This window comes from Curtobacterium sp. MCLR17_036, from assembly GCF_003234445.2.
GTDB lineage: Bacteria > Actinomycetota > Actinomycetes > Actinomycetales > Microbacteriaceae > Curtobacterium.
Genome location: NZ_CP126269.1, coordinates 3238114 through 3295784, shown reverse-complemented (window position 1 = coordinate 3295784; position 57671 = coordinate 3238114). Strand labels below are relative to the sequence as shown.

At 72.2% G+C, this 57671-nt stretch carries 50 protein-coding genes (1 of these 50 running past the window's edge); 25 read left to right on the top strand and 25 right to left on the bottom strand.

Translation table 11 applies throughout. The annotated features are described in order from the left end of the window. The 5 genes in view from DEI99_RS15480 to guaA are tightly spaced (at most 10 nt apart) and all read left to right on the top strand, a layout consistent with a single transcriptional unit that may run on beyond the window. A protein-coding gene (locus DEI99_RS15480; protein WP_071260110.1) for a cation:proton antiporter regulatory subunit crosses the window boundary here: on the top strand, positions 1-460 show its 3' portion. Its footprint begins 71 nt before the window's first position; 460 of the gene's 531 nt are visible here — the last part of the coding sequence; its start codon lies beyond the left edge, outside the window; its stop codon occupies positions 458-460. 3 nt (positions 461-463) lie between these two features. Further along, entirely contained in the window at positions 464-1930 is a 1467-nt protein-coding gene (locus tag DEI99_RS15475; protein WP_111040987.1) for a cation:proton antiporter, read from the top strand. 5 nt (positions 1931-1935) lie between these two features. Next, positions 1936-2712: an SURF1 family cytochrome oxidase biogenesis protein gene (locus tag DEI99_RS15470; RefSeq protein ID WP_111040986.1), complete on the top strand. Its 777-nt coding sequence runs from the start codon at positions 1936-1938 to the stop codon at positions 2710-2712. Between the two features lie 10 nt (positions 2713-2722). Next, complete coding sequence (locus DEI99_RS15465) at positions 2723-3169, top strand: DUF3817 domain-containing protein (RefSeq protein WP_111040985.1); 447 nt, start codon at positions 2723-2725, stop codon at positions 3167-3169. Further along, on the top strand, positions 3166-4746 hold the full coding sequence (gene guaA / locus DEI99_RS15460) for a glutamine-hydrolyzing GMP synthase (RefSeq protein WP_111040984.1): 1581 nt from the start codon (positions 3166-3168) through the stop codon (positions 4744-4746). The genes DEI99_RS15465 and guaA overlap by 4 nt, the downstream gene beginning before the upstream one ends. Before the next feature lie 266 nt (positions 4747-5012). Here the strand turns inward: guaA and DEI99_RS15455 are convergent, their stop codons facing one another. Together DEI99_RS15455 and DEI99_RS15450 are read right to left on the bottom strand one after the other, a co-directional pair. After that, complete coding sequence (locus tag DEI99_RS15455) at positions 5013-5873, bottom strand: Bax inhibitor-1/YccA family protein (protein ID WP_111040983.1); 861 nt, start codon at positions 5871-5873, stop codon at positions 5013-5015. Positions 5874-5909: 36 nt separating this feature from the next. Beyond that, the gene (locus tag DEI99_RS15450; protein ID WP_111040982.1) at positions 5910-6887 is read right to left on the bottom strand and encodes a DUF817 domain-containing protein; all 978 of its coding nucleotides are present in this window, start codon (positions 6885-6887) and stop codon (positions 5910-5912) included. A gap of 107 nt (positions 6888-6994) precedes the next feature. Here DEI99_RS15450 and DEI99_RS15445 point away from each other — a divergent pair, with 107 nt between their 5' ends. The 5 genes from DEI99_RS15445 to DEI99_RS15425 all read left to right on the top strand — a co-directional run bounded on the left by DEI99_RS15445 (position 6995) and on the right by DEI99_RS15425 (position 15878). Beyond that, positions 6995-8005 carry a glycerophosphodiester phosphodiesterase family protein gene (locus DEI99_RS15445; RefSeq protein WP_111040981.1) on the top strand — a complete coding sequence of 337 codons (1011 nt, stop codon included), beginning with the start codon at positions 6995-6997 and terminating at the stop codon, positions 8003-8005. Positions 8006-8017: 12 nt separating this feature from the next. Beyond that, entirely contained in the window at positions 8018-10459 is a 2442-nt protein-coding gene (locus DEI99_RS15440) for an ATP-dependent helicase (RefSeq protein ID WP_111040980.1), read from the top strand. Positions 10460-10618: 159 nt separating this feature from the next. Next, positions 10619-12040 carry a pyridoxal phosphate-dependent decarboxylase family protein gene (locus tag DEI99_RS15435; RefSeq protein ID WP_111040979.1) on the top strand — a complete coding sequence of 474 codons (1422 nt, stop codon included), beginning with the start codon at positions 10619-10621 and terminating at the stop codon, positions 12038-12040. Beyond that, positions 12037-13446 carry a lysine N(6)-hydroxylase/L-ornithine N(5)-oxygenase family protein gene (locus DEI99_RS15430; protein ID WP_111040978.1) on the top strand — a complete coding sequence of 470 codons (1410 nt, stop codon included), beginning with the start codon at positions 12037-12039 and terminating at the stop codon, positions 13444-13446. The genes DEI99_RS15435 and DEI99_RS15430 overlap by 4 nt, the downstream gene beginning before the upstream one ends. Beyond that, the gene (locus DEI99_RS15425) at positions 13443-15878 is read left to right on the top strand and encodes a GNAT family N-acetyltransferase (RefSeq protein ID WP_258369250.1); all 2436 of its coding nucleotides are present in this window, start codon (positions 13443-13445) and stop codon (positions 15876-15878) included. Before DEI99_RS15430 ends, DEI99_RS15425 begins: the two co-directional genes overlap by 4 nt. A 223-nt stretch (positions 15879-16101) precedes the next feature. Here the strand turns inward: DEI99_RS15425 and DEI99_RS15420 are convergent, their stop codons facing one another. The 11 genes from DEI99_RS15420 to DEI99_RS15370 form a co-directional block, all read right to left on the bottom strand. Next, positions 16102-16737, bottom strand: a complete 636-nt coding sequence (locus tag DEI99_RS15420) for a pyridoxine/pyridoxamine 5'-phosphate oxidase (protein WP_071297472.1) — start codon at positions 16735-16737, stop codon at positions 16102-16104. An 18-nt stretch (positions 16738-16755) separates the two neighbouring features. Next, positions 16756-17406: an NUDIX hydrolase gene (locus DEI99_RS15415; RefSeq protein WP_111040977.1), complete on the bottom strand. Its 651-nt coding sequence runs from the start codon at positions 17404-17406 to the stop codon at positions 16756-16758. Further along, entirely contained in the window at positions 17403-18962 is a 1560-nt protein-coding gene (locus DEI99_RS15410) for a nicotinate phosphoribosyltransferase (protein WP_111040976.1), read from the bottom strand. The genes DEI99_RS15415 and DEI99_RS15410 overlap by 4 nt, the downstream gene beginning before the upstream one ends. Further along, positions 18959-19798: a phosphoribosyltransferase family protein gene (locus DEI99_RS15405; RefSeq protein ID WP_111040975.1), complete on the bottom strand. Its 840-nt coding sequence runs from the start codon at positions 19796-19798 to the stop codon at positions 18959-18961. Before DEI99_RS15405 ends, DEI99_RS15410 begins: the two co-directional genes overlap by 4 nt. A gap of 24 nt (positions 19799-19822) precedes the next feature. After that, positions 19823-20908 carry a hypothetical protein gene (locus tag DEI99_RS15400; protein WP_111040974.1) on the bottom strand — a complete coding sequence of 362 codons (1086 nt, stop codon included), beginning with the start codon at positions 20906-20908 and terminating at the stop codon, positions 19823-19825. Continuing rightward, the gene (locus DEI99_RS15395) at positions 20905-21471 is read right to left on the bottom strand and encodes a hypothetical protein (RefSeq protein WP_146247062.1); all 567 of its coding nucleotides are present in this window, start codon (positions 21469-21471) and stop codon (positions 20905-20907) included. The genes DEI99_RS15400 and DEI99_RS15395 overlap by 4 nt, the downstream gene beginning before the upstream one ends. A 44-nt stretch (positions 21472-21515) precedes the next feature. Beyond that, positions 21516-22349: a hypothetical protein gene (locus DEI99_RS15390; protein ID WP_181434360.1), complete on the bottom strand. Its 834-nt coding sequence runs from the start codon at positions 22347-22349 to the stop codon at positions 21516-21518. Beyond that, on the bottom strand, positions 22340-22915 hold the full coding sequence (locus DEI99_RS15385; RefSeq protein WP_284180885.1) for a hypothetical protein: 576 nt from the start codon (positions 22913-22915) through the stop codon (positions 22340-22342). The genes DEI99_RS15390 and DEI99_RS15385 overlap by 10 nt, the downstream gene beginning before the upstream one ends. Before the next feature lie 29 nt (positions 22916-22944). Next, positions 22945-24783, bottom strand: coding sequence for a WXG100 family type VII secretion target (locus tag DEI99_RS15380; RefSeq protein WP_111040970.1), 1839 nt, complete (start codon positions 24781-24783; stop codon positions 22945-22947). Positions 24784-24785: 2 nt separating this feature from the next. Then, positions 24786-25115, bottom strand: a complete 330-nt coding sequence (locus DEI99_RS15375) for a type VII secretion target (RefSeq protein WP_111040969.1) — start codon at positions 25113-25115, stop codon at positions 24786-24788. 113 nt (positions 25116-25228) lie between these two features. After that, the gene (locus DEI99_RS15370; RefSeq protein WP_071253951.1) at positions 25229-25525 is read right to left on the bottom strand and encodes a WXG100 family type VII secretion target; all 297 of its coding nucleotides are present in this window, start codon (positions 25523-25525) and stop codon (positions 25229-25231) included. Positions 25526-25634: 109 nt separating this feature from the next. Between DEI99_RS15370 and DEI99_RS15365 the strand changes: the two genes are divergently transcribed. After that, positions 25635-30050, top strand: coding sequence for an FtsK/SpoIIIE domain-containing protein (locus tag DEI99_RS15365; protein ID WP_111040968.1), 4416 nt, complete (start codon positions 25635-25637; stop codon positions 30048-30050). Here DEI99_RS15365 and DEI99_RS15360 read toward each other — a convergent pair. The 8 genes from DEI99_RS15360 to DEI99_RS15325 all read right to left on the bottom strand — a co-directional run bounded on the left by DEI99_RS15360 (position 30047) and on the right by DEI99_RS15325 (position 35806). Continuing rightward, a complete protein-coding gene (locus DEI99_RS15360; RefSeq protein WP_111040967.1) occupies positions 30047-30592 on the bottom strand; it encodes an RNA 2'-phosphotransferase in 546 nt (181 codons plus the stop codon). The genes DEI99_RS15365 and DEI99_RS15360 overlap by 4 nt on opposite strands. After that, entirely contained in the window at positions 30589-31032 is a 444-nt protein-coding gene (locus tag DEI99_RS15355; RefSeq protein WP_111040966.1) for a hypothetical protein, read from the bottom strand. Before DEI99_RS15355 ends, DEI99_RS15360 begins: the two co-directional genes overlap by 4 nt. A 188-nt stretch (positions 31033-31220) precedes the next feature. Continuing rightward, positions 31221-31823: an FHA domain-containing protein gene (locus DEI99_RS15350; RefSeq protein ID WP_071253959.1), complete on the bottom strand. Its 603-nt coding sequence runs from the start codon at positions 31821-31823 to the stop codon at positions 31221-31223. After that, a complete protein-coding gene (locus tag DEI99_RS15345) occupies positions 31823-32431 on the bottom strand; it encodes a hypothetical protein (protein ID WP_111040965.1) in 609 nt (202 codons plus the stop codon). Before DEI99_RS15345 ends, DEI99_RS15350 begins: the two co-directional genes overlap by 1 nt. Before the next feature lie 5 nt (positions 32432-32436). Continuing rightward, the gene (locus DEI99_RS15340) at positions 32437-33276 is read right to left on the bottom strand and encodes an oxygenase MpaB family protein (RefSeq protein ID WP_181434359.1); all 840 of its coding nucleotides are present in this window, start codon (positions 33274-33276) and stop codon (positions 32437-32439) included. Further along, positions 33273-33638, bottom strand: a complete 366-nt coding sequence (locus DEI99_RS15335; protein WP_181434358.1) for a hypothetical protein — start codon at positions 33636-33638, stop codon at positions 33273-33275. Before DEI99_RS15335 ends, DEI99_RS15340 begins: the two co-directional genes overlap by 4 nt. A gap of 38 nt (positions 33639-33676) precedes the next feature. After that, the gene (locus DEI99_RS15330; protein WP_071253965.1) at positions 33677-33970 is read right to left on the bottom strand and encodes a hypothetical protein; all 294 of its coding nucleotides are present in this window, start codon (positions 33968-33970) and stop codon (positions 33677-33679) included. Between the two features lie 204 nt (positions 33971-34174). After that, the gene (locus DEI99_RS15325; RefSeq protein ID WP_111040963.1) at positions 34175-35806 is read right to left on the bottom strand and encodes a RecQ family ATP-dependent DNA helicase; all 1632 of its coding nucleotides are present in this window, start codon (positions 35804-35806) and stop codon (positions 34175-34177) included. Positions 35807-36051: 245 nt separating this feature from the next. On the opposite strand from DEI99_RS15325, the gene sucC reads away from it, so the two are divergent. The 3 genes from sucC (at position 36052) to DEI99_RS15310 (ending at position 40186) form a co-directional block, all read left to right on the top strand. Then, a complete protein-coding gene (sucC, locus tag DEI99_RS15320) occupies positions 36052-37221 on the top strand; it encodes an ADP-forming succinate--CoA ligase subunit beta (protein WP_111040962.1) in 1170 nt (389 codons plus the stop codon). Between the two features lie 11 nt (positions 37222-37232). Beyond that, the gene (sucD, locus tag DEI99_RS15315) at positions 37233-38120 is read left to right on the top strand and encodes a succinate--CoA ligase subunit alpha (RefSeq protein WP_111040961.1); all 888 of its coding nucleotides are present in this window, start codon (positions 37233-37235) and stop codon (positions 38118-38120) included. Positions 38121-38215: 95 nt separating this feature from the next. Continuing rightward, the gene (locus tag DEI99_RS15310; RefSeq protein ID WP_181434357.1) at positions 38216-40186 is read left to right on the top strand and encodes a cell division protein PerM; all 1971 of its coding nucleotides are present in this window, start codon (positions 38216-38218) and stop codon (positions 40184-40186) included. On the opposite strand, the gene DEI99_RS15305 is transcribed toward DEI99_RS15310, so the two are convergent. Next, positions 40183-40386 (bottom strand): hypothetical protein, encoded by a 204-nt coding sequence (locus tag DEI99_RS15305; RefSeq protein WP_111040960.1) that lies wholly within the window; start codon positions 40384-40386, stop codon positions 40183-40185. The genes DEI99_RS15310 and DEI99_RS15305 overlap by 4 nt on opposite strands. A gap of 102 nt (positions 40387-40488) precedes the next feature. Between DEI99_RS15305 and purN the strand changes: the two genes are divergently transcribed. The 6 genes from purN to DEI99_RS15275 all read left to right on the top strand — a co-directional run bounded on the left by purN (position 40489) and on the right by DEI99_RS15275 (position 48369). Continuing rightward, complete coding sequence (gene purN, locus DEI99_RS15300; protein ID WP_071253981.1) at positions 40489-41082, top strand: phosphoribosylglycinamide formyltransferase; 594 nt, start codon at positions 40489-40491, stop codon at positions 41080-41082. After that, positions 41079-42713, top strand: coding sequence for a bifunctional phosphoribosylaminoimidazolecarboxamide formyltransferase/IMP cyclohydrolase (purH, locus tag DEI99_RS15295; RefSeq protein ID WP_111040959.1), 1635 nt, complete (start codon positions 41079-41081; stop codon positions 42711-42713). Before purN ends, purH begins: the two co-directional genes overlap by 4 nt. Positions 42714-43287: 574 nt before the next feature. After that, the gene (locus DEI99_RS15290; RefSeq protein WP_111040958.1) at positions 43288-45111 is read left to right on the top strand and encodes an ABC transporter ATP-binding protein; all 1824 of its coding nucleotides are present in this window, start codon (positions 43288-43290) and stop codon (positions 45109-45111) included. Further along, entirely contained in the window at positions 45108-47030 is a 1923-nt protein-coding gene (locus DEI99_RS15285) for an ABC transporter ATP-binding protein (protein ID WP_258369248.1), read from the top strand. Before DEI99_RS15290 ends, DEI99_RS15285 begins: the two co-directional genes overlap by 4 nt. 117 nt (positions 47031-47147) lie before the next feature. Continuing rightward, positions 47148-47588: a DUF805 domain-containing protein gene (locus DEI99_RS15280; RefSeq protein ID WP_111040957.1), complete on the top strand. Its 441-nt coding sequence runs from the start codon at positions 47148-47150 to the stop codon at positions 47586-47588. Between the two features lie 31 nt (positions 47589-47619). Further along, positions 47620-48369 (top strand): TerD family protein, encoded by a 750-nt coding sequence (locus DEI99_RS15275; RefSeq protein ID WP_146247061.1) that lies wholly within the window; start codon positions 47620-47622, stop codon positions 48367-48369. 21 nt (positions 48370-48390) lie between these two features. Here DEI99_RS15275 and DEI99_RS15270 read toward each other — a convergent pair whose 3' ends face one another. Beyond that, the gene (locus tag DEI99_RS15270) at positions 48391-48732 is read right to left on the bottom strand and encodes an MGMT family protein (RefSeq protein WP_071253991.1); all 342 of its coding nucleotides are present in this window, start codon (positions 48730-48732) and stop codon (positions 48391-48393) included. Beyond that, positions 48732-49187 carry a GNAT family N-acetyltransferase gene (locus DEI99_RS15265; RefSeq protein WP_071253993.1) on the bottom strand — a complete coding sequence of 152 codons (456 nt, stop codon included), beginning with the start codon at positions 49185-49187 and terminating at the stop codon, positions 48732-48734. Before DEI99_RS15265 ends, DEI99_RS15270 begins: the two co-directional genes overlap by 1 nt. Positions 49188-49274: 87 nt before the next feature. Here DEI99_RS15265 and DEI99_RS15260 point away from each other — a divergent pair, with 87 nt between their 5' ends. From DEI99_RS15260 to DEI99_RS15250, 3 genes are all read left to right on the top strand, one after another. Continuing rightward, positions 49275-50537, top strand: coding sequence for an ROK family transcriptional regulator (locus tag DEI99_RS15260; protein ID WP_111040955.1), 1263 nt, complete (start codon positions 49275-49277; stop codon positions 50535-50537). Between the two features lie 67 nt (positions 50538-50604). Beyond that, complete coding sequence (locus DEI99_RS15255) at positions 50605-51693, top strand: hypothetical protein (RefSeq protein WP_111040954.1); 1089 nt, start codon at positions 50605-50607, stop codon at positions 51691-51693. 143 nt (positions 51694-51836) lie between these two features. Beyond that, on the top strand, positions 51837-54380 hold the full coding sequence (locus tag DEI99_RS15250; RefSeq protein WP_181434356.1) for a lamin tail domain-containing protein: 2544 nt from the start codon (positions 51837-51839) through the stop codon (positions 54378-54380). Positions 54381-54548: 168 nt separating this feature from the next. Here the strand turns inward: DEI99_RS15250 and DEI99_RS15245 are convergent, their stop codons facing one another. Further along, a complete protein-coding gene (locus DEI99_RS15245) occupies positions 54549-55055 on the bottom strand; it encodes a hypothetical protein (RefSeq protein WP_111040953.1) in 507 nt (168 codons plus the stop codon). A 123-nt stretch (positions 55056-55178) separates the two neighbouring features. Between DEI99_RS15245 and DEI99_RS15240 the strand changes: the two genes are divergently transcribed. Both DEI99_RS15240 and DEI99_RS15235 read left to right on the top strand, forming a co-directional pair. Continuing rightward, entirely contained in the window at positions 55179-56021 is an 843-nt protein-coding gene (locus DEI99_RS15240; protein ID WP_111040952.1) for a PhzF family phenazine biosynthesis protein, read from the top strand. A gap of 214 nt (positions 56022-56235) precedes the next feature. Then, on the top strand, positions 56236-57594 hold the full coding sequence (locus DEI99_RS15235; RefSeq protein WP_111040951.1) for an extracellular solute-binding protein: 1359 nt from the start codon (positions 56236-56238) through the stop codon (positions 57592-57594). Positions 57595-57671: the final 77 nt, after the last annotated feature.

Genomic DNA, 57671 nt, shown 5'->3' with positions numbered 1-57671 from the left:
CAAGTGCGGTGTCATCACGCACCGGTCGGGGCACTCCGACCTCATCTCGTTCGCCGACGTCTCCGACGGCGCCGACAAGTCCGAGAAGGTCTCGCTGCGCCTCAGCGAGGACGAGGCGCACACCCTCGCCGAACTCCTCGGCGGCACCCGGATCACCGAGGGCCTCGACAAGCTCGACGAGATCCCCGGCCTGTCGATCGACTGGTTCTCGGTCGACTACGACGACGCCATCGCGGGCAAGCCCCTCGGCGACCTGCACGACTCCGGCTTCATCGGCCTGACCGTCGTCGCCGTCGTGCGCGGCGACAGCGCGAACCCCGCCCCCTCGCCCGACTTCGTCGTGTTCCCCGGCGACACCATCGTGGTGGCCGGGTCCCCGGAGAAGGTCGCGAAGGCGTTCTCCTTCTACCGCAGCGGAGAGCTTGCGGCCGCCTCGGCCGAGGCCCCGCGGAAGAGCTAGCGCATGCACCTGGGTGGTGAGCTGCTCACCATCGGTGTGCTCTTCGTCATCGCCTACGTCCTGGGGCGGCTCGGCAAGACCATCGGGCTGCCGGCGATCCCGGTCTACATGGTGGTGGGACTCATCGCGAGCCCGCACACCCCGTGGATCGGGCTGAACGTCGAGTCCCACACCATCGAGCTCATCGCGACATTCGGGCTCATCCTGCTGCTGTTCAACCTCGGGTTGGAGTTCGACCAAGAGGAGTTCTACGGCAACGCCGGCAAGCTCCTGGTGTCCGGTGGCACGTACGTCGCCATCAACATGGGCGTCGGGTTCGCCTTCGGGTTCTCGCTCGGCTGGGGCACCCGCGAAGCCCTGATCATCGCGGGCATGACCGCGACGTCGTCGAGCGCGATCGTGACGAAGCTCCTCATCGAGCTGCGACGCCTGGCGAACGACGAGACCCCGATGATCCTCGGCGTCACGGTCATCGAGGACGTCTTCATCGCCATCTACCTGGCGATCGTCTCCGTCGTGCTGTCCGGCGACACGAACGCCTGGGCCGTGGTCGGCAAGCTCGCGCTCGCGTTCGGGTTCCTCATCGTGATGTTCACGCTCGCGCGCTTCGCGGGCAAGTGGGTCTCGAAGATCTTCGCGACGCGCGACGACGAGCTGTTCACGGTCCTGTTCTTCGGGCTCGCCGTGATGTTCGGCGGCATCGGCGACCTGCTCGGCGTGACCGACGCCATCGGCGCCTTCGTCATCGGCCTGCTCTGCGGTGCCACCCGGTACCGCGACCGCATCGAGCAGCTCGCCCTGCCGATGCGCGACGTGTTCGCCGCGTTCTTCTTCGTGAACTTCGGCCTCGGCCTCGACCTGTCGACCTTCGGCGAGGTGCTCTGGCCGGTCCTCGGCGCCATCGGGATGACGGTCGTCCTGAACGCCGTCGCCGGCCAGCTGGTCGCGCGGATGAACGGCTTCGACGTGCAGCAGGGCATCAACACCGCGGTCATCCTGGTGAACCGCGGCGAGTTCGCGCTCATCCTCGCGACGCTGTCGGCGGCCGCCGGACTCGAGTCCCGGATCACCGCGTTCGCCGGCCTCTACGTCCTCGTCATGGCGATCCTCGGGCCGCTGCTCGCGGTGAACTCGGACCGGATCGGCCGGCTCGTCGTGCGACCGGCGCGCGTCGCGCGGCTCCGTACAAGGCTGCGCGACCGCCTCGGCCGCCGCACGAGCCCCGCGCTCGACGACGCCGTCGACGCCGCAGCGGTCGCCGGGGTCGCCGACCAGGACGCCGCCGCGGCCGCCCGCCGGGCCGAACGCGACCGCCAGTTCGCCGAGGAGTTCGCCCTCGTGGAGGCCGCTGGCAGGGACGAGCGCGAGAATGAGACGCCCGATGCGACGTCCGACCCCGTGACGTCGCCGGTCGAGATCCCCGCCGAGCGCCCCGAACGCCCGGTCCGCCAGCGCGATCCGGAGTACTGATACAGATGTGGGCCGTTGCCCGACGACCGAAGTGGATCGCGCTGCTGCTGCTGGCGCTCGTGCTGGCGGCGGTCTTCGCCGGACTCGGCAAGTGGCAGCTCGAACGGAGCATCGCCAACGGCAAGCCCCTGCCGGCGACCACCGAGACGCGCAAGACCCTCGACGCCGTCACCACCCCGGAGAAGCCGGTCAGCGAGACCCTCGCCGGGCAGAAGGTGACGGTCTCCGGCACGTTCGTCGCCGGGGACACGACCGTCCTGACGGGCCGCACCGGGGGTGGGACGTACCAGACCGTCGGACACCTGGTGGACTCGGACGGTGGGGCGAGCCTCCCGGTCGTCATCGGGTGGTCCGACCGACGGGCGGACGCCGTCGCCGGCGGTGACCGTCTGGCGGACGGGCAGACGCTGACGATCCAGGGCCGGTACTACCCGGCCGAGTCGCCCGACCAGGACACCTACAAGCGCGCCGAGTACTCGGCGGTCGCCCCGGCACGGTTCGTGAACACCTGGCAGGCCTTCGACGACCGGATGTACCTCGGGTACGTCGTCGCCGACGGCGCGACCGCGCAGGCCGCCGACCTCGGCACCATCGCGGACCGCGCCCCGTCGCGCGAGGTCCAGTTCGACTGGCTCAACCTGTTCTACGCGATCGAGTGGGTGGTCTTCGCCGGCTTCGCGGTGTTCCTCTGGTACCGGTTCGTGAAGGACGCGTGGGAGCGCGAGCAGGAGGACGAGCGCGACGAGGCCCTGGCCGCCGAAGCCGCCGCGCTCCGACGGTAGGATCGACGACATGGCACTGACCGTCCGGACCCGCGACGTCCCGAAGATCCCGGGTGCGGTGAAGTGGTACCGCGTCTCCGCCTACATCACCGGTGTGCTGCTCCTGGCCCTCGTGATCGAGGTCGTCATCAAGTACACGCCGCTGCAGCTCGAGATGCAGCTCGGCAAGGGGCCGTTCTTCGTGCCCAACGGCACCGCCGGCGAAGCACCCGGCACGTTCAACCTGTCGATCGCGATCCTCATCGCGCACGGCTGGCTGTACGTCCTCTACCTCTTCACCGACTTCCGTCTGTGGAGCATCATGCGCTGGAGGCCGTCGCGCTTCCTGCTCATCGCCCTCGGGGGCATCATCCCGTTCATGTCCTTCGTGGTCGAACACCGCATGCAGCAGAAGGCCATGGACACCTACCACGACCTGATCGCTGCCCAGCAGCGTGAGAAGGAGGCCGCTCGGTGAGCGAGACCGAACAGCGTCCCGTCCTCGTCGTCGACTTCGGGGCCCAGTACGCGCAGCTCATCGCGCGTCGGGTCCGTGAAGCGAACGTCTACAGCGAGATCGTCCCGCACTCGATGACCGCGGAGGAGATCCGCGCGAAGGACCCGGCGGCCATCGTGCTGTCCGGTGGCCCGTCGTCCGTGTACGAGGACGGCGCCCCGTCCCTCGACGGCGAGATCCTCGAGCTCGGCGTCCCCGTGCTCGGCATCTGCTACGGCTTCCAGGCGATGGCGACCGCCCTCGGCGGCGAGGTCGCGAACACCGGCCTGCGCGAGTACGGCGCCACCGACGTCGACGTCACCGGCACGGACAGCGTCCTGCTCGGCGACCAGCCGGCGTCGCAGGTCACCTGGATGTCGCACGGCGACTCCGTGGCCAAGGCGCCGGAGGGCTTCGAGGTCCTGGCGTCGAGCGCCTCGACGCCCGTCGCGGCCTTCGCGTCCGACGAGCGCAAGCTCTACGGCGTGCAGTGGCACCCCGAGGTGAAGCACTCCGCGCACGGCCAGGCCGTCCTCGAGAACTTCCTGCACCGTGCCGCCGGGCTGCCCGGCGACTGGAACTCGAGCAACGTCATCGAGGAGCAGGTCGCGCGCATCCGCGAGCAGGTCGGTTCCGCACGGGTGATCGCCGGGCTCTCCGGCGGTGTCGACTCCGCCGTCGCCGCGGCCCTGGTGCACAAGGCCGTCGGTGACCAGTTGACCTGCGTCTTCGTCGACCACGGGCTCCTCCGCGCCGACGAGCGCAAGCAGGTGGAGGAGGACTACGTCGCCTCCACCGGTGTCCGGCTCGTCACAGTGGACGCCGAGGAGCAGTTCCTCGACGCCCTCGCCGGCGTGAGCGACCCGGAGCAGAAGCGCAAGATCATCGGGCGTGAGTTCATCCGCACCTTCGAGGGTGCCGCCGAGGCGCTCGTGCTCGAGGCGAAGGCCTCGGACACCGACGCCGAGGTCAAGTTCCTCGTGCAGGGCACGCTCTACCCCGACGTCGTCGAGTCCGGCGGCGGAGCGGGCACCGCGAACATCAAGTCGCACCACAACGTGGGCGGCCTGCCCGAGGACATGACGTTCGAGCTCGTCGAGCCGCTGCGCACCCTGTTCAAGGACGAGGTCCGTGCCGTCGGCCGCGAGCTCGGCCTGCCCGAGGTCATCGTCGGCCGTCAGCCGTTCCCCGGCCCGGGCCTCGGCATCCGCATCGTCGGCGAGGTCACGAAGGACCGCCTCGAACTGCTCCGCGCGGCCGACAAGATCGCCCGCGAGGAACTCACCGCGGCCGGCCTCGACGAGGAGATCTGGCAGTGCCCGGTCGTGCTGCTCGCCGACGTCCGATCCGTGGGCGTGCAGGGCGACGGCCGGACCTACGGGCACCCGATCGTGCTCCGTCCGGTCTCGTCCGAGGACGCCATGACCGCCGACTGGACGCGTCTGCCGTACGACACCCTGGCGAAGATCTCGAACCGGATCACGAACGAGGTCCCCGACGTCAACCGCGTCGTGCTCGACGTCACGTCGAAGCCGCCGGGGACGATCGAGTGGGAGTAGTCCTCCCCTGACCGTCCGGAGGCCCGGCACGCCCTGCGTGCCGGGCCTCCGTGCGTCCGGGGTCCGGCCGGCCGGCGGGCGCCGGGCGGGCGCCGAGGTCGCACGAACTGCCGCCTGCCGGGTCGTCGAGCGGCGGTTCGTGCGACCTCGACGACGCACGTGCGGCACGTCGCGCGACCTCGGCGGCCCCCCGACCTCGGCCGACCCCACGGGAACGACGGAGGGCCCCGGCGTGTGCCGGGGCCCTCCGTGTGGTGCGGGGTGGATCAGTTGCGCGAGCTGCTCGCCACGATCGCGAGGATGCGCAGGATCTCGAGGTACAGCCAGACGAGCGTCACGATGAGGCCGAACGCCGCCGTCCAGGCGTAGACGCGCGGCGCGCCGCGCTCGACGCCGGTCTTGATCTGGTCGAAGTCGAGGATGAGCGAGTACGCCGCCATGACGACGACGAAGATGCCGATGAGCACACCGAGGGGGATGCCGAACAGGGTCACGCCGAGCAGGCCGAACGCGCTCTGCGTCACACCGGTGATCATCAGGACGACGTTGACCAGCGAGAACGCCATGTAGCCGACGATCGCGATGAGGAAGAAGCGCGTGGCCTTCGGCGTCGCGCGGACCTTGCCGGATCGGAACAGCAGCAGCGTCACGAAGAACACACCGAGCGTGCCGAACACGGCCTGCGGCACGATGCCGTCGAACGCGGTGTCGTAGTACCCGGAGATCCCGCCGACGAACAGCCCCTCGAAGAACGCGTACGCCAGGACGAGGCCCGCCGACGGCTTCTTCTTGAAGGTGTTGACGAGCGCGAGCACGAAGCCCACGATCGCGCCGACGATCCACACCGCGGGCGGCAGGTTCCAGCCGGCGACCGCACCGACGATGAGCACGCCGAAGGCGAGCAGCGTCTTGACGATGGTGTCCTCGTACGACATGCGGTCCGTGTCGACCGTGGAGGCCGCCGGGCGGTCGTACATGTACTGCAGCTGGTCGGGGGTCATCCCGCCCTTCGCCTGCTGCGGGGTCTGTCCCCAGCCGGCCTGCTGCTGACCGGCCGCGCCGCCCCAGGCGTTGCGTCCCTGGTCGTTGAAGGCGGGGGACTGGTCGAAACCGGGCTTGAAGGCCATGGTGTCCTCTTCCTTGGAGATTCGAGTCCTCTCAGCCTAAGTGCGCTCGACCGCGGAAGGCTGAGGATTCGCGGCGAGCGGACGCGGGCCGGTGAGGCCCTGACGCGAGCAGCCTATGGGGATGCGCTGCACGCGTGCCGCGAACTGCTCGGGAGTCCGCTGCGGGGTGGAGTCAGCGGGGTGGAGCCAGGTGACGAGGGCGATCGAGATCGTCATGAGCAGGAACCACGCGACGATCTTCGTCGGCGCCACGGGCTGCCATGCCGCCGCCTGCGCCGGGTAGGTCCAGGCGCCTGCCCAGGTCGCGACGTCCTCGGCGGCCCAGACGAACAGGGCGACGAGACCCATCGCCAGGAGCACGGGCATCCGCAGCGTCGCCCGGTGCACCCGCACGTGCATGGTCGTGCGGGCGAAGAGCAGCAGCACGAGCACGAGCAGGACGTACCGGGCGTCGGCCACGAAGTGGTGGCCGAAGAAGTTCAGGTAGACGGCCCCCGCGACGACCGCGAGCGCCCACTGCCGGGGGTACCGGTCGAAGCGCAGGTCGAACAGGCGGTGCACGCGCACCAGGTACGACCCGACCGCGCCGTACATGAAGCCGGAGAACAGCGGTACCCCGGCGACGACGAGCAGGCCGCCGGAGCCGTACGACCACGACCCCATGTGGGTCTTGAAGACCTCCATGACGGTGCCGACGACGTGGAAGAGCAGCACCACGCGGAGCTCCCGCACGGTCTCGAGCCCGAACACGAGCATGCCGACCTGCAGCAGCACGGCGGCGACGGTCAGCACGTCGTTCCGCACCGCCGCCGGCACGGTGAGGTGCACGACGGCCATCGTCGCGAGCAGGAGGGCACCGAAGGTGCACGCCCAGGCCTGCTTCGCGCCGAACACCAGGAACTCGGTGACGAACCGGCGGGCGGGTCGGCGCGGCTGGTGCCCGGCGTCGAGCAGGCGGCGGGCGGCGCGGTCGATCCGTGCCTCGACGGCGGTGGACAGCGATCGGACGGTCATGCGGCGATGCTCGGTCGGCGGGCTGGGAACGGCGGCCCCCGGCGGCTCGCGTGTGTCCCGTGACCCACGCCGTCCCCACGGTCACCCGCGGCCAGTAGGGTCGCGCCATGACCCTCGTCATCGCCCACCGCGGCGCGTCCGGCTACCGCCCCGAGCACTCGCGGAGCGCCTACGAGCTCGCGATCGAGCTCGGCGCCGACGCGATCGAGCCGGACCTCGTGCCGACGAAGGACGGCGTGCTCGTGCTCCGCCACGAGAACGAGGTGTCCGGCACCACCGACGTCGCCGACCGCCCGGAGTTCCGGCACCTGCGCACGACGAAGACGGTCGACGGGCAGACGCTGACGGGCTGGTTCACCGAGGACTTCACGTGGGCGGAGCTGCAGACGCTCCGCACCCGGGAGCGCCTGCCCGCGCTGCGGCCCGGGTCGGCCGAGCACGACGGCGAGGAACCGGTCCTGCGCCTCGAGGACCTGCTCGCGATCCTCGACGCCGCGCCCCGTCCCGTCGGCCTCGTCGCCGAGGTCAAGCACGCGGCCTTCTTCGACCGCGCGGGCTTCCCGATGGGCGAGCTCGTCGACCGCGCGCTCGGCGACGCCGGGTGGCGCCGCGACGAGCGGCTCACGGTCGAGAGCTTCGAGAAGGGCGTGCTCCGCGACCTGCGCGAGCGGCGCACGGGCGGTCGGCTGGTGTACCTGCAGGAGGCCCGTGGCAGCGCCCCCGACGAGGTCGCGTCCCACGGGTCGCTGGCTCCCACCTACGCCGCGGAGCGTTCCGAGGACGCGCTCGCGTCCTCCGCGACGGAGTTCCACGGCATCAGCGTCGACCTCGGCACGCTCATGGCCGGGGTGGACAGCGTCGCGCTCGAGGACCCGACGCCGGTGCGGAGCGCGATCGTCGACCGCGCCCACGCCGCCGGGCTCGCGGTCTACACGTGGACCCTCCGACCGGAGAACCGGTTCCTGCCGGGTCCGCTGCGTCGGGGCGGCGAGGTCGCGGCCTTCGGTGACTGGGAGCGCTGGTACACCTCGGTGGTCCGGACCGGGGTCGACGGTGTCTTCGCCGACCACACCGACCTGGCCGTCCTGGCACGGTCTGCTGTCGGGGGTCGCGCCTAGACTGTCCCGGACATGACGATCGTGCTCGACCCCTTCGAATCGACGCCCGAGCCGGGCGCCGGTGCCCGTGCGTACGAGGACCCGTTCACCGCGGGTCTGAACCCCCAGCAGAAGGAAGCCGTCGAGTACCGCGGCGAGTCCCTGCTGATCGTGGCCGGAGCCGGTTCCGGCAAGACGAGCGTGCTCACGCGGCGCATCGCGCTGCTGCTCGCCAACCGCGAGGCCTGGCCGTCGCAGATCCTGGCGATCACGTTCACGAACAAGGCCGCCGCCGAGATGCGCGAGCGCGTCCGTGCGCTGGTCGGCGGCGAGGCCGAGGGGATGTGGATCTCGACGTTCCACTCGGCCTGCGTGCGGATCCTCCGCCGCGAGGCCGAGCGCTTCGGGTTCCCGCAGTCGTTCACGATCTACGACTCCGCCGACTCGCGGGCCCTGCTCAAGCGGATCATCAAGGAGCTCGAGGCCGACTCGCTCGGGCTGACCGTCGGCGCCGCGGCGTCGAAGATCTCGAAGCTCAAGAACGAGCTGCAGGACATCGACACGTACGCGCGCAACATCAACGCGAACGACCCGCAAGAGGTCATGTTCACCGAGGTGTTCCGGCGCTACACGAACGAGCTCCGTCGGGCGAACGCGTTCGACTTCGACGACCTCATCGGCCAGACGGTGTTCCTGTTCCGCGCCTTCCCGGACGTCGCCGCCCTGTACCAGCGCCGCTTCCGGTTCATCCTGGTCGACGAGTACCAGGACACGAACCACGCGCAGTACGCCCTGATCCGCGAACTCACGCGGCCGGTGCCGGTCGAGCAGGTCGACAAGCTCGAGGACGCCGGCCAGCACGTCGCCCGCATGCGCGAGACCGACGGCTCGATCGCCCCCGCCTCCTTGACGGTGGTCGGCGACTCGGACCAGTCGATCTACGCGTTCCGTGGGGCCGACATCCGGAACATCGTCGAGTTCGAGCGGGACTTCCCGAACTCGAAGACGATCCTGCTCGAGCAGAACTACCGCTCGACGCAGAACATCCTCGACGCCGCGAACGCCGTCATCGCGAACAACTTCGACCGGCAGGCGAAGAGCCTGTTCACCGACGTCGGCGCGGGCGAGAAGATCGTCGGCTTCACCGGGTACACCGGGCACGACGAGGCCCAGTTCGTCGCCGACGAGATCCAGCGCCTGCGCGAGGACGGCATGGACTACCGCGACATGGCGGTGTTCTACCGGACGAACTCGCAGACCCGTGCGCTCGAGGAGATCTTCATCCGTGCGGCGATCCCGTACCGGGTGCTCGGCGGCACGAAGTTCTACGAGCGCGCCGAGATCAAGGACGCCATGGCGTACCTGATCACGGTCGCGAACCCCGCCGACCCGATGGCGTTGCGGCGCATCCTCAACGTGCCGAAGCGGGGCATCGGTGCCGTCACCGAGACGACCCTGCAGCGCTACGCCGACGAGCACGAGACGACGATGCGCGACGCGCTGCGGCACGCCGGCGAACTCGGCTTCGGCCCGAAGGTGCGGAACGCCATCACGGAGTTCGCGGGGCTGCTCGACACCGTCTCCGAGAAGGCGCCGACGCAGCCGGTCGTCGACACGCTGACGCAGCTCCTCGACGGCTCCGGCCTGCTCGAGAACCTGCGGAAGTCGCCCGACGCGCAGGACGCCGCCCGCGCCGACAACATCGACGAACTCGTCGCCGTCACGCGCGAGTTCCAGAAGAACAACCCCGAGGGCACCCTCTCCGACTTCCTGACCGAGGTCTCGCTCGTCGCCGCGGCGGACGAGCTCGACGACTCGTCGGGGACGGTCTCGCTGATGACCCTGCACACGGCGAAGGGCCTGGAGTACGACGCGGTGTTCCTGACCGGTGTCGAGGAAGACCTGCTGCCGCACCGGATGTCCGCCGCCGAGCCGGGCGGCCCGTCCGAGGAACGCCGGCTGTTCTACGTCGGGATCACGCGCGCGAAGAAGGTCCTGTTCCTGTCCCTCGCGATGACCCGCGCGCAGTTCGGCGACGTCAACGTGGCCATGCCGTCGCGCTTCCTGCAGGAGATCCCCGAGGGGCTCATCGAGTGGAAGCAGTCGCCGGGCATGGCGAACAGCCGTGGCGGCACGCAGCCCCGGGCGCTGAACGCCAAGCGTGACGGCGGCTCGGGCGGCGGCGGTGGTGGCTACCGCGGCGGTGGCGGTTGGGGCGGCGGCTCGTACGACCGTGCCGCCGCGGCGTCGAAGACCCGTCCGAAGACCGAGTGGGCGAACCGGGTCTCCGGTCAGGTCCGGGACAACGGCGACATGGAGTTGGCAGCCGGTGACCGCATCTCGCACGTCGACTTCGGCGAGGGGACCGTCTCGGCGGTGACCGGCCAGGGCGCCAAGCGGATCGCCGAGATCGCCTTCGATTCCGCCGGCCGCAAGAAGCTGCTCATCAAGATCGCTCCGATCGAGAAGCTCTAGCCCGAGGTCGCCGACGGACGACTGAACGTCCGTTCACCCGCTGCTCGCCCGTCGGGGCGCCTTCGTCGCGCCCGGACGGCAGTGCGGCACGCCCGAGACCTGGGAGTCCACCCCTGTTCGGGTGGCAGCGGAGTAGCGGTGAGGTTAGCCTTACCTAACGTGACACCCATCGAACTGCTGACCTCCGCCACCGCCGAGCGGTACCGCTCCAGCGTCACGTCGACGGTCGACCGCCTGGCCGACCGCTTCGCCGCCGCTGACCGCCCGACGACCGACACCGCTCCGCAGGTCCTCCGGGCCCGGGTGCAGGCGGTCGACCTCGACGCCGAACCCCTCGGGACGGACCGCGCGCTCGCCGAACTCGACGACCTGTTCGTCCGCGAAGCGGTCTGGTTCCACGACCCGGCGTACCTCGCGCACCTGAACTGCCCGGTGGCGCTGCCCGCGGTCGCTGCCGAGGCCGTGCTCGCCGCCGTGAACCCCTCGGTCGACACCTGGGACCAGTCCCGGATCGGCACCGAGATCGAGCGGCACGTCGTCGCCTGGCTCGCCGGTCGGATCGGGTTCGCCGCGGGTGACGGCATCTTCACCTCGGGCGGCTCGCAGTCGAACCTGCAGGCCCTGCTGCTGGCACGAGAGGCCCTCGGGGCCAGCGGCACCGTGTTCACCACGGCGGAGACCCACTTCAGCATCGCGAAGTCCGCGCGGCTGCTCGGGCTCGAGGCCGTCGTCGCGGTCGCCACCGACGACGCCGGCCGGATGGTGCCCGCCGCCCTCGCCGAGGCGATCGCCGCCGCCCGCTCGGCCGGGCAGACGCCGATGGCCGTCGTCGCCACCGCCGGCACCACCGACCGCGGGGTGATCGACCCGGTCGAGCCGATCGCCGACGTGTGCGATCTCGAGGGCGTCTGGCTCCACGTCGACGCCGCGTACGGCTGCGGGCTGCTCGTGTCCCCGACCCGTCGACACCTGCTCGCGGGCATCGAGCGGGCGCGGAGCGTGACGACCGACCTGCACAAGTCGTTCTTCCAGCCGGTGTCCTCGAGCGCCCTGCTCGTGCAGCACCCGGAGGACCTGCGCCGCACCGCCTGGTACGCCGACTACCTCAACCCCGAGGACGCCGCCGAGCCGAACCAGGTCGACAAGTCGCTGCAGACCACCCGCCGGTTCGACGCCCTGAAGCTCTGGGCCACCCTGCGTGCGTCCGGGGCCGACGCCATCGGAGCGGCGTTCGACGCCGTCATCGACCTCGCCGCGGACACCCACCGGATCGTCGAGGAGCACCCCGACCTGGTGCTCGTCGCGCCGACGCAGCTCAGCACGGTCCTGTTCCGCTGGCAGCCCGCCGGGGTCACCGACGACCAGGCCGACGCGCTCGTCGCCCCGATCCGCGCGGCCCTGCTCGCCGAGGGCCGGGTGCTCATCGCGAAGACGGTCATCGACGGCCGCCCGTGCAACAAGCTCACCCTGCTCAACCCCGAGACGACCCCGGCGCAGATGCGCGCCGCGCTCGACCACGTCGCCGCGACGGCAGCACGCGTCCGCGCGACCACCACCGCCCCGGAAGGAGCAACGCGATGACCGCCGCTGACGACCGCCGGGCCGCCGACCGCCCCGTGCACGACGTCGTCGGCATCGGGATCGGGCCGTTCAACCTCGGTCTCGCCTGCCTGACCGACCCGTTGGACGACCTCGACGCGGTGTTCCTCGACGCCGCCGACGGCTTCGCCTGGCACCACGGCATGATGCTCGACGACGCCACGATCCAGGTGCCGTTCCTGGCCGACCTGGTGACGATGGCCGACCCGACCTCGCCGTTCTCGTTCCTCGCCTGGCTCAAGGAGACCGGGCGCCTGTACCCGTTCTACATCCGCGAGGACTTCCACCCCCTGCGCAGCGAGTACGACGCCTACTGCCGCTGGGCCGCCGACCGGCTCGACACCCTGCGGTGGGGCCGCCGGGTGACCGCCGTCGAGCACGACCCCGTCACCGACACGTTCACGGTGCACGCCGAGACCGACCAGGGCGCCGAGACGTACCGCGCACGGCACGTCGTCGTGGGCATCGGCACCGAGCCGTCCGTCCCCGCCCCCTTGCGCGGCATCGACGGCCCGGCGATCCACTCGGCCGACTTCCTGCCGAACCGCGACGCGCTCCGCGGTGCCGGCTCGATCGCGGTGATCGGCAGTGGGCAGTCCGCCGCCGAGGTCTACCGCGACCTGCTCGAGGACATCCGGCAGGACGGCTACCGCCTCGACTGGCTCACGCGCTCGCCCCGGTTCTTCCCGATGGAGGACACCAAGCTCACCCTCGAGATGACGAGCCCGGAGTACACGGACCACTTCCACGGGCTGCCCGAAGGCGTCCGCGACCGTCTCGGTCGGGAGCAGCGTGGCCTGTACAAGGGCATCAGCGCCGACCTGGTCGACGAGCTGTACGACCAGCTCTACCGGATCAGCGCACGAGGCCCCATCCCGACGAGCCTGCGCACCGAGACGAGCGTCGTCGACGCCGCCTGGCTCGCCGACCGCGGCACGTACCGGCTGACGCTCCGCCACGAGCAGCTCGACCAGACGTACGAGCACGAGGTCGAGCAGCTCGTGCTCGCCACCGGGTACACCCCGCGGGTCCCGCGGTTCCTCGACCCGGTCGAGCACCTCGTCGCCCGCGACTCCCGCGGTCGCCTGGCCGTCGCCCGCGACCACCACGTGGACACCCTGGGCGGGCGCATCTGGGTGCAGAACGCCGAGGAGCACACGCACGGCCTGACCGCGCCCGACCTCGGCATGGGTGCGTGGCGGAACGCGTCGATCATCCGGTCCGTCACGGGTCGCTCCGTGTACGGCCTGGAGGCCCGGATCGCCTTCCAGGAGTTCGGCCTGCCCGCCTCGGGGCAGCCGACAGCAGCGCCGTCGACGGCCCCACCCGCCAGCGCGCACAGCGCGCCGGCCGGGCACACGACCGAGCGTGCGGAGGTGTCCGCATGAGCGCCGTCGTCCACAGCACCGGTGCGGCGGGCGCCGGTGTGGTGGTGACCGGCGTCGAGGGCAACGGTGTCGAGGGCACTGCGACGGTGGACGCGCACGGATCGACCGCGCCTGTGGGAGCCGACGCGGGCCTCCTGACCGTCGAACCCGTGGACCCGGAACGCGACGCCGCCGTCGTGCAGTCGTGGCTCGCCCACCCGGCGTCGTCGTGGTGGCAGATGGGCGACCTCGACGTGGACGGCGTGCGCACCTACCTGGCCGGCGTGCAGGCGGACCCGGCGCAGGCAGCGTGGCTCGGCCGCCGGGACGGCGAACCGTGCTTCCTGGCCGAGACCTACGACCCCGCCGCCGTCCTGCTCGCCGACGTGTGGGTGGCGGAGCCGGGCGACGTCGGCATGCACCTGCTCGTCGCGCCGGCGCCCGCTGAGCGACGTGTGCACGGCCTGACGAGCGCGGTGATGCGGGCTGTCGTCGAGCACTGCCGGGACGCCCTCGGTGCGCGTCGGGTCGTCGTCGAACCGGACGTGCGGAACACCGCAGTGCAGGCGAAGAACGCCGAGGTCGGGTTCCGTGCGCTGCGACAGGTGGACGTCGACGGCAAGCGGGCCCTGTTGTCGGTGCTCGACACCGACCGCATCGGCGTCCCCGACGACGACGGGCCGGCCGCGCACCTGCGGCCCGAGCACCTGGAGCCCGCGGAACGGCACCTCGTCGCGAAGACGATCGCGGAATTCACCCACGAACGGCTGATCGCACCCGTGCCGGACGGGGACGGCTGGCGGCTCGACGCGGGGGAGTCGACCTACCGGTTCCGGGCGCGGCAGCACGTGCTCGAGCACTGGTCGATCGACGAGGCCTCGCTGACGCGGACCCGTGCGGGGGTGCCGGCGCCGCTCAGCGCGCAGGACCTCGTGCTGGAGCTGCGGGAGGTGCTCGGGATCCCCGAAGAGCTGCTGGGCACGTACCTGGAGGAGATCGCCTCGACCCTGGCGAGTGCTGCGGCGAAGCACCGGCAGGGTGGGCCGTCGGCGGCGCAGCTCGCGCGCGGGCGGTCCGGGGGATCCGTCGACGCCGCTGTCGCCTCCTTCCAGGACGTCGAGTCGGCCATGACCGAGGGGCACCCGGCCTTCGTCGCCGCGAACGGGCGGATCGGGTTCGGGCTCGACGAGTACCGGGCGTTCGCGCCCGAGTCCGGCGGGCGGTTCCGGTACCGGTGGCTCGCCGCCCGACGCGAGCACACGCACCTGGCGCTCGCGGCGGACCGCACCGAGCAGGCGCACTGGGAGGCGGAGCTGTCGGCGGACGTCGTGGCCGGCTTCCGGGGCACGCTGGAGCGTCGCGGGCTCGACCCCGACGACTACGTGTGGCTGCCCGTGCACCCGTGGCAGTGGCAGCACCGGATCGCCGTGACCTTCGCGCCCGACCTGGGCCGACAGGACCTGGTCGACCTGGGCGAGGTGTCCGACGAGTACCAGCCGCAGCAGTCCATCCGCACCGCGTTCAACCGCACCGAGCCGACACGCTCGTACGTGAAGACGGCGCTCGCGGTGCAGAACATGGGGTTCCTGCGGGGGATGTCGCCCGCGTACATGCGGAACACCCCGGCGGTGAACGACTGGGTCGCCGGGATCGTCGCCGGGGACACCACGCTCGCCGCTGCCGGCTTCTCGGTCCTGCGGGAGCACGCGTCCATCGGGTACACGGGGGACGCGTACCACCGGGTGGACGTATCCTCGCCGCAGCGGAAGATGCTCGCGGCGCTGTGGCGGGAGAGCCCGCTGCCGCGGGTGACGGACGGCGAACGACTGCTGACGATGGCGGCGCTGCTGCACCGGGACGCCGCGGGGAACGCCGTCGTCTCAGCGCTGATCGAGGCGTCGGAGCTGCCCGCCGACGAGTGGGTGCGGCGTTGGCTCGACGCGTACCTGCTGCCCGTCGTGCACTGCCTGACCGTGCACGACCTGGCCTTCATGCCCCACGGCGAGAACCTGGTGCTCGTCGTGCGGGACGGCGTCGTGGTCCGTGCCGTCATGAAGGACATCGGGGAGGAGGTCGTGGTGCTCGGGCGGCACGACGATCGCCCGGTCCCCGCCGACATCGAGCGGATCGTGCACCCGGTGTCCGACGACGAAGCGGCGCTCGCCGTGTTCACCGACGTGTTCGACGGGGTGCTGCGGTTCGTCGCCGCGATCCTGGACGACGACGGGGTGCTGCCGGAGGCCCGGTTCTGGCAGGTCGTCGGGGAGTGCATCGACGCGCACGCCGCCGCGCACCCGGACCGCCGTCGTCCCCTGGACCTGCGGGTGTCGACGTTCGAGCACTCGTGCCTGAACCGGTTGCAGCTGCGGAACACCCTGTCGATGGTCGACCTGGCGGACCAGGCGGCGTCGCTCATCCGGGCGGGGGCGATGCCGAACCCGATCGGGCGGTAGGGCGGTTCCGTTCCGCGCTCGCTCTGCGTCGGCGTCACGTCGGCCGGTTCCGCTCCCACTTGCACAACCGAAGTGCGCTCGCGCCGCGGAATCCCGCGGTTCGAGTGCACTTTGGTTCTGCGGCGGCGGCGCGGCGGTGCGGCGGTGCGGCGGTGCCGCGATGCGCGGGCGCACCGCACGACGCCGTCGTGGTGGCAGCGGGACCGACCGCGAGCGAACCCGCCTAGGGCTGCAGGCGCGTGGCCGACCAGGCGCCGTCGGCGAGCGCGTACTGCAGGCGGCGGTGCATCCGGTCGCGGCTGCCGTGCCAGAACTCGACGAGCTCGGGCTCGAGGCGCCAGGCGACCCACCCCGCGGGGCGCGGCACGTCGTCGTCGGACTCGTCGAGCAGCACGTTGGCGTCGTCGATGAGGTCCTGGAGCGTCCGCGGCTCGAGCACGGCGGACTGGTCGGCGATCGCCGTGGCGGCGCGCGACTTCGGCGACCGGTCGGCGAACAGCGCGTCGGACTCGTCGTCGGACAACTGCACGGCCCGGCCCTCGAACCGGAGCTGCTGCATGGTCTCGCGCCAGTAGACCTGCAACGCGGCGTGCGGGTTCTCGGCGAGCTGGCGGCCCTTCGGGCTGAGCGTCGAGGTGCCGAAGACGAGTCCCCGGTCGTCGAGCCGCTTCACGTCGACGGTGCGGGCGGACACCCGGCCGTCGGCGCCGGCGGTGGCGAGCGTCATCGACTTCGGCTCGGAGACGTCGCGCTCGTCCGCGGCGTCGAGCCACTGCTGGGCGAGGTCGAGCGGTGCGGCGGGGGGAGCGTCGAACTCGGGCAGGTGCAGGGAGTCGTCACCGGACAGCGAAGAGGACATGCCCCCACCCAACCGTGCTCAGACGGTCCACGTCCAGGCTGCCGGGGGACGCCCGCCGCGGGGACCGGCCGCCGGGGCCGCGTCGACCCGGGCGACGGCCGGGTTGGTGCGGAGCATCCGGTTGAGGTTGCCCGGATCCGGGGTGCTCCCGGTGAGCGCCGCGCGGAGGCGACCGGCGTCCGAGGTGGTGAAGCGCTCCCCGAGCAGCGCGCGCGTGAGCGGGACGTCCGACCACAGGCGCACGCGGGCGTGCTCGAGCGCCGCGTCGACGATGCGGTCGTGGTCGAACGGCAGGCCGAACGGGCGTTCGCCGACGTCGTGCCAGGTCGCGTCCGGGGCGGCCTGCGGGTCGACGACCGCCAGGAACGCGATGCTGATCGCGGTGCTCCGCGGGTCGCGGTCCGGCCCGTCGAACGCGCCGACCTGCGCCAGGTGGCGCACCGCCGCCGGGCCGATGCCCGCCTTCGTGCGCAGGGCGCGCAGCGCAGCGTCGGCCAGGATCTCGGAACCGTCCAGGAGCACGCCGGGAAGGGCCTCCCGTCCGGCGAACGGGTCGTACAGCCGACGGGCGGAGGCGACCCGCAGACCAGCCGCCCCCGCGAACGACGTCGGGACGACGTCGATCGCGATGAGCGGCTGGTCGCGGACCGCCGGGGCGGTCTCCGTCACGCCGAGGCGGCCCGGCGTGCGGTGCGGGCCGCACGCTCGTCGCGGAGCGTCTGCCGGACGTCGGCGAAGGACTGGAGGCGCGTGAAGCGTCCGTCGACCCAGACCGGCTGGAGCAGGCTGGTCGCCTCGTCCTCGGCCGTGGCCTGGTCCGTCTGCCAGATCTCGCCGGTCTCGTCACGGTGCAGGGCGATGCGGCCCTTCGCGCTCTTCTTGCCGCTGCCGGTCTTCGGGTCCTTCTGGATGTCGACGGGCTGGCCGTCGACGAGCGCCCAGGTGGCCTTGACCGCGCTGCCGAGGTTGTCGCGGGTCATGTACTGGTACGTGTACGAGCCGATGCCGAGCACGATGTTGTCGCTCGAGTACCCCTTGGCGGCGAGCCGCTCGTAGATGCGGCGGGCGCGGTCGAGCGTGATGCTGTCGCCGTAGATGACGCCGATGTGCTGGTCGAGGACCTTGTAGCCCTGCTCGTTCACGGTGTGGCCGAAGATCTCGTCGAGCAGTTCGACGACGCCCTTCTGCTCGTCGCTGCGGTCGGCGGCGAACAGTTCGGCCTCGTCGACGTCGTGCACGGTGCCGGTGACGATGTCGACCGGGTCGCCCGAGTCGGGGCGGATGACGAGCTTGCCGTCGCGGCCGGTGATGCGGTCCTTGAGCTGCGGCAGCGTCTCGGTGATGACCTTGAACAGGTCGAAGCCGTCGCTGACCGCGGAGACGATGCCCGTCGGGTAGACGTCGAGGATCTGCTGGAACGTCTCGAGCTCGCCGTCGGCGCCGCGGACGCACATGACGCTGTGCTCGGTGGCGGGCACGCTCGCGGCCACCCAGCCGTTGTCGCCCGGGTAGTAGCGGTCGATGAAGTCGAGCGACGGCATCGAGTCGGTGCCGAGGAACGAGAGCAGGTGCCCGGCGCCACCCGCTGCCGCCGACTCGATGCTCGACTGGCCGCGGAACGAGAAGTCGTGCGCGGCGAAGTCGATGCCCTCGGGGACGGCGCCGGTGCGGGCCGCCCAGTCCTCCATGAGGTCGCGGTACTCGAGCGCCTTCGTCGCGACGGTCGACGGGTGCCAGATCGAGGCGGACAGGGCGGTCTCGATGTAGTTCGGCAGCCAGTAGAACTCGTCGATGGTGTTCTCGACGGTCAGGGTCGCGACGCCGATCGGTGCGAGCGTGCCCTCGGGCAGCGCACGGATCTCGAGGGGCAAGTAGCCGAGGCGGTGCAGCGCCCGGACGTGGTCGGTGCCGATGTGGTTCGGGCCGAAGTAGCCCTGCAGGGCTTCGTCGAACAGGCGGACGACCTCGTCCTCGTCGGCGGCGAAGAACGGCGCCCAGGCCTCGACGAGCGAGCGCTGGACGAACGCCTGCAGACCGAAGACCACGGCGTGGGTCGACTCGGGCATGTGCGCGTTCGAGCGGTTCGTCCAGTTGATGAGGATCCGGGTGGTCCCGGCCGGGTAGACCTGCCGGTGCGAGTGCTTGTAGCCGTCGACGGCCAACAGGGGTGCGATCGGGCTCGCGGTGGTGATGCGGGGCTCGAGGCCCGTCGTGGTGGTGGTCATCGGATCTCCTTCGTGAGGTACGGGCTGAGCGGGACGGTGCGCAAGCCCGGCACGTCGTTCTGCGCCGGGTAGCTGTCGGTCGTGACGATCTCGCCGAAGTGCTCGGCGAGCTGCGGGGCCCGGCCGGAGAAGACGCCGTGCGAGACCCAGAGACCGAGGCGCTCCTTCGGCAGCCCGGTCGAGCTCGCGAGGCCCATGAAGGTGCCGCCGCCGTCGCAGATGTCGTCGACGACGAGGAACCGGCCGTCCGCGGGGAGGGGCTCGCACGAGAACCCGTCGAGCTTGCCGGTGTCGGGGTTGCGGTGCTTCTCGGCCCGGTACAGCGGCAGGCCGCACGACTCGGCGACCGCCGTGGCCCGGGCGACCGCGCCCTTGTCCGGCGCGATGATGCCGGTGTACGCGTCGCCCTCGACGTCGAGCACGGCGTCGCGGACGACCTGCTCGCTCGTGACCACCGTGAGGTGGTCGACCAGCCCGACGACCACGGGGGAGTGCGGGTCGAAGGCGATCACCTGGTCGATGCGGAACCCGTTGAGGACGTCCGCGTAGACCTTCGCCCCGAAGGGCAGGCCGCGGTCCTGCCGGGCGCCGGGCAGGTACGGGACGAGGGCGACGGACCGCGATCCGCGCTGCCGGACGGCGTCCGCCCACATGCCGAGCATGAGGAGGTCGTCGCCGTTCGTGCCGCGCAGGGTCGCGATCTCGGTGGTGCCCCCCGGCTCGGCGGTGTCGTTCGCCACCTTGACGTGCGCTTCACCGGCGGGGAACCGCATGGTGGAGAACGTCGGTGTCGTCTGGTTGCCCTGGGCGTCCCAGGTGCTGAGTTCGACTGCCATGACCCGACCGTACCACAGTAATTGTCATAGTGACAAGAATTCCGTCTCCCTGGTGATCCGGACGTGCCCGGCACCGCTCACGAGCACCGTGTACGTCGCGTGGCCAGCGAGACCGGAGAAGGTCGTGTTCGCCCCCTGGTCGTCGTCGCGCCCCGTCGGGACGCGGCCGCGGTCGAGCCGGAACATGGCGTCGACCGCTGGTGCCGGCACCAGGGCGAGGCCGTCGACGTACCGGTGCAACGCGTCGACCTGTCGTTGCGAGGAGAGCGCTGCCAGGTCGGTCGGTCGGAACTCCGTCGGCGGCTGCCCCTGTGCGCGGGTGTCGAGGAGCACCTCCACGTGCGCACGGGTCCGGCCGACGTACCGGCGACGGAAGCGTCGGACCCGCAGCGTGCCGGAGTCGTCGACTCCGATGTCGACCAGGTCGGACCACCGCACACCGTCCTCGTCCGCACCGATCGTCGTGACGAGCCGCACGTCGTCGGGGCCGTCGGACAGTGCCTCGGCCTCGTCCCACTCGCCCGGCTGCAGCGCGTTCCCGGCCATCGATCGCACGATCTGCCATCGCTCGTCGCCGTGGGGTCGGCCGCCGGACAGTGCTGCGCGGAGGCGGCCTCGCAGGCTCCGGTCGACGACGAGTTGCTCGCACGGTCCGGAGACCGAGACCACCTCGTCGACGTCGTCGTACGGTGCGGCAGCGCGGGGAGCGCGCAGCGCGGCTCCCGCAGCAGCCCGCTGCTCGGCGACCGTGGCGAGGCGCTCGGCAGTCGGAGCGAAGACGTCGACCAGGTCCGCCGACCCAGGGGAGCGTCCCTGTCGGAGTCGGTAGGCGCGGAGGCCCCCGCCCTGGTCGCGCGCCGCGCCACTCGGCCAGACGTCGATCCGCGCGCCCTCGACGCCGAGCAGCCAACCCTCGTGCTCGAGCTCCAGGCGTACCCTGCACAGCGCCTCGAAGGCATCGTGCTCGACAGCGACGTGCTCGACACCGTCGATGACGACCGTCACGGAGCAGCGGGACCGTCCGCCTGTGCCGGACCGTTCGACGTCCACCGTGAGCGTGACCGGGGTCGTCTCGCTCCCGCGGTGCGCCGTGTGTGCCCACTCGGTCATCCGGGTGTCGGTCCCAGCAGGTGGCGGGCGGCCCTGCGCCAACGACGAGCGACGGCATCGGGGGAGTCGACGACGGCGATCTCGGGGTGCGGGCGCCGACCGAGGGCCTCGACCGCTCGCGTCCGCCAACCGTCCGGGTCCGTGTCGATGACGACGGAGCAGCTCGAACCGCCCGCGGATGCTTCGAAGAGCCTCCACGCCGAGTGCGGTCGAGCCAGCTTGCTGACGATGTCTCCCCAGATCCCGTCGGCGGCGGACAGCTCGAGGGCTCGGACGCCGGACGGTGCGAGCGGGACCAGACCTGGACGACGTGGCTGTTGCTCCGTGATCGGGACGCCGTCCCCGTGTCCCTCGGCGACGTCGACCTGCACGATGAAGCGGCCGCCCCGCTCGTCCTCGAGCAGGGACTGCCGCGTCACCTGTCGTGTCGTGACTCCCCGCGTCGCCGGACGGTCATCGGCGACCGAGTACGCGAACTCGACACGAAGACCCCGATCGTGCGGTTCGGTGGCGCGGCGACCATCGGACTCGATCGCCAGGTAGAGGTCGTTCGGAACCGGCACGGCCCGGACCGTCGTCTGACGGGTACTCGCGCGCCAGGTCACCATCAGGACACGTGGCTGTCGGGCCGCCCGAGCATCCACGCCTGCTCCGGTGAGGACCGGCGATCGGTCACGAAGACGGGCAGGGGCACGAGCGATGCGGCCTGGACCCGGACGCGTCCGAGTTCGTCGGCGTCGTCCGTGTCGACGACTACCACGATCCGCTCGGACGCCCGTTCGACGATGACACCGACCGTGCTGATCGCCGCCCCGTCGTACTGTTCGCGGAAGTCGGTCACCGCCGGGTACTGCTCCGGCTTCGGGGCACCGACGACGACGTCGAAACCCGCCGGGAACGGGCTCGCCGCTCGGATGAGTGCCGCCGTCGTCCATGCGTCGAGTTCGAGGGGCAGCGCCGGCCCCGCTGCCAGCGTCAACGGGACGCCGGATCGGCCGGCCTGGTCGAGGAGCACCCCCACGGGCAGACCATCCGGTTGCGCGCTGACGACTCCGTCCACGATCACCGCGGGGATCATCGACGTGATCGCCAGGTCGCGGGGTGAGAGCACCGGCGCGCGGTCCCGCGATCCACCGACGATCCGGTCGATGTCCTCGGGCAGCAGGACCTCCTCGTCGGGCTGGCCTGGCTGGAGCAGGAGAGCCACGTCGGCCGGGGTCGCGCGGAGTGCCGACCACAGCGTCGTGTGCAGGAGGACCGCGTCGTCCGGAGCCGCGGCCTGAGCCTGTTGCTGGTCGAGGAACGCGAGCGCGACGGCCTGGGGCGACTCGTCAGCCGGGGCGATGACCGCCGGGACGCCGTCCTCCGTCGCCAGCATCCACAGGTCCGTGTCGACCGCCCGTCGCCAGGCCGTGAGCTCGGCCGGCTCGCTCAGGTCCACGGGCCCTCGAGTTCCCGTTGCGCGGGAGTGGCCTTCTTCCGCCAGCCATCGACGATCTTCGTCCATCGGTGCAGTGCCTTGGTGGTCTGCTTCGAGGGCGATGCAGCATTGTCGGTCTCGAAGGAGAGGACCTGGTCGAAGTACCCGGTGTCGCCGTAGCGCGTGAGTGCGGCTCCGGGGCCGATCTGCGAGACGACTTCGGCGCCGCGGGGGAAGGTGAAGAGCCCTTGTGCCATCAAGGGTTCGTTGCGGACATCCACGAGTCGGCCGAGGTCACTCGACCGGATCACAGTGGTCGTCAGCGAGCCGTACGCGAGCAGGCGCGGTGGAGTCCCACCGGCGCGGGTGTCGACGCGCCCGTCGATGTGGTCGTTGAGCAGGAACTGGTGACGTGCGCCGACTCGGACGTCGACTTCGGGGTCGAGCGCGTCGAGGAGCAGCGCCAGGAGTTTCGCCCGTGCGACGAGATCCGGGAGTGTTGCGTCAGGGGACCACCGAGGCGCCGTGCCGTAATCGATGACCAGCCGGCCGTCATCGGAGAACGACCGATCGGCGACCGGTCCCACGACGAGGACGTCCGGGAAGCCCTCGTGGATCATTCGTCGGCCCCGACGAGCGGCTGCGTGTAGGCCACCGCGCGCCACGGTGCGTGCAGGGCTCCGCGCATACCGACCGACTCGGTGATCGACCGAACGCTCGGGTCCATGCCGGAAGGCCCGCCTGCCGGGAACGGCGATGGGCTGTCGGTCGCCATGCCGGAGTGGAAGTACTGCGTTCCACCGCCGGCGCCGAACTGCGGGTTGGCCTGCGCCGTGCCGACGGCGTACGGCTGGTCCGCTCCGATGTGTGCGACTGAGACGTCTTCACGGTACGGGGTCGGGTAGTCGAAGTTCGCGCCGACCTGGGCCGATTCGTGGAACGCGGCGGAGTCGCCGCTCGGGGCGTTCGGGACGGCGTAGCTCGCCGATGGGCTCTGCATGCCGGACGGCGTCGAGGCGAACGCGTCGATCTGCGCATGCGGGCCGGTCACGTTGGTCATCGAGTCGACACCGTAGTAGCCGTCGCCGCCCTGCCACAGCTGGCTGGCCCGGGCCGGATCCGTCCGAGCGATGTCGGACACGTGGGCGTTGTAGGCGCCGCTGACGGTGCGGTTGAAGGCGCGGTCACTCGCGGTGAAAGCGTCGGTGAGGCGCTCGACGATCGACTTGCCCTGCGACCCCACGAAGCCGGTGTGCAGTCCCTTCGCCGCATCGACGGCGCTGTGCACCATGTTCGCTGGGGTCAGGTAGCGCACCTGCAGTGCCATGCGCTCGAGTCTTCGCGTCGGGTTCGACGCGAACTGCTTCACCGCCAGTGGAAGCTCCTTGAGCGCCATCACGCCGTAGCGGCCAGCTCCGCTGAGGGTCCGGGCGGCGAGCGAGCCGAGCGATCCGGTCGAGCGGGCGAGCGAGAACGCCTTGCGTGCGTCGCCGGCTGCGGACAGGAGCCGTCCGGCGGTGGTGATGCCCTTCATCCCCGGGATGCAGTCGAGCAGGGCGAAGGCGAGGTCCCACCCGTCGGCGGTGCCCTTCGACATCTTGTACAGGGTGTCGGCGAGCACGAGCAGGGCTGCGCCGAGCACGATCCAGGCGAGTGGGCCGCCGATGATCATGACGATGATGCCGCCCACGGCGACGACGACCTTCGCGATGGAGACGATGGTCTCCCACGCCTCGGACCCGAAGATCTTGTCCCACGTCGACTGCTTCCCCAGCCCCGCATCGGCGGCTTCGCCGATCTTCGTCGCGGTACGCCGTTCCCCGTCCTCCCAGTCGCCCTTCGCGTCGGCGACGAGCCGCTTCGCCGCGTCGATCCGGGACTGCGCCGCAGCGATGTCGCCCTGCGCACTCGACACGGACCCCTGCGCGACGGAGGCGTTGTCGGACGCCGCCCGCAACTGCGCCGGCGACGGCACGTCCACCCCGTCCGGCACGTCGGAGCCCGCCGGGTACTTCTCAGCGACCTTCGACAGGTCCTTCGACGCCGACTCGTAGTGCGACAGGGTCGACTGCGCGTCGGCGAGCCGGGTCTGCGCCGCGGCGAGGTCACCGGAGGCATCCTTCGCGTCCGCCAACGCACCGTCAGCCCGGTACTGGGTGTCGTCGACGACGTCGGCCCACCCCGACAACGCGGACGCTGCGGCCTCGTAGGACGCGACGAGCTTGGTCAGGTCCGACGGGGTGTCCTCGATCGCGTCGACGAACACGTCCGCCGCTTCACCCTGCCAGTCGGTGAGCCACCCGGACCCCTGCACCGACTTCAGGCGCGTGGACGCGTCGGACGCGGCGTCGGAGATGCGCTGGTACTCCCGCGACATCATCCGCACCGACGACGGATCCCCCTTGACCGGGTCGTCCCCCTGGTCGACGACGTCCCACCCCGACGGCCGCGCCACGACTACTGCGCCTTCGAGGCGGCGGGGCCACCGCCACCGTTGTCGTCGTTGACCTGGAGTGCCTGCGCGAGCTGCTCGTCGGTCTCGGTGTACGTCTCGATCGACGAGTCGAGCATGTCCGCGAGGGCCTTCGCCGAGTCGCTGATCTTCTGCCGCTTGTCACCCCAGCGGTGGTCGAAGTCGTGCAGCGCATCCTGCACGGTGCCGGACCCGATCTCGTCGTCGGACGCGTCGACGCGCTTGTGCGCCTGCTCGAGCGTGCCGTGCACGGTCGTCAGGTCGCTCTGGAGCTCCCCGAGCCCCATCAGGTCGACCAGCAGCTTGTCTGCCACGGAACTGTCCCTCCCCGATCACGAACCGTGGGGTCGGTCCCGGACCGCCCCCCAGTGGAACCGCGACGACCCCGTGCCCCGCGCGATCGCGGGACACGGGGTCGACGACGGTGTCAGCCCTTGAGGCCGGAAGCCAGCGACTCGTCCGTTTCGGACAGGGTCTGCGAGGCCTTGGAGAGGAAGGTCGACAGGCCGTCGAGGCCCTGGACGGTCTGGCTCACGCCACGGTTGAACTCGTCGTAGGACTCGCCGAACGCGACCGACGACTTGTCGGTGACGTAGCCGTCGGAGACGAGCTGCTGGATCTTCCGCTGCAGTGCGGAGAGACGGTCCTCGATGTCGGCCTGGCCGGCCTTGAGGTCGGAGGCCGCAGCCTCGAGGTCTGCGTACGAGACGTTGATGTTCGCCACGGTGTGACTCCCTTTCCCCGGAGTTTCGTTCTGTCCCCCCAACGGGGCGTGTGCGGCAGACACTACCATCGTGCTCCTACGTGTAGTCAACGCTACGGGGGAACCTGCCATGACCTTCACCTTCACGATGGTCGACCGGGAGAGCGGCCAGACGGCCAACGTCTACGTGGACGGGGACGAGACGCGAGCGGTGCGCGAGGTCGTGGCCGAGGCCGAGCGGCTCATCGCCACGGACGTCGTCGCCTCGGGCCGGACGCCGGCGTACTTCGTGGGGGAACGGCCGCTCGACCTGTCGGCGACGGTGGCCGGGTCGGGGGTGCGGGCCGGGGTGGTCGTCAGCCGCAGCCTCGAGCAGGTGCCGCCCCCGCCGCTGCGTCCGCTCGGCGACGCCGAGATCCGCATCGTGTCCGGTCTGCACGCCGGGCGGATCGTCCGGGTGGGGACCGGCACCGTGGTGGTCGGGACGGCGCCGGGCGCCCACGTGCGGATCCCGGTCAGCGCCACCGAGGCGGTCGAGGCCGAGGCCTCGGGCACGGCGACGGTGCCGGACGTCGCCCTGCTCGTCACGGTCACGGCGGACGGGGCGACGGTGCGCCCGGCGAACGGCTTCGCCGGGGCCGTGCTGGACGGCGAACCCGTCACCGGGTCCACCGACTGGCCGGAGACCGCGCAGCTCGCCGTCGGCGGGGTGCTGCTCGGCTTCGGGCGTGCCCCGGACCGCGGCGCGCACCTGTCCCTGGCCGACGACGGCATGGCCCTGGAGTACAACCGGCCGCCGCGGATCCTGCCGCCGGACGAGCACACGCGCTACCAGCTGCCGGCGCCGCCGACCGAGCCGCCGACGCGGGCGCTGCCCGTCCTCATGGCGCTCGCGCCGATGGGCATGGCCGTGATGTTCGTGTCGACCACGGGGCGGTGGATCTACCTGCTCGTCGCCCTGCTGTCGCCGATCCTCATGATCATCACGGGCCTCCAGGGTCGCCGCCAGGGCAAGAAGACGTACCGCCAGCGGGTCGTGGAGTACGAGGAGACCAAGGCGAGGATCGAGGCGGACGCGACCGAGAGCCTCCAGTCCGAACGCGCACGCTGGATCGCGAGCGCGCCCGACCCCGCCGCCGTCTACGAGACCGCGGTCACGCCGCTGCCACGCCTGTGGGAGCGACGGCGGACCGACCCCGACCACCTGCTCGTCCGCGTCGGCACCGCGACGCAGCGCTCCGAGGTGACCATCGAGGACCCGGAGCAGCTCTCCCACAAGCGCACCGTCGCGTGGGACGCCACCGACGTGCCGGTGCGCATCCGGCTCGCCGAACGCGGCGTGATCGGCATCGCCGGGCCGGACGACGACGCCCGTCGACTCGCCAACTGGGTCGTCGCGCAGCTCGCGACGCTCCAGAGCCCGAAGGACGTGCGCTTCACGCTGCTCACCGACACGACCCGCACCTCGCTGTGGGAGTGGATGTCCTGGCTGCCGCACGTCCGTCGCGACGGAGCCGACCAGCCGATGACGAGCATCGCCTCGAGCGCCGCGACGACGGCCCGCGCCATCGCCGAGCTCGCCGCGGTGATCGACGCGCGCAAGGAGGCGGGCATCGGGAAGAAGACGCCCCCGGCCGACGAGATCGTCGTCGTGATGGACGGCGCGCGCCGCCTGCGGGCGATGCCGTCGCTCGTGCAGGTCCTCAAGGAGGGGCCGGCGGTCGGGGTGTTCAGCATCTGCCTCGACCTGGACGAGCGGCTGCTGCCCGAGGAGTGCGACGCCGTGGTCGTCGTCCGCGACGACCGGGTGCGCGTCACCCAGCAGCGGACCGAGCGGATCGACGACGCCCGTCCGGACCTCGTCGACCAGGACTGGCTCGAGTGGGTGGCCCGATCGCTGTCGCCCGTCGTCGACGCCAGCCCGGACGCCGAGGACGGTGCGATCCCGTCGTCGGCGCGCCTGCTCGACGTGCTGCAGCTCGAGCCGCCGACCTCCGAGGCGGTGCAGGCCCGCTGGTTGCTCGGCGGACGCAGCACGACCGCCGTCGTCGGCGCGTCGATCGACGGCCCGTTCGCGATCGACCTGCGCAACGACGGGCCGCACGGCCTGGTCGCCGGCACCACCGGGTCCGGCAAGTCCGAGCTGCTGCAGACGATCGTCGCCTCGCTCGCCGTCGCGAACCGGCCCGACGAGATGAACTTCGTGCTCGTCGACTACAAGGGCGGCGCGGCGTTCAAGGACTGCGTGCTCCTGCCGCACACCGTCGGCATGGTCACCGACCTCGACACCCACCAGGTCGAGCGCGCGCTCGAGTCGCTCGGCGCCGAGCTGCGCACCCGCGAACACGCGCTCGCCGCGGTCGGCGCGAAGGACCTCGAGGACTACCAGGACCTGCAGGCCAAGCGCGCCGCCGCCGGTGGCGAGACCATCGCCAGCATGCCGCGGCTGCTCATCGTCATCGACGAGTTCGCCTCGCTCGCCCGTGAGCTGCCCGACTTCGTCAAGGGGCTCGTGAACATCGCACAGCGCGGGCGCTCGCTCGGCATCCACCTGATCCTCGCCACCCAGCGCCCCGGTGGGGTCGTCTCGCCCGAGATCCGGGCGAACACGAACCTGCGGATCGCGCTGCGGGTCACCGACCAGTCCGAGAGCCAGGACGTGATCGGTGCGAACGACGCCGCGCGGATCGCCAAGACCACACCGGGGCGCGCCTACGTGCGGCTCGGCGCCGCCTCGCTGCTGCCCTTCCAGTCCGGTCGCGTGGGCGGGCGACGGCCCGGCACGGACGACCAGGAGGCCCGGCCCGCGCTGGTGCGCGAGCTCACCTTCGCCTCGTACAGCGACCCGGCCCCGCGACCTGCCGCCGTCGAGGCGGCGGCCAGCGACGTGGAGGTCACCGACCTGAGCGTCCTGGTCGGATCAATCTGCGACGCGACCCGCGCGCTCGGCACACCCGCGCAGCGGCAGCCGTGGCTGCCGCCGCTCGGCACGGTCGTCGGGCTCGACGACGTCGAGGCGGCCGGCGACGGCGACCTGCCGGAGCTCGCCGTGGCGTGGGGCGTCGAGGACCACCCGTCCGAGCAGCAGCAGCGGCAGACCGTGTTCGACCTCGACGTGGACGGCCACCTGTTCGTCATCGGGTCCCCACGCTCCGGACGCAGCCAGGCCCTGCGGACACTGGCCGGCGCGATGGCGCTGCGCCTTGGGGTGGGCGACGTGCACCTGTACGGCATCGACTGCGGCAACGGCGCGCTGCTCGCCCTCGCCGGCCTGCCGCACTGCGGCGCCGTCGTGCAGCGGCACGAACCGGACCGGGTCTCGCGCCTGCTCGGCATCCTGCTGCGCACCGTGCAGGACCGGCAGGCGGCGTTCGCGAGCGGCGGGTACTCGTCGATCGCCGAGCAGCGCTCCGACCCCGGCACGACGCCGCTGCCGCACATCGTCGTCCTGCTGGACCAGTGGGAGAGCTTCATGGCGACCCTGGCCGACGCCGAGAACGGCGCGCTGCACGACGCCGTCCAGACGCTCCTGCGCGAGGGCGTCGGCGTCGGCGTGCACCTGGTCGTCTCCGGCGACCGCACCCTGACCTCCGGCCGGATGTCGAGCCAGGTCGAACGGAAGCTGCTGCTCGCCCTCGCCGACCGCGGCGACTACAACTACGAGGGCATCAACGGCAAGAAGCTGCCCGAGTCGATCCCGCCCGGCCGCGGCTTCCGCAACGGCACCGCGACGGAGACACAGGTCGCGGTGCTGCCCGGCGGACTCGGCGGCCGCGACCAGGCCGCAGCGCTCCGCGGCATCGGCGACGAGGTCCGCACCCACGTGCCGGACGACGCGCCGAAGCCGTTCCGGATCGACGTGCTGCCCCGCTCCGTCACCCTCGACGACGCGCTGCGCCACCTGCCGGCGTCCGACGCGGTACCGGGCCGGGTCGCCCTCGGTGTCGGCGGCGACGAGCTCCGACTGTTCACGCACGACTTCGTGCAGGACACCCCCGTGTTCATCGTCGGCGGCAGCCCGCGCTCGGGCAAGAGCACCGCGCTCCTCGCGATGGCGCGGCACGTGCTCGGCGCGGGCGGGTGCGTCGTCGCGGTCACGCCCCGCGAGTCGGTGCTCCGCGGCCTGGACGGCACGCCCGGTGCGACGGTGGTCACCGACGCCGGCATCGGCGCAGAGGGGCTGACCGCCGCGGTCGACGCCGGCGCCGGTCGCTTCACGCTCGTGCTCGTCGACGACGCCGAGGTGCTCAAGGAGACCGCGGCGGAACCCGTGTTCCGCGCGATCCTGGAGTCCGACCGCGGCCGCTCGGTGGGCCTGGTGCTCGGCGGCGACGTCGAGGGCGTCGCGAGCGGGTTCCGCGGCTGGCAGGTCGAGGCGAAGAAGGCCCGGCGGGGCATGCTGCTCGCGCCGCTCAGCACCGTCGACGGCGACCTGATCGGCACGAAGCTCTCGAAGAGCCTGGTCACGCAGGACCGCGTCGCCGGGCGGGCGCTGCTCAACGACGCCGACCAGGCGCTGCGGCTCGTGCAGGTGCCGCTCGGCTAGGGTCCGACGCGCTGGACGTACTGCGGTGGGACGGCCAGCGCCAGCGTGACCCGGTCGTGGCCCTCGGCGAACTCGACACCGTCGGCAGCCGCCCGCGCGGCGTCGATGCGGAGCAGGACCGGGTGCGGGGCCTTGCGTCGACCGGCCTGGAGCGCGAGGTCACGGTCGGTCGTCAGGTGCGCGTACTGCCGGCCCATCGGCAGGAGTCCCTGCTCGAGGATGCGTGCGGCGGCCTCGGGTGATGTCGCGTGCCAGAGCTCGGCAGCGGGTTCGACGCTGCGCTGCACGATGCGCTGGTCGGTCGAGTGCCCGTACTGCGCGCGGATGCGGTCGTCGTCGATGGCGAAGCGTTGCTTGTCGGACTCCGCGACGACCCGTCGGACGTCGTCCACGGTGACGTCGACACCGGCGCCCTGCAGACCGGCGACCAGCGCGGACAGCGGCACGCTGCCGTCCGGAGCGAGGTCGAGGCCGTAGGCGGCGGGCTCGTGGCGGAGGGCGTGCGACATCGCCTTGCTGATCGTGGTGTCCCGTCGGGTCATCGTGGGTCCTCGTCCTCGTCCTCGTGCTCGTGCTCGTGCTCGGCGAGCCAGGCTGCTCGGTGATCCTCCATCTCCTCCCACCAGACGTCGAACGACGTCCACTGGCCGCGGTACTCCGTTCCCGGCGAGGCGAACGTGTGGATGACGAGCACGGGAGGGTTCCCCGAGCGATCACCACCGTCGAAGCAGAACACGTCGTCGGTGTCCTGGTGCTTCGCGAGCGGTACGAGCGTCCGCGCTGGGAACTGCTCGGCGACGATCGCCGTCCAGGCCGCCGTCTGCCCCCGGTACTCGGAGGTCCACATGAACGGGTCGATCTCCGCCAGGGTCGTCCGACCGATTTCCGCCCGGAACCGATCGGGGAACACGAAGTCCGCCGGCGCGGACTGCAGAGCGTCGATCAACCGCTCGTCCGCGCTCGTCAGGAATCGCTCACGCATCGCGTTCCTCCTGCGGTCGGGGTGCTCGGTGCGCCCGCCCGGACTCGTTCTGTCCCATCGCGCACGAGATGGGAAGACGATCCGCGCGTCGGAAGCCGGAAGAACCTGCTGACCACGCGCGAAACGGCCCACCACGCGCGGAACGACCTCCCACGCGCGGAACTGCCCCACCGCCCCGGGACCGCACGTCAGCCGAGCGGCCCCTCGTCGACCAGGCCGACGGCGGGCTCCGCGCGCAGGGTGTGGCCGCCGAAGACGACGGTGTCGCCGGGCTGCACGGTCGTGCGCTGCGACGGCACGAGCGTCGCCGCCTGGTGACCCGGGCGGTGGAGTTCGACCCCGTTCGCGGACGCCGCGTCGAGCACCCAGAACGACCCCTCGGCACCGAAGCCGAACTCCAGGTGCGTGCGGCTGAGCAGGCGTTCGGGGTCCTCGAGCGCGATGACGTGCGCGTACCCGCCGTCGGGGTGGGCGCTCGCCGGGTCGCGGCCGACGAGCCCGCCGCCCGAGACGGTCACGCGCTGCTCGTCGTCGAGCACGAGCACGGCGGCTGCGCGCTGCCGCGCGGGGGCGGCCTGGGTCGCGACACCGGAGCCGCCGAGCGGGCGCCCGGGCAGCTGCGCGACGGTGGAGCGGACGCGGTCGGCCGAGGCGCGTGGCGCCGGTGGCGGCGTGACCACGGCCCGGGCCAGTTCGCCCTGGTGCGCCATGCGGGCGAGGTCGTCCGCGGTGACCCGTTCGACCACGGGCTCGACGGGCTTCCGCCGCCGCCGGAACGGCCAGAGGCGCATCAGTCGTCCCCGGGGCCGACGGCCGCCGAGTCGACGAGCTCGAAGGTGTCGGTGACGGTCTCGAACAGCTCCCAGAGCGGTTCGGCCAGGTCGGTCGCGGGCGAGGAGACGCTCACGAGCGCGACCTGCTCGCCGGCCGGCACGAACGTCTGCATGAGCACGACGTCGAACGAGCCGCGCCCGTCCGGGGCCTGCACGGTGGAGACGCCCCAGACCCGCGGGACCCGGCCCACCCGCGGGACCTCGTGCACGTCGACGTGCATGCCGTCCTCGTCGCCGCCGAGGGCTGCGACGTGGTCGGTGAGCGCCGCGAGCGGGTCGCCGCCGGCCTCGGGAGCGGGCAGGACCGTGACCGTGAGGGCGCCGGAGACGATGCCGTCCTCGCTCGGCTCGGCGAACGCGGCGCAGTACCGGGCACCGCTGTCCCAGGCGGACCGCGCGAAACGGCGGAGCACCCGGACGATCTCGGTGCGGTGGTCCCAGAGCTCGCGGTGGTCCTCGATGCGCTCCTGCACGAGGGCCGAGATCCGGTCGTCGCGCCGTTCCGGGTCCACCGGCAGCTCGAACCAGGACCGGGGGACCGTGATGGCGAAGTGGTCGACCGACATGCCCGCTACCGTACCGCGGCGTGTCGACGGGTCGTCCGACGCAGCCCACGGAGCAGCAGCGCGGCGGGCAGCCGCAGCAGGGGCCGGGGGACGACGGCGCGCACCGCCGCGACGAGGCGGACCGTGCGGTCGAACCGGCGCTGCTCCCGCGGCCCCCACGCGAAGCCGTACGCGGCGCGGATCCGCTCCGGCAGCATGCCGACGGTGACGATCCGCACGAGCGGAATCGCGGCACGCACCCAGCGCGGGGCGAACCGGGGGTGCAGCAGGTCCCGCACCACGCCGCGGGCGTCGTCGGTGACCCGGAGCCCGTCGAGCGCGCCCTGCCAGTAGCGGTCGAACGCCGCCACCGAGGCCGGCCAGCGGTCGTCGGGCACCCGGAGCGCGGTGGCGAGCGGCGCGTAGGCGGCGAGGACCTGCTCCGCTCGGGCCGCGGAGAACGGCGTGCCGAACAGGTCGTGTGCCCGTCGGGCCGAGTCGAACAGGGTCGCCGCGACCCAGAGCTGCCGGTCGACGTCGTCCGCGCCGGCGACCGGGCGGTGGGCGCGGTCGACGAAGCCGACCGCGGTCGCCGAGTCGGACGCCGTCCCGATGACGACGGCGTAGACGAACATCAGCGTGTGCACGAGCCGCTGCTGCGGCCGCCGTGCGAAGTCGGAGTGCCGTCGGACGCCGGCGGCGACGACGGGGTCGGCGATCTGCAGCAGGATGGCGCGGCCGCCCGCGGCCACGGGCGTGCTGTCGGCGATGCAGCGCCGCAGGTCCGGGTCCTGGACGCGGCCGTGCCGGTGACGGGAGGCTCGGCGCGGGTCCGGCACGGTGCCTGCCGCCCGTCGCGGGGTCACCGTTCCACCCGTCGGTGGCGGGAGCGCAGCACCGGCACGACGTCCGCGGCGAGGGCCGCGACGAGCGCGACCGCGCCGACAGCGAGGGCGGTGGCGGTCGTGCCGGGGTCCACTGCCGAGCCGCGGATCACCGCGAGCACGGTGGCGACGAGCCAGATCGCCGGCAGCGGCCAGCGGTGTCGCGGTGCTCCGGTGACGAGCGCTCCGACGACCGCGACCACGAGCAGGGGCAGCCACCGACCGACGGGTTCCGGCTGTGCGGCGAGGTGCGCGGCGGCCGCGACGAGCAGGAGCGCCGCGATCGCGACGAGCCGAGCCACCGCGGGCCAGCGGTGCAGACCTTCCCGGACGCGACGGAGCACGGCCCGATCGTACCGAGCCGTGCTCCGGGGGTGCCGCGTCAGAGCGGCTTCGTACCGAGGTCGTTGCCGAGGTCCGGACGGTCCTCGTCGCCGTCGTGCTCCCACAGGTCGGGGGAGCCCTCGCGCGGGGCGCCGCCGGTCGGGCCGTCGTCGGAGCCGTCGCCGGGCTGCGGCTCGACGGTCTCGCCGGCGACCGCGTCGTTCGTCACGGTCTCCAGGGACTCCTCGGACTCGTCCACCTCGTACGGGCCGACGTGCTCGCGGTCGATGTCGTCGTCGCGTCGCTGCTGGGCGTCGAGGTCGTCGACGGGGCTGATGCCGGGATCGCTCATGGTGGTTCCTCTCCGTTTGCTGGCTTCCTGCCTACCCGTCGGCGCCTGGTGGCCGTCCGGTTTCGTGTCGTGTTCACCCCGGCGTCACCTGGCGGTCACGCCGCCGGGGCAACATCGCGGATGCTCGGGGGAGTGGAGCGCGGTCGCCGACGGGTGGTCGAGCGACCGCGCCTTCCCCCAGCGCTGCCGGGTCCGACGGGACCGTCAGACCCGCTCGAGCAGCCCGCGTTCCTCGACGTCCGCGATCGCGAGCGTGCGGTAGCCCGCCGACTCGAAGAACACCGTGATGCGGTCCTCCTCGGTGCTCATGACCACACCGGTGCCCCACTCGGCGTGCTCCACGTGGGAGTCCGGCGGCCAGGCGGCGTCGTTCGAGCCGTCCGCCACGTGGGCCGCGGCCTCGTGCGCCGAACCGGAGGAGCAGGTGTCGCAGTTGCCGCAGGGCTCCGGCAGTTCGTCGCCGAAGTACCCGAGCAGGAACTGTCGACGGCAGCCGGTGGTCTCGGCCAGCTGGCGCATCATCGCGATCCGGGACTCCTCGACCCGCTCGCGTTCTGCCGCACGGTCCGCCGTGGCACGCGCGGCGCGGTCCGCCGTGTCCGGGCCGTCCGGCACCCGGGCGACGCCGTCGACGTCGTCGCGGAGCGCTCCCGCGTCGAGCAGGGCGTTGAGCGCTCGTCCGGCGGTGCGGGCGGTCAGGCCCGAGGCCTCGGCGATCGCCGACCGGGGGATCGAGCCGGTCGCCGGCACGGCGTCGAAGACGGCGCGGACCGAGGCGGGCCGGGGCGAGCCGGACGCGAAGAACGTGCGCAGGCCGAAGTCCTCGGCCCGGTAGTGCAGGGTGGCGAGAGCGGGCTCGGCGTCCCGCCCGGCCCGGCCGATCTCCTGGTAGTAGGCGTCGACCGACTCCGGCACGTCGGCGTGCACGACGTACCGGACGTCCGGCTTGTCGATGCCCATGCCGAAGGCGCTCGTCGCGACCACGACGTCGACGTCGCCGTCCAGGAAGCCGGTGTGCACCGACTCCCGCTCCGCCACCCGCATGCCCGCGTGGTACGGCTGTGCGCGACGACCGCGGGCAGCCAGCGCGTCGGCGTACTCCGTCGTCTCGGCCCGGGTGGCGACGTAGACGACCGTCGCCCCGTCGAGGTCGGCGACCTGGTCGACCACGGCCGCCCGCTTGTCGGCGTCCTCGGCGTGCCGGACCACCTCGAGCCGGATGCCGGGGCGGTCGAAGCCCGAGGCGAGCACGAACGGGTCGCGCATGCGGAGCCGGTCCACCACGTCGTCGCGGACGGGCGCGGAGCCCGTCGCCGTCAACGCCAGGACCGGCGGGCGGCCGAGGCGCTCGACGACCTCGCCGAGCGCCAGGTAGTCGGGCCGGAAGTCGTGGCCCCAGGACGAGATGCAGTGCGCCTCGTCGACGGCGACCAGCGCGACACCGGCGTCGTGCAGCCGTTCGATCACGTCGTCCTTGACGAGCTGCTCCGGGGCCAGGAAGACGTACCCGACCTCGCCCGCGGCGACGGCGTCCCAGGCGTCGGCGACGTCGCGGGCCTTCCGCGTGGCGTTCATCGCGACGGCGCGGGGTGCGTGCTCGTGGTGCTCGAGTCCGACGACCTGGTCCTCCTGGAGCGCCACGAGGGGGGAGACCACGACGACGATGCCGTCGAGTTCGAGGCCGGCGACCTGGTAGATCGCGGACTTCCCCGAGCCGGTCGGCATCACGGCGAGGGCGTCTCGCCCGTCGAGCACCGCGTCGATGACGGATTCCTGGTCGGGGCGGAGGCGCCAGCCGAACACGTCGGTGGCGCGGGTACGGAGAGCTTCGTTCACCGATCCACACTGCCGGGCGCACGCTGGGGGACCGACCCGGGGGTGCGTCCAGCGGCTCTTGCGTGGCGGAGGCGACCCGTGCCTCCCGTCCGTCCACGGATCCCGCGACCCGCGCACCGGGCGTCCACCGACCAGCGCTAGGCTGCGTGGCGGCCGTTGTCTCGACATCGAGCGACCCTCGATGGTGAGTGTGGCGACCGGGTAACCGATGCCGATCGCACGGAACGTGCGGGAAGAAGAACAGCGTGGATCTTTTCGAGTACGAGGCCAGGGACCTCTTCGAGTCCTACGGCGTCCCCGTGTTGCAGGGGATCATCGCCGACACCCCGGACGAGGCGAGAGCGGCGGCCGAGCAGATCGGCGGCGTGGTCGTCGTCAAGGCGCAGGTGAAGGTCGGCGGTCGCGGCAAGGCCGGCGGCGTGAAGGTCGCGAAGACCCCCGACGAGGCGTACGAGCACGCACAGGCCATCCTCGGCCTCGACATCAAGGGCCACACCGTGCAGCGCGTCATGGTCGCCCAGGGTGCGGACATCGCCGAGGAGTTCTACTTCTCGGTCCTGCTCGACCGGGCCAACCGCTCCTACCTGTCGCTCACCAGCGTCGAGGGCGGCATGGAGATCGAGCAGCTCGCGGTCGAGAAGCCCGAGGCGCTCGCCCGCGTCGAGGTGAACCCGCTGACGGGCATCAACAAGGAGGCCGCGCTGGACATCGCGCGGCAGGCGAACTTCCCCTCCGAGCTCCAGGACCAGGTCGCCGACGTCTTCGTGAAGCTCTACGACGTGTTCGCCGGCGAGGATGCGACCCTGGTCGAGGTGAACCCCCTCGTCCGCACCGGCGACGGCCAGATCCTGGCACTCGACGGCAAGGTCTCGCTCGACGAGAACGCCGACTTCCGCCACGAGGGCCACGCGCAGCTCGAGGACACCGCCAGCGAGGACCCGCTCGAGGCCAAGGCGAAGGCCCACGGCCTCAACTACGTCAAGCTCGACGGCCAGGTCGGCGTCATCGGCAACGGCGCGGGTCTCGTCATGTCGACGCTCGACGTCGTCGCCTACGCCGGTGAGCGCCACGGCGGCGTGAAGCCCGCGAACTTCCTCGACATCGGCGGCGGCGCCTCGGCCGAGGTCATGGCCAACGGACTCGACGTCATCCTCGGCGACCCGCAGGTGAAGAGCGTCTTCGTGAACGTCTTCGGTGGGATCACCGCCTGCGACGCCGTCGCGAACGGCATCGTCGCCGCGCTCGGCATCCTGGGCGACGCGGCCACCAAGCCGCTCGTCGTGCGCCTCGACGGCAACAACGTGGAAGAGGGTCGTCGGATCCTGGCGGAGGCAGCGCACCCGCTCGTCACCGTCGCCGCGACCATGGACGATGCGGCCGAGCAGGCCGCCGAACTCGCCGCCGCAGCGGCCTGAAGGGACTGACCATGTCGATCTTCCTCAACAAGGACTCCAAGGTCATCGTCCAGGGCATCACCGGTGGCGAGGGCACGAAGCACACCGCCCTGATGCTCAAGGCCGGCACGCAGGTGGTCGGTGGCGTCAACGCCCGCAAGGCCGGCACCACCGTCACCCACGGAGACGTCGAGCTGCCCGTCTTCGGCTCGGTGCGCGAGGCCATCGACACCACCGGTGCCGACGTCTCCATCGTCTTCGTGCCGCCGGCGTTCGCGAAGGACGCCGTGATGGAGGCCATCGACGCCGAGATCCCGCTCGTCGTCGTCATCACCGAGGGCATCCCGGTGCAGGACTCCGCCGCGTTCTGGGCGCACGCCAAGGCCTTGGGCGGGAAGACCCGGATCATCGGCCCGAACTGCCCCGGCATCATCACCCCCGGGGAGTCGCTCGTCGGCATCACCCCGGCGTCGATCACCGGCAAGGGCCCGATCGGCCTCGTGTCGAAGTCGGGCACCCTGACCTACCAGATGATGTACGAGCTGCGTGACCTGGGCTTCTCGACCGCCATCGGCATCGGCGGCGACCCGGTCATCGGCACGACGCACATCGACGCGCTCGCCGCGTTCGAGGCGGACCCCGAGACCGAGGCGATCGTGATGATCGGCGAGATCGGCGGCGACGCCGAGGAACGCGCCGCCGACTACATCAAGGCGCACGTCACCAAGCCGGTCGTCGGCTACGTCGCGGGCTTCACCGCGCCGGAGGGCAAGACGATGGGCCACGCCGGGGCGATCGTGTCCGGCTCGGCCGGCACCGCCGAGGCGAAGAAGCAGGCGCTCGAGGCCGCCGGGGTCAAGGTCGGCAAGACGCCGTCCGAGACCGCCGCGCTGTTGCGCGAGGTGGTCGCCGCGCGCTGAGCGGCGCTCGTCTCGACACGGCTGCCGGGAGGCTCGGCGCGGGTTCGCGCCGAGCCTCCCGTCGTTCCTGCGGCTCGGCACGTATCCTCGCTGCGATGAACCGCCTGGGAACCGCTCTGCTCGCCGCGATCGAGGCGGTCGTGACGGTCGGCGTCGGCGTCGGCATCGCCCTCGTCCCGCTCACGCTCCTGTGGGGCTTCGAGTACGGGCTGCAGGTCGACTGGGACGTGTTCTGGAAGGCCACCGGCAGCGTCTGGCTCGTCGGCCACGGCGTCGACGTGACGTTCCTGCTCGGTGCCGCCGCTGCGAAGAGCACCGGGATCCCCGGCGCCGGCGACCCCGTCCACGTGACGATCGCCGCGCTCGGCTTCGCGGTCGTCACCGCGTGGCTCGGCGGCCGCGCCGGACGGCGCTTCGCGGAGACCGAGCACCGCACCACCGGGCTGCTCGTCGGCACCGCCGCCGTCGCCCTGCTCGGCCTCGCCGTCGCGGCGACCTCGACCTCGGCGGCCACCCGCCCGACGCTCTGGCAGGCGGTGGTGCTGCCGGCGCTCTGGTTCGGCATCCCGGCGCTCTGGACCTCCGAGGTCTGTCGCCGCCGACGCGGGCTGCCCGCCGACGCCGGTACCCAGCGGCTGCTCGACCTGCTCGACCGGGTCCCCGCCGTGTGGCGCGCCGTGATCGGCTTCGGACTGCGCGCGGGCACCGCCGCCACCGCGGTCGTCGTCGCGGTCGCCGGGCTCGTCGTCGGCCTGCTGCTGTTCACCTCGTTCGCCGAGGTCATCACCCTGTACGAGCAGTCCCACGCCGGCGTCGTCGGCGGCGTGGCCATCACGGTCGGACAGCTCGCCTTCCTGCCGGACCTGGTCGGTTGGGCCACGTCGTGGCTCGTCGGACCGGGCTTCGCCATCGGCACGGGGTCGAGCGTCTCGCCGATCGCGACGACGCTCGGGCCGATCCCGGGGCTGCCGGTGTTCGGCGCGCTGCCGACCTCCGGCCACACCTTCGGGCTGGTCTGGGTGCTCGTGCCCGTCGTCGCCGGGTTCGCCGTCGGCGGGGCGATGCGGCCGCGGCTCGTCCGGGCCCTCGGCGCCGCCGACTCGGCGCTGCACCGTGCCCTGGGCGGCGTCGTCACGGGGCTCGTCGCCGGCGTCGCGACCGGCCTCGTCGCCTGGCTGTCGTCGGGGTCCCTCGGCCCCGGCCGGCTGGCCGGCGTCGGTCCGCACGCCCTCACCGTCGGCGCGTTCGCCGCGCTCGAGGTCGGGGTGCCGGCGATCCTCGCGCTCGCCACCGGCAGCGACCTGGTGCGGTTCCCGGAGCGGGGCCGCGAGCGCTGGACCGAGGCCGACCACGACGACGAGCACGCCGCTGCGGCCGACGCCCACGCCGGCTCGCTGCTGGCAGCCCTCGACCGGGCGGGTGCCGGACGGACCACCGACGTGCACCGCTTCGTGGTCGAGGAGTCGCACGACGGCGCCACCGTCGCGGCAGCGGACCGGGCGGGCGCGGCCCTGCCGACCGAGCCCGTGTCCGACGAGCGCGTCGCCCGCGACACCGACCACGACGTCGAACTGCCGGCGTGGGCGGCGACCGACACCGTCGCCGCCGACCGCGTCACCGAGGCACCCTCGGACGGACGGCGGAACGGCGGCGGCGCCGGCCTGGCCGGCCTGCGCGACCGGCTGTCCGACGCCGCCGGCTCGGTCCGGCAGCGCGCCGGCGGCCTGCGCGGGCGTGCTGCCGGACTGCGCGACCGCGTGGCCGGGCAGCGGAGCGACGCCGGGCACGCGGCGGCCGAGCGGCCGGCGGCCACACCGGAGCGGGACCGCACCGACGCGCAGCCCGCGTTCCCCTGGAGCACCGAGGAGTTCGTCGCCGGACGGGACGACGTCGACGACGCGGAACCGGCCGTGGAGGTGCACGGCGACCGGCCGGGGCGGGGCGCGCAGTCGGCGACGGACCCGACGCGGCTCGCAGACACGGCCCGCCCGACGGCCTGGGACGCCACCGATCAGATCCCCGAGGACGAGCTGCCCTGGTGGCGGCAGCCGAAGGGCGACCGTTAGCGCCGGCCACCGGTCCGAGCACGCCGACGGCGCAGGGCGGCCGCCGTGCACATGGCCGCGGTGAACACACTCGTGCCCGTCGCAGCCGGACGGATCCACGAGCCCGCCGTCCAGGCGGCGCTCGCGACCGCCGCGCCGACGACGAGGAGCGCGAGGCTCAGCAGCACGGCGAACGTCACGCTGCCGAGGACATCGCGCACGTGATCCATCGTCGTCGTCCACCCTTCCGATTAGTAATGTCTGAAATGCTAGCGGTCTCCGAGGGTGTGACCTCCAACGCGGGTCCCGCTAGGGTTGGTGCCGTGCTCGAACTGGTCGTCCTGATCTCCGGTACCGGGTCGAACCTCCGAGCCCTGCTCGAAGCGACCTTCGACGCCGAGTACCCCGCCCGTGTCGTCGCCATCGGGGCCGACCGCGACGCCGAGGGCCTCGGGCTGGGCGAGGAGTTCTCGATCCCGACGTTCACGGTGCCGTTCTCCCGCTACGCGACCCGTGCCGAGTGGGGCGAGGCGCTCGCGGAGCAGATCCGCCCGTGGTCGCCGGACCTGCTCGTCCTGTCCGGCCTCATGCGACTGCTGCCGCCCGCGGTGGTGTCCGAGTTCGCCCCGGCGATCATCAACACGCACCCCGCGTACCTGCCCGAGTTCCCCGGCGCCCACGGCGTCCGCGACGCGCTGGCGGCGGGCGTCACCGAGACCGGCGCGAGCGTCATCACCGTCGACGACGGGGTCGACAGCGGCCCGATCCTCGCGCAGGAACGCGTCCCGGTGCTGCCGGGCGACACCGAGTCGACGCTGCACGACCGCATCAAGCCGGTCGAGCGTCGCCTGCTCATCCAGACCATCCTCGACATCGCCAACGGCACCACCGACCTGAAGGACACCCCGAGCGCATGAGCGTGCACGCAGCCGACCCCAGCCTCTACCGCGACCGCGACGTCGTCCCGGTGCGCCGGGCCCTCATCTCGGTGAGCGACAAGTCCGGCCTGCTCGAGCTCGCCGGCGCCCTGGCCGAGTCCGGCGTCGAGATCGTGTCGACGGGCTCCACCGCCCAGGCCATCCGCGACGCCGGGTTCCCGGTCACCGGGGTCGAGGACGTCACCGGCTTCCCGGAGTCGCTCGACGGGCGCGTCAAGACCCTGCACCCCTCGGTGCACGCGGGCCTGCTCGCCGACCTGCGGCTCGCGTCGCACGAGCAGCAGCTCGCGGACCTCGGCATCGCGCCCTTCGAGCTCGTCGTCGTGAACCTCTACCCGTTCGTCGAGACGGTCGCCTCGGGCGCCGACTCCGCCACGGTCGTCGAGAACGTCGACATCGGCGGCCCGGCGATGGTCCGTGCGTCGGCGAAGAACCACCCGAACGTCGCGATCGTCGTGTCCCCGGCGTCCTACGCCGAGGTCGTCGAGGCCGTCCGTGCCGGCGGCACCCCGCTCGAGCTCCGCAAGCGCCTCGCCGCCCAGGCCTTCGCGCACACCGCGGCCTACGACACCGCCGTCGCGGGCTACTTCGCGAGCGACGTCGTCGCGGCGGCGGCCGCCCCGACGACCGGCACCGACCTCGAGACGCCGGGCATCTTCGACGAGCAGCTGTCGCTCACGGCCGAACTGTCCGCCACGCTCCGCTACGGCGAGAACGCCCACCAGGCAGCCGCGCTGTACACGCTGCCCGACGGCACCGGCATCGCGCAGGCGACGCAGCTGCACGGCAAGGAGATGTCGTACAACAACTACGTCGACGCCGACGCCGCCGTGCGGGCCGCGTTCGACTTCGACGAGCCGGCGGTGGCGATCATCAAGCACGCCAACCCGTGCGGCATCGCGATCGCCCCGGCCGACGCCGCCGACCCGATCGCCTCCGCGCACGCGGCCGCGCACGCCTGCGACCCGCTGTCGGCGTTCGGCGGGGTCATCGCCGCGAACCGCACCGTGACGAAGCAGATGGCCGAGACGGTGCAGGACATCTTCACCGAGGTCGTCGTCGCCCCGGCGTTCGACCCCGAGGCCCTCGAGATCCTGTCGCGGAAGAAGAACATCCGCCTGCTCACGCTGCCGTCGGACTTCGCGCTCGCCGACCGCGAGGTCAAGCAGGTCTCCGGCGGCTTCCTCGTGCAGGACGCCGACCGATTCGCCGGGTTCGACCAGTCCACGTGGACCCTGGTCGCCGGTGAGCCGGCCGACGAGCAGACCCTCGTCGACCTGGCGTTCGCGTGGAAGGCGAGCCGCTCGGTGAAGTCGAACGCGATCCTGCTGGCGAACCAGGGCGCGAGCGTCGGTGTCGGCATGGGCCAGGTCAACCGCGTCGACTCCTGCCACCTCGCGGTGGACCGTGCGGGGGACCGTGCGGCCGGCAGCGTCGCGGCGTCGGACGCGTTCTTCCCGTTCGCCGACGGCCTGCAGGTCCTGCTCGACGCCGGCGTGCGCGCGGTCGCCCAGCCCGGTGGCAGCGTCCGTGACGACGAGGTCGTCGCCGCGGCGCAGGCCGCCGGCGTGACGATGTACTTCACGGGCGAGCGGCACTTCTTCCACTGAGCGGCACTTCTTCCACTGAGCTGCACTTCTTCCACTGCTCTGACGAATTCGTGGCGCACCATTGCGCACGACGTCCTCCTGTGAATAGTCTGTAAGGCTCCGCGGCAGGCAGTCGACGGTCCCTCGGGATCGGCGGCACCGCGGACACCACGGAGACGAAGACGACGACTGGAGTGACGATGGACGACACGACCGGAACAGTGGCGATGGCTGCCCGTGCGGGTCTGGAGTCCGTCGTGGGGACCGCTCCCGCACGACGATCCCTGATCGCCCCGCGACCCCGCGTCGCGGCCGCCGCCTAGTCGGGCCGTTCCCACGGCCTCGCGGCACCGGTCGACGGCGTCGCGGACCACCCGCCTGAACCCGGGGGACGACCATCCCCCGGTGCCCTCCGGCCCGGCCGACGTCACGGACGTGACGGCGGCGGCGTGACACGCGCCCGGCCGATGATCACCACGCAACGCCACACCGAGCCTCCAGGTCGAGGCTGCGCACACGACGCACGCGAGCAACACGCGAGCACCGCACCCGCAGCGCGACCCGGGGACCCGGCAGACGCATGAGGACGCAACCCATGTCCAAGTCGCCCACCACGGCGCGCCCGTCCACCTCCCGCCCGACGACCCTGCGTGCGATCGCGCGGATCCTCCCCTACGTGCGGCCCCACCAGGGCCGCCTCATCGCCGGCATGGCCGCGGCGATGGGTGCCTCCCTGGTGGCGCTCGCCATCCCCTACGTGCTGCAGTGGCTCGTCGACGGTCCGCTGTCGTCGCGCGACTCGGCGCAGATCTGGCCGGCCGGCCTCGCGGTGCTCGCGCTCGGCCTGCTCGAGGCGTTCTTCATCGCCTCGCGTCGCCGCCTGGTGATGCGGCCGTCGACGCGCATCGAGTCGAGCATGCGCAACGCCCTGTACGCGAAGCTGCAGGACCTGCCCGTGTCCTTCCACGACCGGTGGGAGTCGGGGCAGCTGCTGTCCCGTTCGGTGTCGGACCTGTCGCTGATCCGCCGCTGGCTGGCGTTCGGCGTCGTCCTGCTCGTGGTGAACATCATCACGATCGCCGTGGGCTTCGTCGTGCTGTTCACCTTCGGGTGGCTGCTCGCCCTGATCTTCCTGGTCGCGTCGATCCCCTTGTGGATCAACGGGCTGCTGTTCGAGCGCCGGTACTCGGTCGTGGCGCGCCGCAGCCAGGACCAGGTCGGTGACCTCGCCACGAGCGTGGAGCAGTCGGTGCACGGCATCCGCGTGCTCAAGGCGTTCGGCCGCGGCGGCGCGAAGCTCGACGAGTTCAGCGAGCAGGCCGAGGCGCTCCGCGGCACCGAGATCAAGAAGGCGAAGGCCATCGCGAGCATCTGGCTGTGGCTGCTGCTCGTGCCGGACGTCGCATTCGCGCTCTGCCTGCTGGCCGGCATCTGGCTGGCGTCTCAGGGCGAGATGACCGTCGGGCAGCTCTTCGCGTTCTTCGCGACCGCCACGGTGCTGCGGTTCCCGATCGAGTCGATCGGCTTCTTCCTGTCGATGACGTTCGACACCAGGACCGCGGTCGACCGCTTCTTCGAGGTCATGGACTCCGAGAACACCATCACCGACCCGGCCGAGCCGAAGACGATCCCCGAGCCGCACGGCGCGCTCGCGTTCAACGCGGTGCACTTCCGCTACCAGGACTCCGCACCGCAGTACCCGGACCTGGTGAACGGCGTCGAGCTGCGGCTGGAGCCGGGCGAGACGATGGCGCTCGTCGGGCTCACCGGGTCCGGCAAGACGACGCTGCTCGCGCTCGTCCCGCGCCTGTACGACGTCACCGGCGGGTCCGTGACGATCGACGGCGTCGACGTCCGCGACCTCACCCGAGCGGAGCTGCGTCGCCACGTCGCGGTCGCCTTCGAGGACGCCACCCTGTTCTCGACGACGGTGCGTGAGAACGTGCTGCTCGGCCGTCCGGACGTCACGGGCGACGAGGCCGAGGCGCTCATGCGCGAGGCCCTCGACATCGCCCAGGCGTCCTTCGTGGACGACCTGCCCGACGGCGTCGACACCCGCGTCGGCGAAGAGGGGCTCTCGCTCTCCGGCGGACAGCGACAGCGCCTGGCGTTGGCGCGGGCGATCGCGGCGCGGCCGTCGGTGCTCGTGCTCGACGACCCGCTGTCGGCGCTCGACGTCGACACCGAGGCACGGGTCGAAGCCGGCCTGCGCCGGGTGCTGGCCGACACGACGTCGCTCATCGTGGCGCACCGACCGTCGACCGTCACCCTGGCCGACCGCGTCGCGCTCATGGAGAACGGCACGGTCACCGCCGTCGGCACCCACTCGGAGCTGATGGCCACCAACGAGCACTACCGGTACGTCATCTCGTCGCTCGACGACGATGACGCAGACGCCCGCGAGGAGGCGATGGCATGAGTCAGCAGGAACAGAACCTGCCGGTCGGGACGTCGGCCGGCTCGGGAGGCGCGGATCCGGTCATCGACGACGTCGCCGACGCGCAGGCTGCCGCACCCATCACCGCCTCGATCACCACCCTGGGGGTGCGCGGCGAGGAGCGTGGCGACTTCACCAAGGCGGAGAGCAAGCGCCTGCGGCGCCGCTCCCTCGCCCTGCTCGGGTCGCTCGCGGCGCCGCTGAAGGCGCGGCTCGTGCTGCTCGGCGTCGTCGTGGTCGTCTCGACCGCCGGCACCGTCGCCGGGCCGGCACTCATCGCGTGGGGCATCGACGAGGCGCTGCCGCGGGTGATCGACCAGGACGACTGGGCACCGGCGTTCGGTGTCGTGTCGGCGTACGTCGTCATCGCGGTGCTCGGTGCGGTCCTCGCTGCCTGGTACACGGTGCTCGCGGCCCGGATCAGCCAGGCGATCCTCATCGACCTGCGCAAGCGGGTGTTCCTGCACACGCAGCGGCTGTCGCTCGAGTTCCACGAGACGTACACGTCGGGCCGGATCATCTCGCGCCAGACGAGCGACCTCGACTCGATCCGCGAGCTGCTCGACTCCGGGCTGAACCAGCTCATCCAGGGCGTGCTCTACATGGTGTTCACCGCCGTGGCGCTCGTCCTGCTCGACCCGGTCTCCGGCCTCGTGCTGGCGATCTCGCTCGTGCCGCTCTGGTTCCTCATCCGCTGGTTCCAGACGAACTCGCAGACGCTGTTCCGGTCCACCCGCACCACCTCGGCGCGGGTCATCGTGCACTTCGTCGAGACGATGACGGGCATCCGCGCGGTGCAGGCGTTCCGCAAGGAGTCCCGCAACCGCGACGAGTACGGGGGCTTCGTCGAGGCGTACCGGGTGGCGAACACGAAGGTGTTCAACCTGTTCGGCACGTTCGACCCGATCCTCGTGCTCATCGGCAACGTCACGCTCGCCGCAGTCGTCATCGTCGGCGGCTTCCGCATCGTCGGCGGCTCGCTCGAGGTCGGCGTCCTGCTCGCCGTCGCCCTGTACGCCAAGCGGTTCTTCGACCCGGCGCAGGAGCTCGCGATGTTCTACAACGGGTACCAGTCGGCCTCGGCCGCGATGGAGAAGATCTCCGGCGTGCTCGAGGAACGGCCGAGCGTGCCCGACCCGGTGCAGCCCGTCCGGCTGCCGGACGCGCACGGCAAGATGGACTTCGACGGCGTCGAGTTCGCGTACAACGCGGGCAAGGTCGTGCTGCCGGAGTTCGACCTGCACATCCCGGCCGGGCAGACCATCGCGCTCGTCGGCTCGACCGGCGCCGGCAAGTCGACGCTCGCCAAGCTCATGGCGCGCTTCTACGACCCGTCCCGCGGCTCGGTGCAGCTCGACGGCGTCGACCTGCGCGACCTCGAGCCGAAGGACATGCGCCGCGCCATCGTCATGGTGACGCAGGAGGCGTACCTGTTCTCCGGCACCGTCGCGGACAACATCGCGCTCGGCAAGCCCGGGGCCACCCGGGCCGAGATCGAGGCGTCGGCGAAGGCCGTCGGCGCGCACGAGTTCATCACGGCGCTGCCCGACGGGTACGACACCGACGTGAACAAGCGCGGTGGCCGTGTCTCGGCGGGTCAGCGGCAGCTGCTCTCGTTCGCCCGCGCGTTCATCGCCGACCCGAAGGTGCTCATCCTCGACGAGGCGACCGCGTCGCTCGACATCCCGTCGGAGCGGCTCGTGCAGGAGGGGTTGGAGACCCTGCTCGCCGACCGCACCGCGGTGATCATCGCGCACCGGTTGTCGACCGTCGCGATCGCGCACCGCGTGCTCGTCATGGAGCACGGCCGCGTCGTCGAGGACGGCACCCCCGCCGACCTCATCGCCGGCACCGGGCGCTTCGCCCAGCTGCACGCCGCCTGGCGCGACTCGCTCGTGTGAGCCGCGCCCGCTGACGGCCGACGCGCCCCGGTGAGCCGGGGCGCGTCGACCGTTCCGGGGCGCGTCGTGCCGGACGGGGGACACGGTCGCTCGGGGACGACGTGGTTGGCTGGACCGATGAGCACTGGACCGACGAACAACCAGAGCGTGCAGCCCGGCGGGGTCGCCCTGAGCGAGCCGTTCGTCGGCGCTCCCTTCGCCGAGGCCGTCCGTCGGTTCTGGCGCAAGTACACCGTGTTCACCGGCCGGGCCTCGCGCTCCGAGTTCTGGTGGTGGTGGCTGACGTCGCTCGCGATCGGTCTCGTGCTGCAGCTCGCCCCGCAGGCCTTCACGCCGGACACCCCGCTGCTCGAGAACCCGGTCGGCTCGTACCTGTTCGTGCTCTGGGGGCTGGTGACGCTGATCGGCTCCCTCGCCCTCGGCGCCCGCCGCCTGCACGACGCGGACCGGTCCGGGTTCTGGCAGTTCCTGCACGTGCTGCCCGGCATCGGCTCGCTCGTGCTCCTCGTGCTGTTCCTGCTGCCGTCGAACCCGAAGGGCGTGCGCTTCGAGCGCTGAGCGCAGCACACGCACCGGTTCCTCCGGCAGGATGGACCGCAGCAGCGCGGTACGACGCCGCCGACGACACCACCTGGGGGAGCACATGTTCGGGTTCGGCAAGAAGACCACCACGCCGGCGCAGGAGTCGGCCGCGACCACTGCGCCGCAGCAGCCGGCCGAGGCGCCCGCGCCGGCGTCCGACCTCGGCCTGGCGAAGGGGCGCATCAACCTCGAGAAGCGACAGGTCGTCTCGCTCACCAAGACGCAGACGATCACCGCGACGATCTCGTGGCCGAACGCCACCGACTACGACGTCTACGCCCTCGTGCAGTACCGCGACGGGCACGTCGAGACCGTCGCGCAGTTCGGCACGAAGGCCGAGCGCTCCTTCAGCCCCCGCACCGCCGACGGCGCCGTCGTGCACCGCGGTGACGAGCGACGCGGCACCGGCCAGACGACCATGGCGCAGGAGACCGTGGCGATCACGCTGAACCCCGAGATCGCCCGGATCGTGCCCGTCGTGTACTCCGCGCAGTCGAACGGCACCGGGTCCTTCCGCAAGTACCAGGTCGGCATGGCGATCGACAACGGTGCCGGCGACGTCGTCGAGATCGACGCGCGGGACGCCGACACGAACAACAAGGTCTACACGTGCGTGCCCGGCGTCATCACGAACGGCGACCAGGTCCGCATCGAGAAGCTCGAGTTCTACTCGGCACCGCGCTCCGAGAAGCGGCCCGTCATCGCGGACGACGGCTCCGTGGTGATGGACGCGGGCGCGGTCAACGCGTTCAAGTAGGCCGACGTCGTCGGCGCCCGTTCAGAACGGGTCGTCCGCGTCCGTGGTCGGCGACCAGCGCGCCCGACGCATGTCGAGCCTCCAGGTCGACGCCCCCTGCCGGACGGGCGTGCCCTCGGCGCGGTAGTGGCCGAGCGCCCGCTCCTCGTGGTGGAGCGGCGGGAGCCCGCCCGCGCGGACGACCCGCCACCACGGCAGGTCGGCGCCCTCGTGCGCCATGACCTTGCCGACGGCGCGGGACGCCCGTGAACCGAGCACGGCGGCGACGTCGCCGTAGGTCATGACGTGGCCGGGCGGGATGCTCCGGACGACCTCGGCGACGGCGGCGCCGAAGTCCTCGTGCGCCCCGGTGGCGGCAGGCACTACAGCGGCAGGACCGCGAAGTGGTCGCCGTACCGGGTCTCGCGCACGACCTCGAAGCCGAGGGCGCGGAAGAACGCCTCGGGGCTGTCGTCGCCGCCGGGCTCGTACACCACGGTCAGCCGCTCGAACCCACGGCTGCGGGCCTCGTCCGCCAGGCCGTGCACGGCGAAGCGGCCGACGCCGCGACCCTGCGCGCTCGCCGCGACGTTGACGCGCCAGATGCAGCTGCGGAGTTCCTCGTGCGTGCTGTCGGGGTCGAACGAGCCGATGATGATCCCGAGGACCTCGTCGCCGTCGAGGACCACGCGCGTCCACGCCGAACTCGGCTTGACGTCGGACTCGGCGACGCCGTACGTGGTCGGCTGCACGAACTGTTCCTGGCCCGGCTTGAGCGTCAGGGAGTTCGCCGCCGCAGCGGTCTTCGCGGAGAGTTCTTCGAGACGCAGGTCGGACATGCGGCCAGGGTAGTGGTGCGACCCGTCCGGGGGCCAGCGCCCGCGGCGGACCGAGACCGCACCGTTGCACCGCGGTATGGTCGCGGGATGGCAGAGCATCGGCGCGGGGCGAACCTGCCGTCGATCGGTGGGTTCAACCGGACGGTCGTGCTCGACGCGGTCCGCCGCTCACCGGACGGCCTGAGCCGGGTCGAGCTCGCGTCACGCACGGGCCTCAGCGCGCAGACCGTGTCGAACGTCACCCGGTTCCTCATCGAGGCCGGCATGATCGTCGAGTCCGGCACCGTCGTCTCCGGCCGCGGCAAGCCCCGCACCATCCTGCGGCTGGAACCCGGCAGCCGCTACGCCGTCGGCGTGCACGTCGACCCCGCCGTCGTCACCTACGTGTTGCTCGACCTGGCCGGGGCGGTGGTGGCGTCGACCACCACGTCCACCCCGACCGCGGACGACCCGTCCGAGGTGGTGCGCACCATCGCCTCGGCGGTGCGCGGCCTGGTCGCCGAGGCCGGCGTCGACGTCGACGCCGTGCTCGGCATCGGCATCGCGAGCCCGGGCCCGATCGACGTCGACGCCGGCATCGTGGTCGACCCGCCCTTCCTGCCGCGGTGGCGGGACGTGCCGCTGCGCGAGGCACTGGCCGAGGCCACCGGTCACCCGGTGCTGCTCGAGAAGGACGTGACCGCGGCGGCCGTCGGCGAGATGTTCCTGGCGGGGGAGTCCGCGGCGCGGAACTTCGCCTTCGTGTACTTCGGCACCGGGTTCGGTGTCGGACTCGTGCTCGACCACGAGCCGGTGCGCGGGGTCGGGTCGAACGCGGGCGACGCCGGGCACATCATGGTCGACCAGGGCGCCCTCGCCGGCACCCCGGACAGCGCGGGCACGCGGGGCGAGGTCGGCGCGGCCGTCGCGCCCGACCGACTCGTGCGGATCGCGCGGGAGCGCGGCGTGCGGTTCACCGGCGGTACGGCAGACGACACCGCCCCCGTCGCGGCCGACGCGGTGAACGCGGCGTGGGACGAACTCGCCGCCGCCATCGACGACGGGGACGCCGCCGCCGTGACGCTCGCCGCGCAGACCGGTGCCGTGATGGGGCAGGCCGTCGTGCTCATCGTGAACCTGCTCGACGTCGACCGGGTGGTCTTCGGCGGCCCGTTCTGGTCGCGGATCGCGAGCGCGGCGCTGCCGGCCGCCCGAGCGGCGATCGTCGACTCGCCGTTGCTCGTGCCGAAGCACCCGGTCGCCGTCGTCGAGAGCGACCGGGGCGCCGACGTCGCCGCGGTCGGTGCCGCGTGCCTGGTGCTCGACGCGGCCCTGTCGCCCCGGGCCAGCGCCCTGCTCATCGGGCGCTGACCCGGCGGTCGCCGCTACGCTTGCGGACCGACGCACCCGCCGGCGGTGCGGGGGACCTGGGGGAACCATGACGGACACGCTGGACGACGGCACGATCGACCCGCGGTGGGCCCGGGTCCGCCCGCTCGTGTTCCGCACGATCATCGGCGCGGTCGTCGCCGCCGGGCTCGTCGGCATCGTGGCGGTGCTGCTCGGGGACTTCGGCCGGGTCGCGGTGCAGCTGCTCCTGACGATCGTCGTGGTCGTCGTCTTCGCCCTGCTGTCCTGGTACGACGCCGACGTCTCCTCGCAGCGGTCGGGGACCTTCGCGTTCGCGAGCGTCCTGACGTCGCTGTACCTGCTCGTCGCCGGGCTGGTGAAGGTCTGGATCGTCCCGATCGACCCGTACGGCGGCGACGGGATCTGGATCGTCGGCGAGCGGTTCTGGCAGTGGATCGGGCTCGTCGCCGTCGCGCGCGTGGCCCTGCTGCACGTGCACCTGCTGCTCGTCATCCACCGACGGTTCCCGACGCCGGTGCTGCAGGTCGTCGCCAAGTCGACCGTCGGGGTCATCGCGTTGCTCGCGCTGCTCGTGTCGATCCCGTTGCTCGCCCCCGGCCTCGACCTGCGTCCGGGGTACTGGCGACTCGTCTGGGTGGTCGTCATCCTCGACCTGCTCGGCACCGTCGTGGTGCCGCTGAGCAACGCGCTCTTCCGCCCACGGGAGCACCACGACGCGTCGGTGGGGTCGTGGGGGCCGTTGCCGTTCGCCGAACCCTCGCCCGGGCCGGGACCCGCGGCGTCTGCGTGGGGTGCGACGCCGGTCTCCGGCACGGTGTCGGCGTCCGCACCGCCGACGGCCTGGGGGCCGAGCACGGCGCAGGCGTCGGCGGCTGGGGGCCCGAGCACGGCGCAGGTGCCAGCGCCCTGGGGTCCGAGCACGCCGCAGCCGCCGGTGGCCACGCCCGCTGCCCCGACTCCCGCTGCCCCGACTCCCGCTGCCGCGGTGCCGGTCGCGTCACCGGACACCGACACGGTGACCGGTCCGGACGGGTTCCGGTACGCGACCCGACCGACGGCGTCACGCGCGCTCGCCTGGCCGCGGTACGTCGACGGGTCACCGCTGCCGGCGCTCGCCGACGGGTCGCCGGACTTCTCCGGGGTCGCCCGGGGCTGACCGGCGACGGGGTCGGGGTCGCCCCCGGGGCGGTTGCGACCACGGTCCGCGACACCCGTCGTTCATCCGACGGCCACCGGCAGGACGCCCGGATGCTGAACAGTCGTGCAGGTCTCCCCCGACCTCCCCGAGAAGGACCCTGCATGCGCGTTCCTGCCCTGCGCCCGCCGACCATGCGCCCGTCGACGCTGCGCCCGTCGACCCTGCGCGCCACCGCGGCACTCGTGGCCGCGCTCATCGCCGCCGCCGGCATCGGCGTTGCCAGCCCCGCCGTCGCGGCCGTCGGTGCGGACGACCCCTCGGTCGGCGCCGCCGCCGCGAACGGCCTGGTGGTCAACGAGGTCGAGTCCAACGGCGACGACACCGACTGGGTCGAGCTGGCGAACACCTCCGCCGCGGCGATCGACCTGTCCGGCTACGCGTTCCTCGACGACGACGGCAAGCACGAGGCGTACGTCCTGCCGAGCGGGTCGACCATCGCGGCCGGCGGGTACTTCGTCATCGACGGGCTGTCGGCCACCGCGCCGGGGTTCGACTTCGGCCTGGGCGGCAAGGACACCGTCCGCGTGTACGACACCGCCGGCGACCTGGTGCTCCGGTACTCCTGGACCGCGCACGCCGCCGTCACCTGGGGGCGCTGCCCGGACGGCACCGGGCCGCTCGTCGACACGACGGCCTCGACGAAGGGTGCGCCGAACGACTGCTCGTCGCCGGTCCGCATCAACGAGGTCGAGTCGCAGGGCGGCACCCCGGGCGACTGGGTGGAGCTGACGAACGTCGGCACCACGACCGTCGACCTCGGCGGGTACGTGCTGCGTGACAGCGAGGACGACCACACCTACGCGATCCCCGCCGGCACGACGGTCGCGCCGGGCGGGTTCACGGTGCTCGACGAGGCCGACTTCGTGTTCGGCCTCGGCAAGGCGGACGCGGTGCGGCTCGCCGACCCCGCGGGGGCGATCGCCGACGAGTACCGCTGGTCGGAGCACGCCGCGACGACGTACGGCCGCAACCCGGACGGCACCGGCGAGTTCGCCGTCACCGCCGAGCCGACGAAGGGCGCGGCGAACCGGTTCGCCGGCGTCGTCACCGCCGAGGCCTGGCCCGGCGGCCCGGACGAGACGGTGCTCGACGACGAGGACACGTTCTCGGGTGACCTGAGCGGTCTCGACTGGACGACCTCGAGCACCTCGGGCGACGGGCAGCTCTGGGCCGTGCAGAACGGCGACGGGCTGCTCTACCACCTGGCCTCGGATGGCGAGGGCGGCTGGGCACCGACCAACACGGCGGGTACCGACCTGCGCTACGCCGACGGCACCGGGACCCCGGACGCCGAGGGCGTCACGGTCACCGCCGACGACCCGGGTGCCGTGTACGTCTCGACCGAGCGCGACAACGACGTGTCGTCGACGAGCCGACCGGCCGTGCTCCGCTACGCCACGACGGACGGCGCCGAGACCGTGCTGCGCGCCACCGACGAGTGGGACCTGGCTGCGGACTTCCCGGGGCTCGGCGCGAACGCCGGCCTGGAGGGCGTGACCTGGGTCCCGGACGCGTGGCTGACCGAGCACGCGTTCACCGACGAGCACACCGGCGCGGCCTACGCCCCGGCGACCTACCCGGGACACGGCGAGGGGCTCTTCTTCGTCGGGGTCGAGGGGACGGCGAGCGTGTACGCCTACGCCCTGATGGAGGACGGCGCCTTCCAACGCGTGGCCACGATCGCGACGCCGTTCGCGGTGGTCGCGGACGTGCAGTTCGACCCGACGGTCGACGCCCTGTGGGTGGTCTGCGACGAGGTCTGCTCCGGCCGCACGGCACTGTTCGCGGTGACCGACGGCGCCTTCGCCGCGACCACCCTGTACGAGGCCCCGGCGGACGCGGACCGGACGCTCGCGAACGAGGGCTTCGCGATCTCGGGGGTCTGCACGGACCGCGGTCGGGCGACGTTCTACGCCGACGACAACGACACGGACGGCTTCTCGCTCCGCACCGGGACGTACCCGTGCGAGGGCGGCACGGAGCCGACGCCGGAGCCCACGCCGGACCCGACGCCCGGCCCGGGCACGGACCCGACGCCCGGCCCGGGTACGGACCCGACGCCCGGCCCGGGTACGGACCCGACGCCCGGCCCGGGTACGGACCCGACGCCTGTGCCGACGCCGGAGCCCACGCCTGGCCCTGGTGTCGACCCGACCCCTGGTCCGGGTGTGGACCCGACCCCTGCTCCGACGCCGGTGCCGCCGGTGGACGGGATCACGCCGCCGGTGGTGCCGGTGGCGCCGTCGGAGTCGTCGTTGACGGGTGCGAACCGTGGTGGTGTGTCCGCGCCGGCGGCGGCTCGTGCGGGGGAGACGATCACGGTGACGGTCGGCGCGCAGGACGCCGGTTCGACGGTGCGGGTGTGGTTGTACTCGACGCCGACGGTGATCGGCACGGTCGTGGTCGCGGCGGACGGCACGGTGCGGGTGACGATCCCGGCGGACACCGCGCCGGGGGCGCACCGGCTCGCGGTGACGGCGGCGGACGGCAGCCTGGTCGGGTGGACGACGATCACGATCACCGGTGACGGCCAGCTCGCGTTCACCGGTGCCGACGGCCTCGGCGCGGGTGCGCTCATCGCGTTCCTGCTCCTCGCCGCGGGCGGAGTGCTCATCGTCCGTCGCCGCCGCACGGCCGCGGAGTAGTTCCCGCGCCCCACGGGGGTGCTTCGTGAGCAGGAACGGTCGGGTCGCCGTGCGCGACCCGACCATTCCTGCTCACCATGCGAGGTGCGAGGTGCGAGGTGCGGGGTGCGAGGCGCGGGGCGCGAGGCGCGAGGTGCGAGGCACGAGGTGCCGGCGCGCAGCCCCGGGTCAGTCCTGCGTGCGGAGCGTCTGGCCGTCGTCGCCCGGGACGGCCTCCTTCGTCGTCCAGCCGTACCAGTGCTCGCCGATCTCGGCGACCGCGCGCCCGTCGCCGCAGGTCACCAGGCCCGTGGTCGGCAGGTCCTCCGGCAGGAAGTCCGCGGTCATCGCCGGTCCGCCGTACGAGCCGTCGAGCTCCGTGCAGTCGTCGAGGTCCACGCCGCGCGCCGAGTCGAACCGGATGACGTAGCCCGGCTGCGAGGCGTGCAGGCGGACGTCGATGTCCTCTGCGTCGGCCGGCACCCACGCCGGCATGAAGAACGCGACGTCCTCCGACTCGCCGGACCGCGGAGCGTCGGCGTACGAGGCGAAGTGCTTCTGCGGGGTCTTGTTCGGGACGATGTCCTGCAGGACGCTGCACCCGGTCGCGAGCAGGAGCGCCGACACTGCGACGGTCGTGGCGAGGGCGATCCGGAGCGTCCGGCGGGCGGTGGTGGGGCGGGTGTCGATGCTCATGGTTCCAGTCTCTGCCGCGACCGGCCGGTGACACATCACGTGCGCACCCGGATCGACCCGGGGGTTTTCCCCACCATCGGGTGCTCGGACCCGGTCCGCGCGGCACGGCGGTACCGTCGTCGGATGGGCATCGAGATCCTCCGGTACACCGCGTTCGCCGCCGAGCCGGGCGGCGGCAACCCGGCCGGTCTCGTGCTCGACGCGGCCGCGCTGTCCGACGACGAGATGCTCGCGATCGCCCGGCAGGTCGGCTACCCCGAGACCGCGTTCGTCGTCGGTGCCACCGCCACCGGCCCGCGCGTCCGCTACTTCTCGCCGGGCGCCGAGGTGCCGTTCTGCGGCCACGCCACCGTCGCGCTCGGGGTCGCGATCGCCGAGCGCGAGGGCGTCCGCACCCGGGTCTTCACCACCGCGGCCGGTCCGGTGTCGCTCGACGCCACGACCGGGGCGGACGGCACGGTGCAGGTGGCGATGACGAGCGTCGAGCCGGACTCCCGGGCCGTCGACCCCGGCCGGCTGACCCGACTGCTCGACCTGCTCGGACTCGTACCCGGCGACGTCGCCGAGGGGTTCCCGGTGCTCGAGTCGTTCGCGGGCAACTGGCACCCGGTGGTGGTGCTGCACGACCGCGAGCTGTTCCACCAGTTCCGGTTCGACCCGGCCCCGCTCGCCGCGCTCAAGCAGGAGAGCGGCTGGCACGGCACGGTGACCGTGCTGCACCGGACCGGCGAGCGCGAGTACGAGGCGCGGAACCTGTTCCCGGTCGGGCGCATCACCGAGGACCCCGCGACCGGTTCCGCCGCAGCGGCGACGGGCGCGTACCTGCGCGAGGTCGGCGCCGTCGCGGCGGGGGACCGCGTCACCATCCGGCAGGGCCGGCACGTCGGGCGCCCGAGCGTGCTGCTCGTCGACGTCCCGGCGTCCGGCGGCATCACGGTCACGGGCACGGCGACGCCGATCGAGTGAGCAGAAGACGTCGGGTCGAGCGCGCCGACCCGACATCTTCTGCTCACCGAGTGCACCAGCGGCGGACAACGCCGCCCCGCGGCCCGCGCCCGCGCCCCGCGCCGCCGCGGCGCGGCCGCGGCGAGAAACTCCTTGACACGGATAAGTCCATCCGCTGGACTAATCCTGCGCGCGGGCCGAGGAGCCCGCGGACATCCCGTGCAAAGGAGCACCGATGAAACGCCGCACCCGAATCCTCGCCGGCCTCGCCGCCGTGGCAGTCGCCGCAGCCGGCCTGGCAGGCTGCTCGAGCTCGGGGTCCGCCTCGAGCAACACCATCAAGATCGCCTACCAGAAGTTCGGCGCCTTCCAGCAGCTCGACGCCCAGATGCAGGTCGTCAAGAAGCAGTACGAGAAGGACAACCCGGGCAAGAAGGTCGAACTCGTGCCGATCCAGGCACAGGAGAACGACTACTACACGAAGCTCGCGCTCATGAACAAGGCACCGGCGACCGCGCCGGACGTCATGTACGAGGACACCTTCCTGGTGAAGGCCGACGCCGAGGCCGGGTACCTGCTGCCGCTCGACCAGTACACGGCCAAGTGGGACGAGTGGGACCAGTTCTACGACAACGCCAAGCAGGCCGGCCAGGGTGACGACGGCAAGGTCTACGGGATCCCGATGGGCACCGACACCCGAGCGCTCTGGTACAACAAGGACATCTTCGCCAAGGCCGGGCTCCCCGTGCCGTGGAAGCCGAAGACCTGGGACGACGTCCTGTCCGCGGCGAAGACCATCAAGGAGCAGCAGCCGGACGTCATCCCGTTCAACATCTACTCGGGCAAGCCGCAGGGCGAGGCCTCGACGATGCAGGGCTTCGAGATGCTGCTCTACGGGGCCGACGGCGAGGGGAACACGCTCTACAAGGACAAGAAGTGGGTCACGGGCTCGAAGCAGTTCCAGGACTCGCTGCAGTTCATCGAGGACGTCTACCAGGGCGGCCTCGGCCCGACACCGCAGCAGGCCCTCGACACGAACATCGGCACCACGATCACGCAGACGTGGCTGCCGAAGGGCAAGCTCGCGATCGACCTCGACGGGTCGTGGCAGTCCGGCACGTGGTTGAAGTCCGGCACCGCCCCGTGGGCTGACTGGGACGAGGTCATGGGCCAGGCGCCGATGCCGACGCAGAACGGCCAGGCCCCCGGGTACAACAGCATGTCCGGTGGCTGGACCCTGGCCGTCGGCAAGAACTCGAAGAACCCGCAGGCCGCGTTCGACTTCATCACGACCTTCCTCAACAAGGAGGGCTCGCTCAAGTACGACATCGAGAACAGCCAGATCGCGGTCCGCAAGGACGTCGCCGAGGACCCGTCGTACGACGCGTCGAACCCGACGTTCAAGTTCTTCTCCGGGCTCGTGGAGAACACGAACTTCCGCCCGGCGACGAGTGACTACTCGCAGGTCTCCAACGCGATCCAGGTCGCGATGGAGTCCGTGATGACCGGGCAGCAGTCGCCGGCACAGGCGGCGAAGGCCTACGACGACGCGGTCGTCGGCGTGGTCGGCAAGGAGAACACGGTCTCCGGGTAGGGACCGGACCACCTGACGGACGGGAGGCGCGCCCCGCGTCGTGCGCCGCGCCTCCCGTCCGCCTCCTCCCACCTCAG

Excerpts from the sequence above, each read along its gene's own strand:
- DEI99_RS15235 (WP_111040951.1), top strand. The coding sequence starts at position 56,236 with ATGAAACGCCGCACCCGAATCCTCGCCGGCCTCGCCGCCGTGGCAGTC.
- DEI99_RS15410 (WP_111040976.1), bottom strand. The coding sequence starts at position 18,962 with ATGACCACCACCACGACGGGCCTCGAGCCCCGCATCACCACCGCGAGC.
- DEI99_RS15465 (WP_111040985.1), top strand. The coding sequence starts at position 2,723 with ATGGCACTGACCGTCCGGACCCGCGACGTCCCGAAGATCCCGGGTGCG.
- DEI99_RS15260 (WP_111040955.1), top strand. The coding sequence starts at position 49,275 with ATGGCAGAGCATCGGCGCGGGGCGAACCTGCCGTCGATCGGTGGGTTC.
- DEI99_RS15420 (WP_071297472.1), bottom strand. The coding sequence starts at position 16,737 with ATGTCCTCTTCGCTGTCCGGTGACGACTCCCTGCACCTGCCCGAGTTC.
- DEI99_RS15405 (WP_111040975.1), bottom strand. The coding sequence starts at position 19,798 with ATGGCAGTCGAACTCAGCACCTGGGACGCCCAGGGCAACCAGACGACA.
- DEI99_RS15265 (WP_071253993.1), bottom strand. The coding sequence starts at position 49,187 with ATGTCCGACCTGCGTCTCGAAGAACTCTCCGCGAAGACCGCTGCGGCG.
- DEI99_RS15330 (WP_071253965.1), bottom strand. The coding sequence starts at position 33,970 with ATGAGCGATCCCGGCATCAGCCCCGTCGACGACCTCGACGCCCAGCAG.
- DEI99_RS15455 (WP_111040983.1), bottom strand. The coding sequence starts at position 5,873 with ATGGCCTTCAAGCCCGGTTTCGACCAGTCCCCCGCCTTCAACGACCAG.
- DEI99_RS15250 (WP_181434356.1), top strand. The coding sequence starts at position 51,837 with ATGCGCGTTCCTGCCCTGCGCCCGCCGACCATGCGCCCGTCGACGCTG.
- DEI99_RS15275 (WP_146247061.1), top strand. The coding sequence starts at position 47,620 with ATGGACCGCAGCAGCGCGGTACGACGCCGCCGACGACACCACCTGGGG.
- DEI99_RS15470 (WP_111040986.1), top strand. The coding sequence starts at position 1,936 with ATGTGGGCCGTTGCCCGACGACCGAAGTGGATCGCGCTGCTGCTGCTG.
- DEI99_RS15400 (WP_111040974.1), bottom strand. The coding sequence starts at position 20,908 with ATGACCGAGTGGGCACACACGGCGCACCGCGGGAGCGAGACGACCCCG.
- DEI99_RS15365 (WP_111040968.1), top strand. The coding sequence starts at position 25,635 with ATGACCTTCACCTTCACGATGGTCGACCGGGAGAGCGGCCAGACGGCC.
- DEI99_RS15475 (WP_111040987.1), top strand. The coding sequence starts at position 464 with ATGCACCTGGGTGGTGAGCTGCTCACCATCGGTGTGCTCTTCGTCATC.
- DEI99_RS15440 (WP_111040980.1), top strand. The coding sequence starts at position 8,018 with ATGACGATCGTGCTCGACCCCTTCGAATCGACGCCCGAGCCGGGCGCC.
- DEI99_RS15350 (WP_071253959.1), bottom strand. The coding sequence starts at position 31,823 with ATGCGCCTCTGGCCGTTCCGGCGGCGGCGGAAGCCCGTCGAGCCCGTG.
- sucD (WP_111040961.1), top strand. The coding sequence starts at position 37,233 with ATGTCGATCTTCCTCAACAAGGACTCCAAGGTCATCGTCCAGGGCATC.
- DEI99_RS15245 (WP_111040953.1), bottom strand. The coding sequence starts at position 55,055 with ATGAGCATCGACACCCGCCCCACCACCGCCCGCCGGACGCTCCGGATC.
- DEI99_RS15345 (WP_111040965.1), bottom strand. The coding sequence starts at position 32,431 with ATGTCGGTCGACCACTTCGCCATCACGGTCCCCCGGTCCTGGTTCGAG.
- DEI99_RS15310 (WP_181434357.1), top strand. The coding sequence starts at position 38,216 with ATGAACCGCCTGGGAACCGCTCTGCTCGCCGCGATCGAGGCGGTCGTG.
- purH (WP_111040959.1), top strand. The coding sequence starts at position 41,079 with ATGAGCGTGCACGCAGCCGACCCCAGCCTCTACCGCGACCGCGACGTC.
- DEI99_RS15240 (WP_111040952.1), top strand. The coding sequence starts at position 55,179 with ATGGGCATCGAGATCCTCCGGTACACCGCGTTCGCCGCCGAGCCGGGC.
- DEI99_RS15285 (WP_258369248.1), top strand. The coding sequence starts at position 45,108 with ATGAGTCAGCAGGAACAGAACCTGCCGGTCGGGACGTCGGCCGGCTCG.
- DEI99_RS15290 (WP_111040958.1), top strand. The coding sequence starts at position 43,288 with ATGTCCAAGTCGCCCACCACGGCGCGCCCGTCCACCTCCCGCCCGACG.
- DEI99_RS15445 (WP_111040981.1), top strand. The coding sequence starts at position 6,995 with ATGACCCTCGTCATCGCCCACCGCGGCGCGTCCGGCTACCGCCCCGAG.
- DEI99_RS15255 (WP_111040954.1), top strand. The coding sequence starts at position 50,605 with ATGACGGACACGCTGGACGACGGCACGATCGACCCGCGGTGGGCCCGG.
- DEI99_RS15355 (WP_111040966.1), bottom strand. The coding sequence starts at position 31,032 with ATGCGTGAGCGATTCCTGACGAGCGCGGACGAGCGGTTGATCGACGCT.
- DEI99_RS15360 (WP_111040967.1), bottom strand. The coding sequence starts at position 30,592 with ATGACCCGACGGGACACCACGATCAGCAAGGCGATGTCGCACGCCCTC.
- DEI99_RS15280 (WP_111040957.1), top strand. The coding sequence starts at position 47,148 with ATGAGCACTGGACCGACGAACAACCAGAGCGTGCAGCCCGGCGGGGTC.
- DEI99_RS15450 (WP_111040982.1), bottom strand. The coding sequence starts at position 6,887 with ATGACCGTCCGATCGCTGTCCACCGCCGTCGAGGCACGGATCGACCGC.
- DEI99_RS15430 (WP_111040978.1), top strand. The coding sequence starts at position 12,037 with ATGACCGCCGCTGACGACCGCCGGGCCGCCGACCGCCCCGTGCACGAC.
- DEI99_RS15425 (WP_258369250.1), top strand. The coding sequence starts at position 13,443 with ATGAGCGCCGTCGTCCACAGCACCGGTGCGGCGGGCGCCGGTGTGGTG.